Below are 56,397 nucleotides of genomic sequence, written 5' to 3'. Positions count from 1 at the left end.
GGGCCATTGACCGGTTTGAGTCTGGTCAACGCTTCCAGGGTGGTGTCGGCCCGTGGGTGTTCATCGTGTTCAACGAGGGTCTCGCCTTTTTTATGAGCGATGCGCACCGGCACGATCTCTTCGGCGAAGAACCCGGCCGCCTGCGCGGCAGCGGTGCGTTGTTGGCTGCGCAGGGCGAAGGCGTCCTGGTCGGCACGGGATACCTTGTAGTCGTCAGCGACGTTGTCGGCGGTTTGCGGCATCGCATCCACGCCGTACTGGGCCTTCATCAGCGGGTTGATGAAACGCCAGCCGATGGTGGTGTCTTCCAGCTTCATGTTGCGTGAAAACGCCGTGTCGGCCTTGCCCATCACGAACGGCGCGCGGGACATCGACTCGACGCCACCGGCCAGCGCCAACTCCATTTCCCCACTGGCGATGGCACGGAAAGCGGTGCCGATCGCATCCATGCCCGAAGCGCACAGGCGGTTGAGGGTCACACCCGGAATGCTGTCCGGCAACCCGGCCAGCAACAGCGCCATGCGCGCCACGTTGCGGTTGTCTTCACCGGCCTGGTTGGCGCAGCCGAGGAACACTTCATCCACCGCGCTCCAGTCCACCGACGGGTTGCGCTCGATCAGTGCCTTGATCGGCAGCGCCGCCAGGTCGTCGGCACGCACGGTGGACAGGCCCCCGCCGAAACGGCCGATGGGGGTACGAATGGCGTCACAGATAAATACGTCGCGCATCAGGCTTCTCCCGGCGCTTGGCCATGGGCTGCGGCGGTGCGGGCTTCGAGGTCGCGCAAGGCCGTCAATTCGATTTCGGTGGGTTCGGCAGTGGTGCTCACTTCAGCGGCAAACCGAATCGGCCAGCCGGTCGCGGCCACCACTTGCTCGCGGGTCACGCCAGGGTGCAGCGCGGTGACCACGAATTCATGGGTGCCGGCTTCCGGCTCCATGATGCACAGGTCGGTAATGATGCCTACAGGCCCGGCGCCCGGCAGGCCGAGGCGTTTGCGCGAATCGCCGCCTTCGCCGTGACCGACCGAGGTGATGAAGTCCAGCTTGTCGACAAACGAGCGCGCCGACTGCTTGAGGATGATCAGCACGCTCTTGGCGGAACCGGCGATTTCCGGCGCGCCACCGGCACCCGGCAAACGAACCTTGGGCTGATGATAGTCACCCACCACGGTGGTGTTGATGTTGCCGAAACGGTCGACCTGGGCCGCACCGAGGAAGCCTACGTCGATACGTCCGCCCTGCAGCCAGTAGCGAAAGATCTCGCCGGTCGGCACCACGGTATCCGCGGTTTCGGCCAGTTCGCCGTCACCGATGGACAGCGGCAGCACCGAGGGTTTGGCGCCAATCGGGCCGGATTCGTAGATCAGCACCACGTCCGGCGACGAGGTCAGGCGCGCCAGGTTGGCGGCCTTGGACGGCAGGCCGATGCCGACAAAGCAGACGGAGCCGTTCTTGAGGCGGCGCGCCGCGGCGACGGTCATCATTTCATTGGTGGAGTAAGCCATTACTGAGCCTCCTGCGCGGTGGCCAGCTTGGCCTGGAATTCACTGAAGTCGGCGGTGCCGTGGATGTATTCGTCGATCCAGGCGGTAAAAGTCCCACGGTCACGGGCAATCGGGTCCCACGCCTGATAAAAGCGGTTGTCGCGCTCGGTGTAACCGTGGGCGTAGGACGGGTGCGCGCCGCCTGGCACATGGCACACGGCGGTCAGTGCCCAGGTCGGCAACACACAGGCATTCATCGGGGCGTTCAGGTCATCGACGATCTCCTCGACGGTCACGATGCAGCGTTTGGCTGCCAGGGCCGCTTCCTTCTGCACCCCCAGAATGCCCCACAGCAGTACGTTGCCCTTGCGGTCGGCTTTTTGCGCGTGGATCACCGTGACGTCCGGACGCACTGAAGGCACCGCCGCCAGCACTTCGCCGGTGAACGGGCAGGTCACGCTCTTGATCAACGGGTTGACCTTGGGCAGGTCGGAGCCGGCGTAGGCACGCAGCACGGCGAACGGCAGGCCGGAAGCGCCGGCGACGTAGGCATTGGCCAGGTCAGCGTGGCTGTGTTCTTCGATTTCCAGCGGTTGCGGCCATTGCTTCTCCACCGCGTCACGCAGGCGATGCAGTGAGCCCACGCCCGGGTTGCCGCCCCAGGAGAAAATCAACTTGCGGGCACAACCGGCGCCGATCAACTGGTCGTAGATCAGGTCAGGCGTCATGCGCACCAACGTCAGGTCTTTCTTGCCCTGACGAATGATTTCATGACCCGCTGCCGTAGGGATCAGGTGGGTGAAGCCTTCCAGTGCAACGGTATCGCCGTCGTTCACGAAGTGCTTCACCGCGTCGCGCAGCGCAAGAATTTCAGCCATGGGGTTCGGGCTCCCGGTGTGGATCGAAAAAGGCGCTGAGGTGGCGCCGAAGTGCTTGAAGGTTAAGCCGGGGAAATGGGTCAAACAATCCGATAATCGACTCAGTGTTCGATTATCGAACGGATTGTTATCTTGCTAACCATCCGGATCCACACGGTGCATGTGGAAGCCCGCTCCCACATTGGTTGTTCCCACATTTTTACCGCGTCGGGCCTCAGGTGGCGTCGGCGTGGCTGACCAGCCCCTTGATCACCACTGCCGCAGTGGCCAGCGCAGCGGGAATCACCAACGCGGTGAGCACCTGTTCGAAGTTCCAGCCCAGGCCCAGCAGCGTGGCGCCCATCCAGGCCCCCAGGATGGCGCCGAAGCGACCAATGCCAAGCATCCACGACACACCGGTGGCGCGACCCTGGGTGGGGTAGAAACGTGCCGCCAGGGAGGGCATCGCCGATTGCGCGCCGTTGACGCACATCCCGGCGATCAGCACCAGCGTCGCCAGCAGCGTGATGTTGCCCAGGCTCTGTCCCACCGCGTAGGCAAACACCCCGGCCAGCAGGTAGAAAGTGCCGATAACCTTGTGGGGATTGAAGCGATCCATCGCCCAGCCCACACCGACCGCGCTCAACACGCCACCGAACTGGAACAGCGCACCGATGAACGCGGCCTGCTCCAGGCTCGCGCCACTGTCACGCATCAGGGTCGGCAGCCAGCTGGTCAGCAGGTACACGATGACCAGGCCCATGAAATAAGTCAGCCACAGCAGCAAGGTGCCGGCGCTGTAGGTACCGGAGAAAATCACCGCGAACACATTGCGAGCCTTGACGGTTTTTTGCTCGGGCACGCTGAAGCTGGTGGCCTGGGCAACGATGCCGGGCTCGATGGGCGACAGGGTTTTGCGCACCTTGTCCGTGCCCCGGTTGCGCACCACCAGGTAACGCGCCGACTCCGGCAGCCACAGCATCAGGACCACCACCAATATCAGCGGGAGGATCCCACCGATCATCAACAGCGCATGCCAGCCGAACGCCGGGATCAGCTTGGCCGAAATAAACCCGCCACCGGCCATGCCCAGGTTGAAACCACAAAACATGCTGGTGACCAACAGCGACTTGTGCCGTTCAGGCGTGTATTCGGACAGCAGCGTGGTGGCATTCGGCATGCCGGCGCCCAGGCCCAGCCCGGTGAGGAAACGCAGCACCAGCAGCTGGTCGACGTTGCTGCTGTAGGCTGACGCCAGGCTGAAGGCACCGAACACCAGCACCGCGCCCACCAGCACGACTTTGCGGCCAAAACGGTCGGCCAGCGGGCCGGAACCCAGGGCACCGAACACCATGCCGATCAATGCGGCACTCATCACCGGGCCGAGGCTTGCGCGGTCGATGCCCCAGTCCTGGGACAGGGCCGGCGCAATAAAGCCCATGGCGGCGGTGTCGAGGCCATCGAGGAAAACGATCAGGAAACACAGGATCACCACGCGCCACTGATAGCGCGACAGTGGCTGGGCGTTGATAAAGGACTGCACGTCCAGGGGAGTACCGACAGAAGGCTGATTCATTATTTTTATTTCCACACCGGGGGCGGGCTGACGACCTGCGGCCATCGTTGTTATGGAGCACTCTGGGAGCGCTGCCGCACATTAATAAGCCGGGGGAAACACCGTCAATTCATCAGACCGGGATCTGTGCGATCACCGAACACTTAGGCAAACAGCTGCGCGCTCAACTCACGGCTGGCACTGAGCATGCTCGGCAGGAATCGCTGCTCCAGCTCGCTGCGGCTGACCCGGGCCGCGTGGGTGCTGACGTTGAGCGCCGCCAGCACCTGGCCGGACGCGTCATACACCGGCACCGCAATGGACCGCAGCCCCTGCTCCAATTCCTGATCGACGATGCACCAACCCTGCTGTCGCACTTGCTGCAAGCATTCGAACAAGGCCTGGGGCGTGGTGAGGGTGCGGCTGGTCTTGGTTTGCAGGTCGGCATGGTCGAGGTAGTCCTGCAGCGAAGCGTCATCCAGTGCCGCCAACAGGATGCGGCCCATGGACGTGCAATACGCCGGCAGCCGGCCACCGACCGACAGGTCCACGGAAATCAGGCGCTGAGTGGTGGCCGAACGGGCGATGTAGAGGATGTCGTCGCCTTCGAGGGTAGCCATGTTGCAGGCTTCGTGCAGTTGCTCGCTCATGCGGTCCAGATAGGGCTGGGCCGACACCGCCAGGGGTGTGGACGACAAATAGGCATGACCCAGGGTCAGGACCTTGGGCAGCAGTGAGTAAGTACGTCCGTCGGTGGTGGCGTAGCCGAGTTTGATCAGGGTGTGCAGGCATCGGCGCACGGCGGCGCGGGGGATTTCCGTACGGTGACTGATCTGGGCAATGGTCAGGTGACGCTTGCGCTCCTGGAACGCCTGCACCACGGCAAGGCCCCGGGCCAGGGAGGTCATGAAGTCCGGATCGCCGGTAAGGGCCTGGATGCGCTTGGCCGGGGAGGCAACGATCGGGGGCGCCACTGACGCGAAGGAGTTGCGCAATTGATCGTTCATCTCGGGATCCTTTCTCTTGTTTTTGACCACTGGGAGGGTTGGCGGCTATTACAAGCCGCGCCTGTCGGGATGCACAAGACGGCATCGGCAACATTGTGCGATTATCGGACAGCCATTCGATTATCGCAATTTTGACACGCACTATCGTGCTGCCCCCTTAAAGTGGAAGTTTGCTGTAATGCGCTTGGATGCCCGTAAGATTCATGGCGCCAGAAACTCAACAAGTTCCGACGCTGTCGTGTAACAAAACGCTCACACAAAGTGGGCAGTTTTTAACTTCAGAGTGATAGTTTTATTCGAATGCATCGTTATACTACGGCCTGTATGGCGTTCAGCGCTGCTCATACCGGGATCGGACTTCGCCACTCCTGCACACACCGTGCACAGCAGTTCGCAAGTATCTGTCCGGAAGGACAGCCGGCAAGAGTCACCGCCCGGCCTGTTTCAAACTTGAAGGGTTCAATTTGAAATACCTCGCGGTCGGTATTCAGGAATAACGCTCTACTGTCATGACCCTCAACTTAATTAGGTAATACTGTGACGAAAGATGAACTGCGCGCGGAACTTGAGCGCCAGGAGCAACGTTACAAGGATGTTTACGGCGGAGAAGTCACCACTTACGCCGCCCAACCGGAACCTGAACGCAAACCCTGGCGCAAACGAGCCAGCCTGCTCGATCAGGCCTTCGCTCAGGAAATCCAGAAGATTGAACAGGAACTCAAGGCCGACGAGCCCTGAGCCCTTCGGTTCGAGCCCTTGGTCAAGCCTCGGTAGCTGGCTTATGGCTAGCAGTCGGAAAGCTTGCCTCTCTCGGTCAGCGGTGAAATTTCATACAAATGTTTCAGACTTGACGTTTTGATGACAAAACGCCCTGCCACTCGGCCCAGGCTTTATAAATCAAAGACTTGTCAAAGCCCCGTAAACCCTGGGATGCATGGGATTCCCAAGTTTTTTTTCATTGAAGATTGTTACCGATGAGCAGCTAGTGCATCGATTACCAAGGTTTTCTGGCATAATCGCGCCCCCTTACGACCGGGTCAGAAAACCTTCATGATCGATTTATTCAGCGGACTGGATGCTTGGGTTCTAGTGAGCCTGTTGCTCGCCCTGGCCTTTGTCCTCGCCTTCGAGTTCATCAATGGCTTTCATGACACCGCTAACGCGGTGGCCACAGTCATCTACACCAAAGCCATGCCACCTCACCTGGCCGTGTTCTTCTCCGGGGTGTTCAACTTCCTCGGCGTGCTGCTCGGCGGTGTGGGTGTCGCCTACGCCATCGTGCACTTGCTGCCGGTGGAGTTGCTGATCAATGTGAACACCGGCCACGGCCTGGCCATGGTCTTCTCGTTGCTGGCAGCCGCCATCACCTGGAACCTGGGGACCTGGTACTTCGGTATTCCCGCTTCCAGCTCCCATACCCTGATCGGTTCGATCCTCGGCGTCGGTCTGGCCAACGCCCTGATCAACGACATTCCCCTGGCGGACGGGGTGAACTGGCAGAAAGCGATCGATATCGGCGCCTCCCTGGTGTTCTCGCCAATGGCGGGCTTCCTGGTCGCCGCACTGGTGCTGATCGGCCTCAAATGGTGGCGCCCGCTGTCCAAGATGCACAAAACCCCGGACCAGCGCCGCAAGCTCGACGACAAGAAGCACCCGCCCTTCTGGAACCGCCTGGTCCTGGTGATTTCCGCCATGGCCGTGAGTTTCGTGCACGGTTCCAACGACGGCCAGAAGGGTATCGGCCTGATCATGCTGGTGCTGATCGGCATCGTTCCGGCGCAATTCGTACTCGACCTGGGCAGCACCACTTACCAGATCGAACGCACCCGCGACGCCACCGTGCACCTGAGCCAGTTCTATCAGCGCAATAACGCGACCCTCGGCGAGTTCCTGGCCTTGGGCAAAAGCGTGAAAGACGACCTGCCCGGCAAGTTCCAGTGCAACCCGCAGCAGACCGAGCCAACCATCAATGCGCTGGTCAGCACCCTCAAAGGTGTTTCCGACTATCACTCGCTGACCGCCGAACACCGTATCGAAGTGCGCCGTTACTTGCTGTGCCTGGACGACACCGCGAAGAAAGTCGGCAAGTTGCCGGGCCTGGATGCGCGTGAGAAGTCCGACCTCGACAAGTTGCGCAAGGACCTGACCGCCACCACCGAATACGCCCCGTTCTGGGTGATCCTCGCCGTGGCACTGGCTTTGGGCCTGGGCACCATGGTCGGCTGGAAACGCGTGGTACTGACCATTGGTGAAAAGATCGGCAAGCAGGGCATGACCTATGCCCAGGGCATGTCGGCCCAGATCACCACCGCCAGCATGATCGGCCTGGCCAACATCTTCAGCCTGCCGGTGTCCACCACCCACGTACTGTCCTCGGGCGTGGCCGGCACCATGGTCGCCAACAAGAGCGGCCTGCAAGGCGGCACCGTGAAGACCATCCTGATGGCCTGGGTACTCACCCTGCCCGCCACCGTGGGCCTGTCGGCCGGGTTGTTCTGGCTGGCGTCCAAGGCGCTGGGCAGTTGATAAAACGCCCGCAATAAAAAAGGTGCGATCCGCGAGGTTCGCACCTTTTTTTATTGCCTGACTTTAAATCCGTCAAGGTCCAATTGTGGGAGCCGGGCTTGCCCGCGATTGCACGGTGCCAGCCAAAACATCATCGACTGACACTCCACTATCGCGGGCAAGCCCGGCTCCCACAGTTGATCTTCGTTTGTTAAATAGCAGGCAAAAAAAAGGGCGACCGAAGTCGCCCAAAATGCCTTGCGTGCCCCTGTATCCGAAGCGACTCAGCGCTTGTTGCGCTTATTCGCGTCTCTCCAGATAAAAATTCCAAACCCTGCAAAAAACATCACCATGAGGCTGACCGTCAGCACTCCGGCGAAGACCACATTGTCGAAAAACATGATCGGCCTCCTGCACTTGCCCTGTTGCGATAGGGCTAAGTTAATGGAGAACGCGGTTTGAAAAATTGACGGGGATCAATGTCGCCCGCAAAGGGGCGTAAAGAAAGGCAACTGCTGACCTGCATCAAGAGATGCAAGTCGCTTCAACGCTTTTTCGGTTTGTTCTTCGACTTTTTCTTGCTTTTGCCCAGCGGCATCGCCTGCTCAAACGCCTGGCGTACTTCATTCAAACGTTTGTCGTTGAGGTCGTGAATACGTTTGGCACGCTCGGCATTCAGGTCGATCAGCTTGTCATCATCACTCATGGCTTGGCTTACGTCGTGGCGGGATTGGCTCAATAATGCGGCCTCTCCTACGTTACGGCAAATTCAGCGCGCGACAAACGGCAGGTCATCGCCCAAAATCGCCATGTCTCCAGGTTCGATAGAAGCACGCTGATGGCACTGCACAACAACCTTCCCCCGCTGTTGGCCCTGCGCGCCTTTGAAGCCGTGGCGCGGCACTTGAGCTTTATCAAGGCGGCGAATGAATTGTCGGTAACCCAGAGCGCCTTGAGTCACCAGGTGCAAAAGCTCGAACAGTACCTGGGTAAACCCTTATTTATCCGACGCACCCGTGCCATTGATCTGACGACAGACGGTCAACACTATTACGACGAGATCCGCCCCGCCCTGGACGCCATCGCCGCCGCCACCCGAACCCAACGGGAAACGCCCAGCGCCACGGTGCTGCGCATCGGTCTGCTCGCCTCCTTTGCCACGCTATGGTTGGCACCGCGACTGGCGGGGTTTCTCAGCCGCTACCCGCATATCCAGGTGGAGCTGTTACCGGCGATTCAACTGGCGAACGTCGCTGCCGCCGAGGTCGACCTGGCTATCCGCTATGGCAAGGGAGACTGGCCCGACGTACAGGCCACACGACTGATGGCAGAAATCATCTCTCCCGTATGCAGCCCAGGGTTCAAGGCCAGCCAATTGCACAACGGCCCGCTGTTGATGGCCACCTCGCACCGCCCTTTCGAGTGGACGGATTGGTCTGCCCACTATCAGGTCGATCTGGAACGCCACCCTCGGGTGATGCTGCACGACTACAACATCGTGGTCGAAGCCGCCGTGGCCGGCCAAGGCATCGCCATGGGCCGCCACCATTTGATCGAACGCCGGCTCCAGGACGGCAGCCTGGTGGAAGCCTTCGATTGGCCGCCGTTTCACAGCGATATCGGCTACTGGCTGATCGCCCCTCAAGCACCGATCAGCGAAGCGGCGCGGTGCTTCAGCGACTGGCTGAAGGACGCCTGCGCCGACGCGTGAGTTTTTTCGATACGTCGTGTGAGATCTATCCGTTTGTCGCTCCATCGCACGACCGCCATGCTGAAACCTCGTCAACCCTGAGGATTTCGCCATGAGTACTTCCATCCGCCAACGTGTACAAGGCCTCGGCCTGAGCTTGCCAACACCCAGCCAGCCGATCGCCAACTACATCAACCACGTGATCAGCCAGAACCAGCTGTTCATCTCCGGGCAAATCCCGTTGATCGACGGCAAGCCTGCCTTTATCGGTCGGCTGGGCGAATCCCTCAGCGATGCCGAAGGCGCCCAGGCCGCCGAGCTCGCGGCGCTGGGTCTGTTGGGGCAATTGAGCCACGCACTCGGGGATGACCTGTCGCGGCTGGTCCGCACCGTGCGCCTGGGCGTATTCATCGCCAGCAGCGGTGACTTCAAGCAACAGAGCGTCGTGGCCAATGGCGCCTCGAATCTGCTGGTCAACGCCCTCGGCGACCAGGGCCGTCATGTGCGCACCGCCGTTGGGGTGTCCAGCCTGCCCGCCGGCGTAGCGGTGGAGGTTGACGCGATTTTCGAGCTGCAGCCGTGAGCCCGCTGGAAGTCCAGCATCTGCGGGACGACACGCCTGGCTGCCAGTCCGGCATCGTGCACTTCAACCATGCCGGTGCGTCCCTGCCCAGCCAGGCGACCCTCGACGCAGTCACCGAGCAACTGCAACGCGAAGCCCGCGACGGCCCGATGGAGGCCGGCGAACACGGCGCGGTGCTGGTGGAAAAAGCCCGACGCGCTGCCGGACAACTGCTCAACGCGCCGGCGTCTTCGATTGCCTTTGCCAGCAGTGGTTCGAGCGCCTGGAGCCTGGCGTTCCAGGCGCTGGGGCGGTGGCAGCCTGGCGACCGAATTCTGGTCGGGCGTCACGAATGGGGCGGCAACCTGGCCAGCATGGAACTGGCGGTGCAAGCCGGGGCCCGCGTGGAAGTCATCCCGTGTGATGACAGCGGCGCGGTCTGCCCGATTGCGCTGGAGGCGATGATCGATGACCACGTCAAACTGATCGACCTCACCTGGCTGCCGGCCAATGGCGGCCTGATCAACCCGGCCCAGGCCATCGGCGAAGTAGCCCGGCGTCACGGCATCCCCTACTTCATCGATGCCGGGCAGGCCGTCGGCCAGATACCGGTGGATGTCAAGGCGCTGCACTGCGATGTGCTCAAGTCGGCAGGCCGCAAACACCTGCGCGGGCCACGGGGCACGGCGTTGCTGTATGTGCGGCCGGAGTTCCTGCACCGCCTTGAGCCGGCCCAGCGCGATGTGTTTTCGGCGCCCTGGAATGCCCAGGGTTTCGACCTGCGCAACGACGCCCGGCGCTTTGAAACCAGCGAAGCGTCCCTCGCCCTGCTGGCCGGCCTGGGGAATGCCTTGCAAGAGATGAATCGACTGGGTATCGAGCGGGCATGGCAGCGGGTTGCCCAGACCAGCGAACGGATTCGTACAGCCCTGCGTCAGATCCCGGGCATCAGCCTGCATGATTTGGGAACGACCCACTCAGGCCTGATCGCCTTCAACCTGGCCGGTTGGGAGGCCTTCGAGCTCAAGCGGCGACTGGGATTGAAGCGGATCAATATCGGCGCCAACGGCGTGGCGTATACCCCGCTGGATATGCAGGCACGGGGTCTGAACAGCATTGCGCGGATTTCCGTCAGCCCGCTCAACACCGATGACGACATCGAGCTGTTGCTGGCGGCCCTGCGGGAGTTGCGCGACTAGGCTTTTCGTACAGCGCCTAGACTTCGACGTCCACCCACAAGCCCTGGCGCGGTGCGTCTTCGATCAGCGGCACCACGGGCACAGTGTTGTCGGCGTTAAGCTCGTTGCCAGGGATCGCCAGGTGCTGCTCCGGGTCTTCGTCGGCTTCGCGCCGGCGCTTTTGTTGCTCCTGCTGACGACGCTGTTCTTCGCGCAACAGAAAGGTCGACTGCTCGGCATCGCCCTTTTTCAGGTCGATGGTGCTTTCGTTGGAACCCGGCTGCACTGGCACCACGGGCGGTATATCCGGCTTCTGGCGCACCGGGTCAAGTTGTGACGTGACCGGCACAACGTTGACGGGCAGCATGGGTGGCAACATAAGGTTAATTCTCCTGGTCAACAGGCTGTCGGCGGGGCGCAGGCTGACTTGAGCGCCCGCTCGCCAACCTGTGACCCAGTCGACACTCGCAAGTGCCCGCCACCCGTCGATTCGGCTTCCGAAGCTTCACCCAAACGGAGTAGTTTTTGTCAGAGTCCTTTGGCTGGGGGGCTTGTTCCGTTAAGATAGTCGGCTTTTTCACGGCGGGAGTCAGGCAGCATGGCGCAGCAGTATCAACCGGGGCAACGCTGGATTAGTGACAGCGAAGCAGAGCTGGGGTTAGGCACCGTTCTGGCACAGGACGGCCGCTTGTTGACCGTGCTCTATCCGGCCACTGGCGACACCCGCCAGTATGCGCTACGGAATGCGCCCCTCACCCGCGTGAGGTTTTCGCCGGGTGACTCCATCACCCATTTCGAAGGCTGGAAGATGACCGTGCAGGAAGTCGACGACGTCGACGGCCTGCTGGTTTACCACGGCCTCAACGGGCAGAACGAACAGGTCACCCTGCCGGAAACCCAACTGTCCAACTTCATCCAGTTCCGCCTGGCCAGCGACCGCCTGTTCGCCGGGCAGATCGACCCGCTGGCCTGGTTCTCGCTGCGCTACCACACCCTGGAACACACCAGCCGCCAATTGCAGTCGTCGTTGTGGGGCTTGGGTGGCGTACGTGCGCAACCGATTGCCCACCAATTGCACATTGCCCGTGAAGTCGCCGACCGTATCGCGCCACGGGTATTGCTGGCCGACGAAGTGGGCCTGGGCAAGACCATCGAAGCCGGCCTGGTGATCCATCGCCAACTGCTCTCGGGCCGCGCCAGCCGCGTGCTGATCCTGGTGCCGGAAAACCTGCAGCACCAGTGGCTGGTGGAAATGCGCCGCCGCTTCAACCTGCAAGTAGCGCTGTTCGACGAAGAGCGCTTTATCGAAAGCGATGCCACCAACCCGTTCGAAGACACCCAGCTCGCGCTCGTGGCCCTGGAGTGGCTGGTGGATGACGAAAAGGCCCAGGATGCGCTGTTCGCCGCCGGTTGGGACTTGATGGTGGTCGACGAAGCCCACCACCTGGTCTGGCATGAAGACAAGGTCAGCCCGGAATACGCGCTGGTCGAGCAACTGGCCGAGGTCATTCCTGGCGTGTTGCTGCTCACCGCCACCCCGGAACAACTGGGCCAGGACAGCCACTTCGCACGCCTGCGCCTGCTGGACCCGAACCGCTTCCACGACCTCGCCGCCTTCCGCGCCGAGAGCGAGAACTACCGCCCGGTGGCCGAAGCCGTGCAGGAACTGCTGGACAAGGGCCGTCTGTCACCGGCCGCCCACCAGACCATCCAGGGTTTCCTCGGCAACGAAGGCGAAGCGCTGCTGACCGCCGTCAACGATGGCGACACCGAAGCCAGCGCCCGCCTGGTGCGTGAACTGCTCGACCGCCACGGCACCGGCCGCGTGCTGTTCCGCAACACCCGCGCCGCGGTGCAGGGCTTCCCGGAGCGCAAACTGCACGCCTACCCGCTGCCGAACCCGGACGAATACCTTGAACTGCCGCTGGGCGAACACGCCGAGCTGTACCCGGAAGTCAGCTTCCAGTCGCAGCCGGACATCGAGGAAGAAAACCGCTGGTGGCGCTTCGACCCGCGCGTCGAGTGGCTGATCGACCAGCTGAAAATGCTCAAGCGCACCAAAGTGCTGGTGATCTGCGCCCATGCCGAAACCGCCATGGACCTGGAAGACGCCCTGCGCGTGCGCTCCGGCATTCCGGCCACGGTGTTCCACGAGGGCATGAACATTCTCGAACGTGACCGCGCCGCCGCCTACTTCGCTGACGAAGAGTTCGGCGCCCAGGTGCTGATCTGCTCCGAGATCGGCAGTGAAGGCCGCAACTTCCAGTTCTCCCACCACCTGGTGCTGTTCGACCTGCCGTCCCACCCCGACCTGCTGGAACAGCGGATCGGCCGTCTGGACCGGATCGGCCAGAAGCATGTGATCGAACTGCACGTACCGTACCTGGAAACCAGCCCGCAGGAGCGTCTGTTCCAGTGGTACCACGAGGCACTCAACGCGTTTCTCAACACCTGCCCGACCGGTAACGCCCTGCAGCATCAGTTCGGCCCGCGCCTGCTGCCGTTGCTGGAAAACGCCGACGACGGCGAGTGGCAAGCCCTGATCGATGAAGCCCGTGCCGAGCGCGAGCGTCTGGAAGAAGAGCTGCACACCGGCCGCGACCGCCTGCTGGAGCTGAACTCCGGCGGCGCCGGCGAAGGCGATGCGCTGGTGGAAGCCATCCTGGAGCAAGACGATCAATTCGCCCTGCCGATCTATATGGAAACCCTGTTCGACGCGTTCGGCATCGACAGCGAAGACCATTCGGAAAACGCGCTGATCCTCAAGCCCAGCGAAAAAATGCTCGACGCCAGCTTCCCCCTGGGCGACGACGAAGGCGTGACCATCACCTACGACCGCGACCAGGCGCTGTCGCGCGAAGACATGCAGTTCATCACCTGGGAACACCCGATGGTGCAAGGTGGCATGGACCTCGTGCTGTCCGGCTCCATGGGCAACACCGCCGTGGCGCTGATCAAGAACAAAGCGCTCAAGCCGGGCACCGTATTGCTGGAGCTGCTTTACGTCAGTGAAGTAGTCGCGCCGCGCTCGTTGCAATTAGGCCGTTACCTGCCACCGGCGGCCTTGCGCTGCCTGCTGGACACCAATGGCAACGACCTGTCGAGCCGCGTGTCGTTCGTGACCCTCAACGACCAGCTGGAAGGCGTACCGCGGGCCAGCGCCAACAAGTTCGTCCAGGCCCAGCGCGACCAGCTGACGCCACGGATCAACGCCGGCGAAGCGAAGATCACCCCGCAACATGCCGAGCGCGTCGCCGAAGCGAAACGCCGCCTGGCCGCAGACACCGACGAAGAACTGGCACGCCTGACCGCGTTGCAAGCGGTCAACCCGACCGTGCGTGACAGTGAACTGGTCGCGCTGCGCAACCAGCGTGAGCAAGGTTTGGCGATGCTGGATAAAGCGGCTTTGCGTCTGGAAGCGATTCGGGTATTGGTCGCAGGTTGATCGCTGCTTGAAAAAAGGCCCGCGCAATGCGGGCCTTTGTTAGTGGCTTTCAGGGCCTCATCGCGGGCAAGCCCGGCTCCCACATTTGGAATGCAATCCCCTGTGGGAGCTGGCTTGCCTGCGATGAAGCCATCTCGGTCTCAGGCTGTTGCCACCGCAGCCGGCACCTCCACTGCGCCCAACCCCTCCTTCATCTTCCTGGCATCCCGCACAAAGCTGCGCGACGCCTGGAACAGAAACAACAGGGTCAAAAACAGCGCCACCGGAATCAGGTACATGGCGTCATGCAGCCCCACCGCCTTGTACGCCTCGGTCATCTGTTCTGCCCCCGCCGCATACATAGCCGAATGGGCAAAATGGTCGGACAAGCCACCGACCACAATCGGCCCCATGCCCCCACCCAGCAAATACAGCCCGGCAAAAAACAGTGCCATCGCCGTGGCCCGCAGGCGCGGCTCGACCACATCCTGGATCGCGGTGTACACGCAGGTGTAGAAGTTATAGGCAAACAGCCAGCCCACACTGAACAGCGCCACGAATACGCCAATCTCGATACGCCCGGCGTGCAGCGCCCAGGCCGTGGTGACGGTGGAGATGACCAGGCTGAACGCGGCGAACAACAGCCGACCATTGGCGACGCGCTGATGGATCTTGTCGGCGATCCAGCCGCCCAGGGTCAGGCCGACCAAGCCGGTCACGCCGACAATCACCCCGGTGGCGACGGCGGCATCCTGCAGCGGCAGCAGGAAATAGCGTTGCAACATCGGCACCAGGAACGAGTTACAGGCGTAGGTGGCAAAGTTGAAACACAGCCCGGCCAGCACCAACCAGAGAAAGGTCGGCACCGCCAGCACGCGACGAATCGGGCGGTCGACGCGTTCCTGGGAGACGTGCACGGTTTCCGCCGCGCCGCGTTTGGGCTCCTTGATGTAGAACATGAACACCGCGAGGATCAACCCCGGCACGGCGGCGATGAAAAACGGGGCACGCCAACTGTCGAACGCCTTGACCATCGCGCCGATGGTAAAAAACGCCAGCAGCAGCCCCAAGGGCAGGCCCAGCATGAAAATCCCCATGGCCCGGGCCCGACGGTGCGCGGGAAACAGGTCGCCGATCAACGAGTTGGCCGCCGGTGCATAGCTGGCCTCACCGATCCCGATGCCCATGCGCACCAGCAAAAAAGTCCAGAAACTGCCGACCATGCCGTTGACTGCCGTCAGGCCGCTCCAGGCGAACAGCCCCCAACCCATCAGCTTGCTGCGCGAGCCGGTATCGGCCAGGCGCCCGAGGGGCAGGCCGGCGATGGCGTAGATGATGGTGAAGGCAGTGCCGATGATGCCGAGCTGGAAGTCGCTCAAGTGCCATTCCATGCGAATGGGCTCAATGATGATCGCCGGAATGGTGCGATCGAAGAAGTTGAACAGGTTGGCGAGGAACAGCAGGAACAGAATGCGCCAGGCATTCGTCGCTTGGGTCGAGTTCTGCATGGGTCCGTCTCTTTTATTGTTATGAGTGCAGCGATGCCCGATGCATCCTGCCCAGGTGTCTGCAACATAATCAGGCGGGCGCCGGTTGTCTGTAATGATTCGTAAAGCTGATAGTGCGTAATTTCAGGCGGCGTAACGGGATTTTTCCGACTAAAAATATAAGTGCGCCCCCCTCTTCCAAACGGCCATGGCGCGATTAGAATGGCGAGCCTCGCCGTACACCCCTCTTACCTTTCTTAATGATGACGCCCATGTCCGAAGCCAGTCCGTGTCTGAATTGCGGTGCCTGCTGTTCATACTTTCGTGTGTCTTTCTTCTGGGGGGAGTGCATCTCGTCGGGCGGCACCGTGCCCGATGACCTGGTGGTGCAGATCAACCCCACACGCGTGGCGATGATCGGTACCGATCAGAAACCCGCGCGCTGCTGCAGCCTTGAAGGCGAAGTGGGCAAAGCCACCAGCTGTTCAATTTATGAGCAACGCTCCAGTCCGTGTCGCGAATTCGACGCCTCGTGGAGCCAGGGCGAACAGAACGTCGATTGCGATGCCGCCCGCGCCGCCTTTGGCCTGGCACCGCTGCAAGCCCCCGTCGCAGACAGCCTGCCCATCAGCGCTTAGCATCAAACGCTATGGGCTGAATGCCAAAATCGTTGAGAGCAATGTGCCATTATCCATGGCGAATCCCGCGAGGCTTCTATACTCGACGTCATAGGTCATCGCCGTAGGCCGTGACGTAAAGACGCTATGACGGGACATGCTATGGAATGGCTTGGTCTGCATTTTTTTACCGACCTTCCAGACAGCGGGCACTTATTACTCAATTGCAGTCATAACCCCTTTCTGGTGCTACTGGCGTACCTGGTCGCTTGCGCGGCGGGCTTCGGCACGCTGGACATGGCCGAGCGCGTCGGCCATGTCGAAGACCCCACCGCCCGCCGACACTGGCGCTGGTTGGGCGCCGGCTGCCTGGCCGGCGGCATCTGGTCGACCCATTTCATCAGCATGCTGGCGTTCCAGGCACCGATCGCCATTCATTACGAATTGATCACCACGTTCGCCTCGCTGCTGATCGCCCTGATCGCTTCGCTGTTCGCCATGCAGACCCTCAGCCATGCCACTCTGCGTTTCTGGCAGTACCTGCTGGCATCCGTGTGGATGGGCATCGGTATCGCGCTGATGCATTACGTCGGCATGTCGGCCATGCGCTCTCAGGCCCAGGTGTATTTCGAGACGAGCCTGTTTCTGGCCTCGGTGGGCATTGCCATCGGCGCGAGCCTGGCGGCACTCCTGCTGTCGAGTTACCTGCGCAACGGCGCCGGCGTGTTTCACCAACTGCTCAAATACGCCGCCAGCCTGGTGCTGGGCGCCGGCATCCTGAGCATGCACTTCACGGGCATGGCCGCCATGCAAATGCTGGTGCCCGCCGGCGCGGACCTGTCGCTGCCGCTGGACAACAACCCGATCCAGCTCGGCCTGTCGGTGGCGGTGATTACCCTGCTGGTGATCGGCAGCAGCATCAGCGCGGCGCTGGCGGACAAAAAACTGCAGCACAAGGAGCGCGATCTGCGCCGGGTCAACGCCCTGCTCAGCGAACTGGACCAGGCCCGGGCCTCATTGCAACAGGTGGCGCATTACGATGCGTTGACCAGCCTGCTCAACCGGCGGGGTTTCAACCAGATCTTCGCGGAAAAACTCGCCGAAAAAACCGCATCCCACGGGATGATGGCAGTGATCTTCCTCGATATCGACCACTTCAAGCGTATCAATGACAGCCTCGGGCATGACGCCGGCGACCAACTGCTCGCGGTCCTGGCGGGGCATATCAAAGGTTCGATACGCAGCCATGAAGACGTGGTTGCGCGGTTTGGCGGCGACGAGTTCTGCATCCTGATCAGCATCCATCACCGCGACGAAGCACGACACCTGGCCCAGCGCATCATGCAGAAGATGAAAGACCCAGTGGAACTGGCCGGGCGGCGCATGGTGATGACCACCAGCATCGGCATCAGCCTGTTTCCCGATGACGGCCTGACCTGCGAAGAGCTGCTGAAAACCGCTGACCTGGCGCTGTACCAATCCAAGGACGCCGGACGCAACAGCCTGAATTTCTTCAGTTCCAACCTGAAAACCCGCGCCTTCCTCGAACTGCAACTGGAAGAAGAATTGCGCGCGGCCCTGCGCTCGCGCAACGAACTGGTGCTGTTCTACCAGCCCATTTTTGATATGAAATCCGGCAAGGTCACACGCCTGGAAGCCCTGGTGCGCTGGCAGCATCCGCAACACGGCCTGCTGGCGCCCGACCGGTTTATCGGCATCGCCGAAAGCAACGGCCTGATCGCCGAACTCGATCACTGGGTGCTGCGCCAGGCCTGTCACGACTTGAGTCGGCTATCGGACCGGGGTTACACCGAATTGACCATGGCCGTGAACTGCTCGGCCTTGAACCTGGCGCGCGACGAGCTGGCCGATGAAATCGAAGACGCCCTGCGCTTCAGCGGCATCGCCGCCAACCGCCTGGAACTGGAAGTCACCGAAAATGCGCTGATGGGCAATATCAGCAGCACCCTGGCCCTGCTGCGGCAGATCCGTGCGCTGGGCGTGTCGCTGGCCATCGACGACTTCGGCACGGGCTACTCATCCCTCGCCTACCTCAAGCGACTGCCCCTCAACACCCTGAAGATCGACCGTTCGTTCATTCAGGACATTCCCAAGTCCACCGCCGACATCGAGATCGTCCAGGCCATCATCGGCATGGCCCACACCCTGCACCTGCAAGTGGTGACCGAAGGGGTGGAAACCCAGGCCCAGTTCGAACTGCTGCTCAAGCACGACTGTGACTTCGTACAGGGCTACCTGCTGAGCCCGGCGGTCCCCGCCAGCGATGTGATCGGCGTGATCCAGGGCATCGAAATGCGCAACCCGCTCTACCCCTTCAGCGTGGCCGGCAGCAAGGACGCGCCCGCCCCCAAAGACCCTGCCCCGAGCCGTCCCGGCCCTACCTCGGTCGTCAGGCCAATTCGCTGACGTCGAATCTTTGGCATTTCGCCATCATTTGCCTAAAGAACGCCGACGAACGGCCGATTCATCGGAGTCCGGCTTAGGAATCCCCCTACACCACAGGGGTTTCACCCAATCGCCTCGGACCCAGACGCACTGTAAAGTCGCGAACTTTCATCCCGTGATGGCTTTTTGATACTTACTTGCCATCCGCTCAGGTACATGGCGCACAATGACTTCTAAAAATAACTCTGCCACCGTGGTATCCGACGCGTTGCCGACAGCTCCTGCGGACAAACCCTCAGGTTCAAAGTCATTGAGCAGTGCCCGTCCGCTGGCCACCCAGCAGTACCTTTATTTCACTGAGACCAACACCGACCGCATCCTCGACAACCTCGACGGTTTGCGCAGCATGGTGTTCCCGCGTCCGCCCCAGCCGGACGCCGACGGTGCCCCGCGCAACGAGCAGGAGTTTCCTTCGGTGTGCCTGATCGGCCTGGGTCGCTGCGGTTCGAACATCGCGCTGGACGTGGCGGAGTTGGTGTACAACGCCCGCAAGTTCTACCTGAACGAATTCAGCAACGAAGACAAATCGCCAGACAAGGGTTACAGCCCGGCCCAGTGGATTCGCAACAACCTGCGACTCGGCGGCGGCAAGGCCAGCAAACCGGTGTTCCTGGTGGAGCCGCTGGTCATGCTCGGCGACCTGGACAAGGACATCGCCGGGCGTATCCGCTTCTCGCGCAAGGGCGAAAAAAGCGGCTTTTTGCGCGACTACAGCAAGATGAAAATCATGGATCTGTCGGAAGTCCATGCCGGTGGCGCCGGTAACGCGCCGATTCTCGGCCAGTACCTGGCCAAGATCATCCTCAATAAAGACACTCAGCGTTTTTCCAGCCCTGACTGGAAAATGATCCACTCGTACCTGATCGACTCCTGCGGCATCAAGGCCAACCAGTCGCGTCTGTACTTTTCGATCTTCAGTGCTGGCGGCGGGACCGGCTCAGGCATGGCATCGGAATTCGGCCTGGCCCAGCAGCACTCGTACATGAACAAGACTTTCGACACCAAGCCAGCCGACGAGCACGACAGCAAGAGCGGCCACGCGTTTGTGTTCGAGCCGATCTTCACCAGCGGCATTTGCGTACTGCCGAACATCTCCGATCACCGCAGCGAAATGTCCGAGGCCTTGCACATCAACGCCGGACGGCTGCTCTGCAAATACCTGTCGGAAGAATGGGATTTCTCGTACAACTTCGCCAATGAAGACAGCAGCGAAGCCAGCGTGAAGGGCCGTATCCGCCCATGGAACGCCATGATGCTGATTTCCAACGACATCATGCGGTACGCCGAAGAGAGCGATGACGGCAATATCCAGAACATTGATGTCAATGCCATGGAAAAACACGCCAACCAGTACATCTCTCAGCAGATCTTCAACATCCTCACGGCCCAGGCGGTGACCACCGACTACGACCAGAACTACTTCCGTCGCGCCGGCATCGATATCGGCGAAACCATCCGCCTGGACGCCAACGACCTGTTCATGAGTCTGGCCGGCCCGGTGGCGATTGCCTACGCCGAATCCGTGGTACCGGAAACCCCAACGCCTTCGAGCGACAAGTTCAAGGTATTCGAGAAAGAGCCCCAGCGCCTGAACATCGACGACCTGTTCTTCCGCTCCATCGACCTGCCGCACTTCAACAAGGTCACCCAGGCCATCGAAGGCATCAGCCTGCTGCCGATCGAATCCAAGCGCTACCGCGCGTCGCTGGAGCAATACAAGAATTCCGGCTATGACGCCGCAGCACTGCACGACCTGCATTTCTTCAAAAACTGCTCGTCGGTGGTGTCGATCGTGTCGCTGCCCAAGGACTACAAGCTGTCCTACATGGACCTCAACCGGCTCAAGACTCACCTCAACAGCCTCTTTCCCAACACCACACTCAAGCGCTACGCCCTGGTAATCGGCGCGTCGGCCAACCTGTCGCTGACCACATTGATCGCCAAGAGCCCGTGCCTGTCGGATGACTTCCTGACCCTGATCGTGGCCTTCATCAAGCGCTGCTTCGCACGCACGCCGTACCGCTTCGACGACACCCTGGACAACTCGATCCTGGACTTCATCATCCACGAGGACTTCGACGAGGACCGCATCGACGAATTGCTCAACGAGTTCGAAAACCCGGCGAAAATCCTCGATACCAATTGGTACGCGATCAAACCGATGTACGAGAAGAAGTACCGCGAGCTGATCAATGACAAAGAAAAGTTTGTGTCGATCAACGACATTCGCCTGTCACGGGACTGCGTCAAGAAGTCGATAAAGTACCTGCGCGAGATCTATCGTCATCGCATCGGCAAGACCAAGGTGATTTCGCTGAACAGCCATACCGGCAGGACCGGCTGACCGAGGCGCGTCCATCGCAGGCAAGCCAGCTCCCACACTTGGAATGCAGTTAAAATGTGGGAGCTGGCTTGCCTGCGATGACAGTCTGTATTGCAACAAAAATGTGTTGCCTTGCCACACCACGAAACAATTTCACAACCGTTTAGCCGCCTGACCAACTGTTCCCGTGACGTTTACGTCACCCTGATCTGTGACCTTTCTCTACGGCAAGATGCCATCACCGCACCGGCGGTTACTCCGCTACACACTTGATTGGCGCAAAGACGCGCACCGTTTTGGAGCAAGACATTCTCAGGCCGCCCTTTCCTGGATCAGGATCCAGGGTGAAACCACTACCGCCCACAGGCTCGGATCGCGCTTCACCAGGTCCGTTGCCCGCGTCGCAGACACTTCGCCGAGGCTCCCGGAGGCCAGCCAGGCAGCGACTTTGTCGCGGTTATCCTCGGCCATCGCCTCGGCGGCTTCGATCAAATCCAGGCCCGCGTCGACCCACAATAGGGCACCCTTGGCAAAGAACGGTTCAAGCTCCTTCCAGGATATTTCGGCAGTTTCACCGAGCAGCTTGGCATAGAGGGTGCTAGGTTCTTGCGTCATGGGAATTCACCTTGGGAAAAAAACGGCGCAATCATAACGTCGTGCCTCAGACAGCAAAACCCAAGGCAGAAAAACCCAGTTGCAATTGAGTCATCGATCGAAAGTGTCAGGAAAGCCAAGGATTGCCCGAAACTCTGGCATCACCCCGCCGCAATTCTGTCTTTTTCTTTCATTTAAGCGACATCCCTGGGTTTTGCCCCCAGCAGCCAGCTTTTCAAGCGATCAGCCGGCGCTCTACACTGTACCGGTACAGTTGCCAGGGCACTGCCGGGGGGATATCCGGGATATCCGATCCGGTTCTGCAGCTCACAAGGCCGCTAGAACTATAAAAAAGACAACAGTAAGAGTGGAGCATTATGAATAAGGCTACTAAGCAGATTTCCAAACTGTTTGCCGCGATGGTCCTGGCTGGGGTTGCCGGCCATTCGTTCGCAGCCGACACCATCAAGGTCGGCATCGCCGGGCCTAAAACCGGTCCGGTAACGCAATACGGCGACATGCAATTCATGGGCGCCAAGCAAGCCATCGCCGACATCAATGCCAAGGGCGGCGTCGACGTCAACGGCAAGAAATTCCTGCTTGAAGCCAAGGAATACGACGACGCTTGCGACCCTAAACAAGCGGTTGCCGTCGCGAACAAAGTGGTCAACGACGGCGTCAAGTACGTGGTGGGTCACCTGTGCTCCAGCTCCACTCAGCCAGCGTCCGATATCTATGAAGACGAAGGCGTGATCATGATCACCCCGGCCGCCACCAGCCCGGAAATCACCGCCCGTGGTTACAAGCTGATCTTCCGCACCATCGGTCTGGACAGCGCCCAGGGCCCTGCCGCCGGCAACTACATCGCCGACTTCGTGAAGCCAAAAGTGGTTGCCGTGCTGCACGACAAACAGCAATACGGTGAAGGCATCGCCACCGCGGTCAAACAGACCCTGGAGAAGAAAGGCACCAAGGTTGCCGTCTTCGAAGGCCTGAATGCCGGCGACAAAGACTTCTCCTCGATCATCCAGAAACTCAAGCAAGCCAACGTCGACTTCGTCTACTACGGCGGCTACCACCCTGAGCTGGGCCTGATCCTGCGCCAAGCCAAGGAAAAAGGCCTGAACGCCAAGTTCATGGGCCCGGAAGGCGTCGGCAACGACTCCATCTCCCAGATCGCCCAGGACGCTTCCGAAGGCTTGCTGGTGACCCTGCCGAAGTCCTTCGACACCGACCCTGCCAACAAAGCCATCGTGGATGAGTTCGCCAAGAACAAGCAGGACCCGACCGGTCCGTTCGTGTTCCCGGCCTACTCGGCCATTGAAGTGATCGCCGGCGGTATCACCGCTGCCAAGACCGAAGACACCGCCAAAGTGGCAGCCGCCATCCACGCGGGTACTTTCAAGACCCCTACCGGCGACCTGAGCTTCGACGCCAAGGGCGACCTGAAGGACTTCAAGTTCGTGGTCTACGAATGGCACTTCGGCAAACCTAAAACCGAAGTTTCCCCTCAGTAAGCCAGGCATTTACTGGACAACAAGCCCACTGTGAAAGCAGTGGGCTTTGTTTTACGAGGTTTATGGGCCTGACACCCGCGATCCGGGCGCTGGCTCACCTGAAAATCTTAAAACCGTCACCAGCGGTTCGCTGGCAAACGCTTTGTGCAAATGTGCTCACAGAACACAGCACAGGGCCGGAACATGACTCCACCAGTGAAATGCGTATCGGGTTTTTAGGAGCGCTGTAATGCCTGAGATCTATCATTTTTTCCAACAGCTGGTTAATGGCCTGACCATTGGCAGCACCTATGCCTTGATAGCCATTGGCTACACAATGGTTTACGGCATCATTGGAATGATCAACTTCGCCCATGGCGAGGTGTACATGATTGGTTCCTACGTGGCCTTCATCGCCCTTGCCGGGCTGGCCATGATGGGCATCCACTCACTGCCGCTGTTGATGACCGCCGCGTTCATCGCGTCGATCGTCGTGACCAGTGCCTATGGCTACAGTATCGAGCGCGTTGCCTACCGCCCCTTGCGTGGCAGCAACCGTTTGATCCCGCTGATTTCAGCCATCGGCATGTCGATTTTCCTGCAGAACACCGTATTGCTGTCCCAGGACTCCAAGGACAAATCCATTCCCAACCTGATCCCGGGGAGCTTCTCCTTCGGCCCGGGTGGTGCAGAGGAAGTACTGGTTTCCTACATGCAGATTCTGGTCTTCGTGGTCACGCTGGTGGCCATGCTGGGCCTGACGCTGTTCATCTCCCGCTCCCGTCTGGGGCGCGCCTGCCGGGCTTGTGCCGAAGACATCAAGATGGCCAACCTGCTGGGCATCAACACCAACAACATCATCGCCCTGACCTTCGTGATCGGTGCCGCGCTGGCCGCCGTCGCGGCGGTGCTGCTGAGCATGCAGTACGGCGTGATCAACCCCAACGCCGGTTTCCTGGTAGGCCTCAAGGCCTTCACCGCAGCGGTATTGGGCGGCATCGGCAGTATCCCGGGCGCCATGCTCGGTGGCCTGGTGCTGGGTGTGGCCGAAGCCTTTGGCGCCGATATCTTCGGCGACCAGTACAAGGACGTCGTAGCGTTCGGCCTGTTGGTTCTGGTGCTGTTGTTCCGTCCGACCGGCATCCTGGGCCGTCCGGAGGTTGAGAAAGTATGAGCAGATATCTTAAATCGGCGTTTTTCAGCGCCGCACTGGTATGGGCCGTGGCCTTTCCGGTACTCGGCCTCAAGCTGAGCATTGTCGGCATCAACCTGGAAGTGCATGGCACCGGTCCCGTGACCCTGGCCATCATCGCCCTGTGCTCGGTGCTGATGTTCCTGCGCGTGTTGTTCAGCCAGCAGGTCAGTGCCGTGTTCAAAGGCAACCGTGGTCCACTGGTTTCGCCCAAGGTCAGTCAATTCCTGACCCTGCCGCGCACCCAGCGCTACATCATCATCGCGTTGATTATCGCTGCGTTGATCTGGCCGTTCTTCGGCTCGCGCGGTGCGGTGGACATCGCCACGCTGATCCTGATCTACGTGCTGCTCGGCCTTGGCCTGAACATCGTAGTGGGCCTCGCCGGCCTGCTCGACCTGGGTTATGTGGGTTTCTACGCGGTGGGTGCCTACACCTACGCACTGCTCTCGCACTACCTGGACTGGAGCTTCTGGGTCTGCCTGCCACTGGCGGGCATGGCGGCGGCCACGTTCGGCTTCCTGCTGGGCTTTCCGGTGCTGCGCCTGCGCGGTGACTACCTGGCCATCGTGACCCTGGGCTTCGGTGAGATCATCCGTCTGTTCCTGCGTAACCTGACAGACATCACCGGCGGCCCCAACGGCATCAGCAGCATTCCCAAACCGACCTTCTTCGGGCTGTCGTTCGATCGCTCCGCGGCAGAAGGCATGCAGACGTTCCACGAGTATTTCGGGATCGACTACAACCCGGTCAGCAAAGTGGTGTTCCTGTACCTGGTGGCACTGTTGCTGGCACTGGCCGCCCTGTTCGTGATCAACCGCCTGCTGCGCATGCCTATTGGCCGCGCGTGGGAAGCGCTGCGCGAAGATGAGATCGCCTGCCGGGCCCTGGGCCTGAACCCGACCATCATCAAGCTCTCCGCCTTTACCCTGGGCGCCGCGTTCGCGGGTTTCGCCGGCAGCTTCTTCGCCGCTCGCCAGGGCCTGGTCACGCCGGAATCGTTCACCTTCATCGAGTCGGCGATCATCCTCGCCATCGTGGTACTGGGTGGCATGGGCTCGCAACTGGGTGTGATCCTGGCGGCGATCGTGATGATCCTGCTGCCGGAAATGATGCGTGAGTTCAGCGAATACCGCATGTTGATGTTCGGCGCCATGATGGTGCTGATGATGATCTGGCGCCCCCAAGGCCTGCTGCCCATGCAACGTCCACACATGGAGCTGCGCAAATGAGCCGCGAGATCCTGAAAGTCGAAAATCTGAGCATGCGCTTCGGCGGCCTGCTCGCAGTCAACGGCGTCGGCCTGACCGTGAAAGAAAAACAGGTGGTGGCACTGATCGGCCCGAACGGCGCCGGCAAGACCACCGTGTTCAACTGCCTCACCGGCTTCTACAAGCCGAGCGGTGGCAGCATCCTGCTGGACGGCCAGCCGATCCAGGGCCTGGCCGGTCACGAGATCGCCCGCAAGGGCGTGGTCCGGACCTTCCAGAACGTGCGGCTGTTCAAGGACATGACGGCGGTCGAGAACCTGCTGATCGCCCAGCACCGTCACCTGAACACCAACTTCTTCGCCGGCCTGTTCAAGACCCCCGCGTTCCGCAAGAGCGAGCGCGAGGCCATGGAGTACGCGGCGTACTGGCTGGACAAGGTCAACCTGACCGAATTTGCCAACCGCCCGGCAGGCACCCTGGCCTATGGTCAGCAACGCCGCCTGGAAATCGCCCGTTGCATGATGACCCGCCCGCGGATCCTCATGCTCGACGAACCCGCAGCTGGCTTGAACCCCAAGGAAACCGAAGACCTCAAGGCGCTGATCAGCGTGTTGCGTGAAGAAAACAACGCCACGGTGCTGTTGATCGAACACGACATGAAGCTGGTCATGAGCATTTCCGACCACATCGTGGTGATCAACCAGGGCACGCCACTGGCAGACGGGACGCCGGAGCAGATCCGCGACAATCCCGAAGTGATCAAAGCCTATTTGGGGGAGGCGTAACATGCTGCAGTTCGAAAACGTTTCCACGTTCTACGGCAAGATCCAGGCCCTGCACAGCGTCAACGTGGAGGTGCGCCAGGGTGAAATCGTCACGCTGATCGGCGCCAACGGTGCGGGCAAGTCGACCTTGCTGATGACCCTGTGCGGTTCGCCCCAGGCCTACAGCGGCAGCATCCGTTACATGGGCGAAGAGCTGGTCGGCAAGCACTCCGCCGAAATCATGCGCAAGAGCATCGCCGTGGTACCGGAAGGCCGTCGCGTGTTCTCGCGCCTGACCGTGGAAGAGAACCTGGCCATGGGCGGGTTCTTCACCGACAAGGGCGATTACCAGGAGCAGATGGACAAGGTGCTGCACCTGTTCCCTCGCCTCAAGGAGCGCTTCAGCCAGCGCGGCGGCACCATGTCCGGTGGCGAGCAGCAGATGCTCGCCATTGGTCGCGCACTGATGAGCAAGCCCAAGCTGCTGCTGCTGGACGAACCGTCCCTGGGACTGGCACCGATCATCATCCAGCAGATCTTCGACATCATCGAACAGCTGCGCAAGGACGGCGTCACGGTATTCCTGGTGGAGCAGAACGCCAACCAGGCGCTGAAGATCGCCGACCGTGCCTATGTGCTGGAAAACGGCCGGGTGGTGATGCAGGGCACGGGTGAACAGTTGCTGACCGATCCGAAAGTGCGCGAGGCGTACCTCGGTGGCTAAGAACCGGTAGCTGCGCAAACCGGATCTAAAATGTGGGAGCGGGCTTGCGGGGGAGCTGGCTTGGCTGCGATGGCATCACTGCGGTGTGACTGACACACCGAGGTGGCTGCATCGCGGGCAAGCCCGGCTCCCACACAAGCCCGCTCCCACATTTGCTTTGTGTGATCCTGAAGTTTTTGCGGTATTTGAAATTATTTTCGATGAGCCTGTAACGAAACCCAGCCTGCTTCCTCTAGTGGAGTAAGCAGGCACACAAGCCTGCCACCTCAACCCACTGCTGGAGATACACCATGACGACCAAACTGTCCGCCGCTACCCTTGTCCTGGCCCTCGGTTCCGCCCTGAGCCTGTCCGCCCTGAGCACCACCGCCCACGCCGCTGACGACATGCAAAAATGCTTCGGCGTCGCTGAAGCCGGCAAGAACGACTGCGCCGCAGGCGCCGGCACCACCTGCGCCGGTACCTCGAAAGTCAAGGACCAGGCCAACGCCTGGAAACTGGTCCCGGCCGGCACTTGCAAAACCACCCCAAGCTCCACCTCGCCGACCGGTTTCGGCCAGGAAGCGGCCTTCACCGCCAAGTCCTGACCCCCGACGCAGCCTGAGAACTGACGATGACGCTTTCACTCCTGCCCCCCGTCGCACAGGCTCAGGCGCCCGGCCTCCCCCGCCGGGCCGGGCTGGGGCTCAAGACCGAGCACTTTGTCGAAGTGCTCGAGACCGCACCCGATATCGGCTTTTTTGAAGTACACGCCGAAAACTACATGGTTGCCGGCGGCCCGTTTCACCATTACCTGGGGTTGATCCGTGAACGCTACCCGCTTTCACTGCACGGCGTGGGGCTGTCCATCGGTGGCGAAACTCCGCCGAACGTTGAGCACCTGACACGGCTCGCGACGTTGATCGAGCGCTACCAGCCCCAGTCCTTTTCCGAACACCTGGCCTGGTCAAGCCACGGTCCGGTGTTCCTCAATGACTTGCTGCCCCTGGCCTACGACAGCACCACCCTGCAGCGGGTCTGCGAGCACATCGACCAGGTTCAGATGACGCTCAAGCGGCCGATGCTGCTGGAGAATCCGTCGACTTACCTGCAATTCCAGCGCTCGACCCTGGATGAAACCGACTTTATCAGCGAGATCATCCGGCGCACCGGCTGCGGCCTGTTGCTGGACGTCAACAATGTCTACGTGTCATGCATCAACCACCAACGTGATCCGCAGGCTTACCTGGAGCGGCTGCCGCTGCACGCGGTGGGCGAGATTCATCTGGCCGGTTTTGCCGAAGACACCGACAGCCTGGGCGACCGCCTGCTGATCGACGATCACGGTGCGCCCATCGATAGCGCGGTGTGGCAACTGTACGAACAGGTGCTGGCACGTGTTGGCCCGATGGCCACGTTGATCGAGCGGGACAACCAGGTACCAGCCTTCAGCGTGCTGCACGCCGAAGCCCAACAGGCCGAACGGCACTTGTCGCAGGTGACCCGATGAGCCTTCAAGATGCCTTTGCCGGCGCACTGCTGAACCCCGAGCAACCATGCCCCGATGGGCTGTTCAGCAGCAACGGGGCCGACCCGGCCAGCCGCTTTGCGGTGTATCGCAACAATGTGCACAGCTCGTTGATCAACGCGCTGGCCACGGCTTACCCGGTGACGTTGCAATTGGTCGGCGAGACGTTCTTTCACGCCATGGCAGGCCTGTTTGTGCAGGTCTGCCCGCCGGCCAGCCCGCTGATCAACGAGTACGGCAGTGCGTTCGCCGCCTTTATCCAGGATTTCGAGCCCGCCGCCAGCGTACCGTACCTGGCCGATGTCGCACGTCTGGAACGCCTGCGAGTACGGGCCTACCACGCGGCAGACGCCCAGCAACTCGACCAGCAGCCCCTCCTCCAGACCCTGCAAGGCCAGGAAAACCTGGGAAGGCTGCGCCTGCAGTTGCATCCTTCCGTGGCTACCTTGAATTCGGCCTATGCCGTGGTCGCGGTGTGGGCAGCGCACCAGACCGAAGGCGCCACCGCCAGCATGAACCCGTGGCAGGCCCAAGGCGCACTGGTTTTGCGCCAGGGCCTGACGGTCAAGGTGTTTTCCATCGATGGCGGATCAGTCGCGTTTATCGACAGCCTGAACCAGGGCAACGAACTGGAGGTGGCCGTGACCCACGCCTTGGAAGCCTCAGCCGAATTCGACCTGCATCACTGCCTGACCCTATTGATCAGCCACGATGCCATCACCCATTTACACCTGGAACAAAAGGTATCGCCATGAACACTGCCGCCCCCACCTGCCTGGTTAAACGGATCATTCAGTACTTTGAGCAAATCCCCTACAGCCTGATCGCTTTTATCGCACGCTTCTCCATTGCGGCGGTGTTCTGGAAGTCCGGCCAGACCAAAGTCGAGGGATTTGCCATTGACCTGATCAGCGGCACCTTCCAGTTCGGCGAACCACGCCTGGCCGCCTCCACACTGCCGCTGTTTCGCAGCGAATACCACGTGCCCCTGCTCTCGCCGGAAGTGGCCGCCCATATGGCCGCGTTTGCCGAGCACTTTTTTCCGGCCCTGATTCTGCTGGGCTTGGCCACGCGCTTCTCCGCGCTGGCGCTGATCGGCATGACCCTGACCATTCAACTGTTTGTTTACCCCGAGGCCTACCCGACCCACGGCACTTGGATCGCGATACTGCTGCTGTTGGTCGCCAAGGGGCCGGGCAGCCTGTCCATCGACCACCTGATCGCCCGCCGTGACCGTTAAAGACGGTCCAGGGCTTCGCCGCTGCGCTTGAACCAGTCCACCAAATAGTCGGCGAGTACCTGGGTGCGGCGCGGCAGGCCACCCTGATAAGGGTGAACCAGGTACATCGGCATGCTCCGCGTCTGATAATCGCGCAGGAGCAACCGCAATCGGCCGTCAGCCAATTCCGCAGGTAACACGTAGGACGGCAAGCGCGCGATACCTGCGCCCACCAATGCGGCTTTCTTCAACAGGTTGTAATGGTTGGAGGCAAAGGTGCCGCTGACCTTCACCCGCAGCAGCTCGTGCTGCTGGTGATAAAGCCACTCCTCGCGCCCGCTGTAGTGGCTGTTGAGCAAACAGGTGTGGCCTGCCAGGTCCGCCGGAGTCAGGGGCTCACCATGTTGCTCCAGGTACGCGGGGCTGGCGCAGGTCATCTCGTGCCAGGCCAGTAGCGGCTTGGCCACCAGCCGCTCACTCTCGCTGGCTCCCGAGCGCACGCCCAGGTCGAACCCGTCCCGCGCAAGGTCCCGGTAGCTATTGTTGAGCTCCAACTCGACCTGCACCTGCGGATACTGCCGTGAAAATTCCAGCAACAACCCGTCGAAGAAGGTTTCACCCAGTGACACCGGCACCGTCATGCGCACCGGCCCGGCCAGGTCGTCCTTGAGCCTGGCCAGCGCCTGCCGGGCACGATCCACTTGGACCACCAGTGCCTGCGCCTGGGGCAACAACGCCGCACCGGCGGCGGTAAGGCTGAGCTTGCGCGTGGTGCGATGCAGCAATACCACCGAAAACTGCGCTTCCAATTGGCTGATGCGTTTGGACAGCTGGCCCTTGCTGCAACCCAATTGCTCGGCGGCGACGGTGAAACTGCCCGCTTCGACCAGCACGGCAAACGCTGCCAGATCATCCATTTCGCTCATGGATTGTTTCCATTTGAAAACCAAAGGTTGCCTATTAGCGCGTTTATTCACTGAAAAAGCCACTCTAGACTGAGCCTTCACTTACCTTTGGAGGAACAGCACGATGAAAATCCTATTGATTGGTGCCAGCGGCACCGTCGGCTCGGCAATCAAGGCGGAATTGGCGCAGCGTCACGAGGTGATCGGCATTGGCCGCAGCAGCGGTGACTTCCAGGTGGATATCAGCGACAGCGCCTCGATCCGCAGGCTGTTCGAACAGACCGGCAAATTCGACGCTCTGGTCTGTGCGGCGGGCAGCGTGAAGTTCGTGGCGCTGGGTGAGATGAGCGAAAGCGATTTCGAACTGGGTCTGCGCGACAAGCTGATGGGCCAGGTCAATCTGGTGCTGATCGGCCGCGAGTACGCCAACGATGGCGCCTCGTTCACCCTGACCAGCGGCATTCTCAACCGCGACCCGATCCGCACCGGCGCCTCCGCAGCCTTGGTCAACGGGGCCATCGACGCCTTTGTCAAAGCGGCAGCGATTGAATTGCCACGGGGGCTACGCGTCAACGCTGTGAGTCCTACGGTGCTTGAGGAAGCCATGGGCAGCTACGCGCCCTATTTCCGTGGCTACAAACCTGCGCCAGGTGCCGATGTGGCGCTGGCCTACGCGAAGAGCGTGGAAGGCTTGCAGACGGGTCAGACGTTTATCGTCGGATGAACTGCGCGTCTGTCAGAAACGCCTGAAGCTGGCGGGTGGACTTGTGATGCATCGCCAGCCTGAGTAACGTGGCGGCACTTGTCAGGAGACCCCTTATGCGCGCCGCTCGTACCTTAGCCCTGTTTGCCCTGCTTCCGCTGTTCGCCGCCTGCCAGCTGTTCGAGAGCGAGCCGGCCAAACCCTCGCTCGCCGGTTTGACTCGCATGCAGGGCGAACTCACGGCGGTGGGTGGCAAACTGTTGTTTCAGCCCTGCAACGACCAACGCAGCTACGTGGTCAACGACACCGGCGGCACCAGCGTACTGCAGGAAGCCGCATCCCTGGCCGGCCAGCAAGGCAAGCTGTTCGCCGATCTGCGCGGCAAGTTCTCGGGCGTGGCAGCCGGTACCCAGGGCTCGGTGGAGTTGCAGCAGCTCTACCGCGTAGAGCGCTCGACCTCGGCCTGTGACGACCCGGATTTCAAGCGCATGATCCTGCGTGCCAACGGCCATAAACCGGCCTGGGCGATGAATGTCACGGCCAAAGGCATGGTGCTGGAGCGCGAAGGCCAGCCACCCCTGGCGGTGCCCTATGTGGAAGAACAGATCGGTGACGGGCGCTTCAACCTGATGACCGAGGCCAATAACCAGCACGTCGAACTGTGGGTCGCCCCGCAACGCTGCGTCGACAGCGTGAGCGGCAGCCTGCAGCACATGACCGCCGAGCTGCGTGTCAACGGCCAGGTGCAACGTGGTTGCGCGGCATTCGGCGGTTCCCGGGACGACTGATTCACCGCCGCTCTGTTTTAACATGACGGGAAACCGCCATTGGGGCTTATAATCGCCGGTTTGCAAAACAGCCGGCCTCTTTGTCCGCCGCCTACCGGATCCCGTCATGTTACGAATCACCGAACTCAAGCTGCCCATCGACCATCCCGAGGAAGACCTGCGTGCTGCCGCGCTGCAGCGCCTGGGCATCGCCAGCGATGACCTGCTCGACTTCACCCTGTTCAAGCGCAGCTACGACGCGCGCAAGAAATCGTCGGAGCTGTACTTCATCTACACCCTCGACCTGAACGTGAAGAACGAAGCGGCGCTGCTGAAAAAGTTCGAAAGCGACCACAACATCAACCCGTCTCCCGACGTCAGCTACAAAGTGGTGGGGCAGGCTCCGGCAGACTTGAGTGAACGCCCGGTGGTGGTCGGCTTCGGCCCCTGCGGGATCTTTGCCGGGTTATTGCTGGCGCAGATGGGCTTCAAGCCGATCATCCTCGAGCGCGGCAAGGAAGTACGCCAGCGCACCAAAGACACCTGGGGCCTGTGGCGCAAAAGCGTGCTGAACCCCGAGTCCAACGTGCAGTTCGGTGAAGGCGGCGCCGGGACTTTTTCCGATGGCAAGCTGTACAGCCAGATCAAGGACCCGAAATTCCATGGCCGCAAGGTGTTGCACGAGTTCGTGAAAGCCGGCGCGCCAGAAGAAATCCTCTACGTCAGCAAACCGCATATCGGTACGTTCCGCCTGACCGGCATGGTCGAAAACATGCGCCAGGAGATCATCGCCCTGGGTGGCGAAGTGCGCTTCGAGCAACGCGTGACCGACGTACTGATCGAAGACGGCCAGTTGAACGGCGTGGTGATCGACGGTGGCGAACAGATCCTGTCCCGCCATGTAGTGCTGGCACTGGGTCATAGTGCCCGCGACACCTTCCGCATGCTGCATGGCCGTGGCGTATACATGGAAGCCAAGCCGTTCTCGGTGGGTTTCCGTATTGAACACCCGCAATCGCTGATCGATGCCGCGCGTCTTGGCAAGTACGCCGGGCACCCGAAACTCGGTGCCGCCGACTACAAGCTGGTGTACCACGCCAAGAACGGTCGTTCGGTGTACAGCTTCTGCATGTGCCCGGGCGGCACAGTGGTAGCGGCCACATCGGAGCCAAACCGCGTGGTCACCAACGGCATGAGCCAGTATTCGCGCAACGAGCGCAACGCCAACTCCGGCATCGTGGTAGGCATTACTCCCGAGGTGGACTACCCCGGTGGCCCGCTGGCGGGTATCGAGTTGCAGGAACGCCTGGAGTCCCATGCCTACATCCTCGGCGGCAGCAACTACGAGGCGCCCGCGCAATTGGTAGGTGACTTCATTGCCGGCAAACCGTCCACCGCCCTTGGCAGTGTGGAACCGTCCTACAAGCCCGGCGTATCCCTGGGTGACCTCGCGCTGGCGCTGCCGGACTTCGCCATCGAGGCCATCCGCGAAGCCTTGCCGGCGTTCGACAAGCAGATCAAGGGTTACTCGCTACACGATGCAGTGTTGACCGGTATCGAGACCCGCACCTCCTCGCCGCTGCGGATTACCCGTGACGCGTCGATGCAGAGCTTGAACGTGAAAGGCCTGTTTCCAGCGGGTGAAGGGGCTGGTTACGCCGGCGGGATCCTGTCGGCAGGCGTGGACGGGATCCGCATCGCCGAAGCGGTGGCGCGGGATATCCTCGGCATCGAGGCCTGAGAACACCGCTGTTCAAATGTGGGAGCGGGCGTACTCGCGAATGAGGTCTGTCAGTTGATGATGTATCGACTGACACTCCGCTTTCGCGGGCAAGCCCGCTCCCACATTGGGTTGTGCGTTGTATCAGATGTTGGCGCGCAGGATGCTGTCCGGCAGCGCCTCGCCCCGTTCGACACAAGCCGCAACAGCCGCGATCAAACCTTCCAGCGCATAGCCCTGTCCCACCAGCCACGCCTGATCGTAATAGGTGGTCGCGTAACGCTCGCCCCCGTCGCACAGGATCGCCACAATCGAACCGGACTCCCCCGCCGCCTTCATCTGCTGCGCCGCCACCAGCGCGCCAATCAGGTTGGTCCCGCTGGACCCGCCCACGCGCCGCCCCAATCGTTCGGCCAGGTAATGCATGGCCGCCAGCGACAACGCGTCCGGCACCTTGACCATCGCATCGATCACCTTGGGTAGAAACGAGGCCTCGACCCGTGGCCGGCCAATGCCTTCGATCCGCGAGCCACAGTCCAGGCGCAGGCTGGCGTCGCCGCTCTGATAAAAGTCGAAGAACACCGAACGCTCGGCATCGGCGCACAGCACGCGGGTGCAATGCTGGCGATAACGCACATAGCGCCCCAGGGTCGCCGTGGTGCCGCCGGTACCGGGACTTGAAATCAGCCAGCTCGGTTCCGGATGCCGCTCAAAGCGCAACTGCTGAAAGATCGACTCGGCAATGTTGTTGTTCGCCCGCCAGTCGGTGGCGCGCTCGGCGTAGGTGAATTGGTCCATGAAATGACCACCGCTTTCCCGCGCCAGGCGTTCGGATTCGGCATAGATCTGCGTCGGATCCTGTACCAGGTGGCTCTTGCCACCGTAGAAGGCGATCTGAGCGATTTTCTCCTGGGAGGTGGTGGCCGGCATCACCGCGATAAACGGCAGGCCGAGCAGCCGCGCAAAGTACGCTTCGGAAATCGCCGTGGAACCGCTGGACGCTTCGATCACCGGTGCACCCGGCTTGAGCCAGCCATTGCACAACGCGTACAGGAACAGCGAGCGCGCCAGCCGATGTTTCAAACTGCCGGTGGGGTGGCTCGATTCATCCTTGAAATACAACTCGATGCCCGGCAAACCGGGCAGTGGCAAGGGGATCAGGTGCGTGTCGGCACTCCGCTGGAAGTCCGCTTCGATAATCCGAATGGCTTCACGGGCCCAGGGACGGTGATCGCTCATGGTGAGGTTCTCTAAAGGTTTTCAGCCCCAATCTTAGGAGGTTTCCTACACTCCACACAGATACAGTGACGACTCAATTGGACACACAATTCGGTGGGGTCAGAGCAAGGTTGGACGACTCCTCCATTTATAACAAATAAGAATATAACTTTTGTTTTAACAACTAACAGTACGGGTTAGGGTACCCACCTATTGAACCTGGATTGGAGAGCATCCCGTGCCTCTGCGTAGCACTTTCACCCGTTTCTTCCAGCTGGAGGCTGCCAGCGGTCTGTTGTTGATCGCCGCCGCCGCGCTGGCGTTGATCATCAATAACTCACCGTTGTCGCACCTCTACAGCGCCTTCCTCGATGTGCCGGTGGTGGCCCAGATCGGCGCACTTAAAATCGCCAAGCCTGCCTTGCTGTGGATCAACGACGGCCTGATGGCCCTGTTCTTCCTGCTGATCGGCCTGGAGGTCAAGCGCGAGTTGCTCGATGGTCACCTGTCCAAGCCCTCGCAAGTGGTATTGCCCGGCGCCGCCGCGATTGGCGGCATGGTCGTACCGGCGCTGATCTACTGGGCGATCAACAAGGACTACCCCGCCGCACTGTCCGGCTGGGCGATCCCCATGGCCACCGATATCGCTTTCGCCCTCGGCGTGCTGGCCCTGCTGGGCAAACGCGTGCCGGTGTCGCTGAAGCTGTTCCTGATGACCTTGGCGATCATTGATGACCTGGGCGCGATCATCGTCATCGCGGTGTTCTATTCTTCCGACCTGTCCGGTGCGTCGCTGGCCGGCGCCGGTGCCTGCCTGCTGGCACTGATCGCGATGAACCGCCTGGGCGTGATCAAGCTTGGGCCCTACCTGATCGTCGGCCTGATCCTGTGGGTGTGTGTACTCAAAAGCGGCGTACACGCCACGCTCGCCGGCGTGACCCTGGCGTTCTGCATTCCCATGCGTACCAAAAATGCGGAGCCCTCGCCACTGCTGACGCTCGAGCATGCCCTGCACCCGTGGGTGGCCTACGGCATTCTGCCGCTGTTCGCCTTCGCCAACGCCGGTGTATCCCTGACCGGCGTGAGCCTGGAAAGCTTCACCCATCACGTGCCCATGGGCATCGCCGCCGGGTTGCTGGTGGGCAAGACCATCGGCGTGTTCGGCCTTACCTGGTTCGCCATCAAGACCGGCCTCGCCGCCCTGCCCAGCGGCGCCAACTGGGGCCAGGTGTTCGGCGTGGCCATCCTGTGCGGCATCGGCTTCACCATGAGCCTGTTCGTCGGCTCCCTGGCCTTCGTGCCGGGCGCCAGCGAGTTTGCCGGCGAAGACCGCATGGGCATCCTGACCGGGTCGATCCTGGCCGCGTTGATCGGCTATGCCGTCACCGCGATGGCGAGCCGCAAGCACGCCTGAACCCTTTGCAGAAGCCGGGCAACCGGCTTCTGGAATGGTGCAACGGACGACATAGAGATGTTCACCTGATCCAAAAAAAACCCCAACCGGTCACCCGGTTGGGGTTTTGTTTTTCCGCAAGCCGAAGCTTAGCGGGTAACGCGGCTGGTACCGTCAACGGTCATGATGCGCACGCGGTCGCCGATGCGGAAGATTTCATTCTCCTGCACAGCCTGCACGTAGGCACGCATGCTGCCGTCGTCTTCGCGAACGGTGATTTCCACGCCCTGGGTGCGGGTCAGGCCTTCTTCGGTAGCCGAGCCCAACAGGCCGCCGGCAACGGCGCCGATCACGGCGGTTACGATGCTGCCACGGCCACCGCCGATGGCGCTGCCGCCCACACCACCGATGACTGCGCCAGCGGCGCCGCCGATTGGGGTCTTGGTGCCTTCGATTTTCACCGGACGCAGGGATTCGATGGTACCCATGCGCACGGTCTGCACACGACGCGCTTCGTCACGGGAATACGAGTCGCCGGTCAGACTCGAGGCGCAGCCACCCAGCAGCAACGACAGGGTGGTAAAGCAGGCAACCAGTAAAACGGACTTACGCATAGCATCAACTCCAAAGGACAGGTATTCATTAGACGCTGCGGCTCGTCGCCTGTCACGGCAAGCCTGGCAGAAAATTGCTTTCATTCAGCCTGAGTACAGACTGAGCACCTCCAAAAACTGGACGAATGGTAGCCCAGTTTTTGTTCCAGGAAGTGTCCAGAGTAGTGCCAACAGTGTAGTCCGTGCAGTTCACGCCCTGAAAGCCTCCTGAAACAGAGGCGTCGGCAGAACCAACAGCATTCAGCTGAAGTGACAAAAATGCCGGCTCAGGGCGCCAGGCGCTCGCGACTCCACTCAGTGCCCTGCAGGCGGTAATTCAGACGATCATGCAGACGGCTCGCACGGCCTTGCCAGAACTCGATGCGCTCCGGCAGCAAGCGATAACCGCCCCAATGCTCCGGGCAATCGGGCTGGGTATCGCTGAAGCGCTGTTCAGTGGCCTTGAGCAGGTCCTGCAACTCTTCACGGTCACGAATCACCCGGCTCTGCGGCGAAGCCCAGGCGCCCAGGCGGCTGCCCAGCGGGCGGACCTGGTAATACGCGTCCGATTCTTCGGGCGTGATCTTGACCACTCGCCCCTCAATGCGCACCTGGCGCTCCAAGGTCGGCCAGAAGAAGGTCATGGCCGCAAAGGGCCGCGCCGCAAGTTGTTCGCCCTTGGCGCTCTGATAGTTGGTGAAGAAAGTAAAACCCTGGGCGTCCAGGCCCTTGAGCAGCAGGATCCGGCAATGCGGGCGACCGTCCTGGTCGACCGTGGCCAAGGTCATGGCATTGGCCTCCACCGGTGGTTGCTCGGTTTTCACCGCATCGTCAAACCACTGGCGGAACAAGGCAAAGGGTTCGCCCGGGGCCTGGGCCTCGCTCAAACCATCCCGTGTGTAATCACGGCGCATATCGGCCAGTGCCTGGGTCATGCGGCTTTATCCTTCTGGTTCAACGGATCAGTTTTTGGCCTGGTCGTTAGACGCCGGGGCCGCCTTGGCTTTGGCTGGAGCAGGTTTCTTCGCAGCCGGTTTGGCCGGGGCCTTCTTAGCGGCAGGCTTGGCAGCGGCTTTCTTGGCCGGGGCCTTTTTCGCCGGAGCTTTGGCGGCCGGCGCAGCGGCAGGTGCAGGGACGTCCTGTACCGCAACCATTTCAGCGACCGGCGGCTTGCCGGAGTTGTACTTGTTCAACAGCGCCAGCATGGTGGTGCGCTGGGTGAACATGATTTCCATGCGGCGGTTCAGGGCGCGGCCCTGGTTACTGTCGTTGGCAGCACGTGGCATCAGGTCGCCCATACCGCGCAGCATCAGACGGTCTTGCTTCAAGCCGCTCAGGCTGAAGATCGACGCGATGGATTGTGCACGCTCCTTGGTCAGCACCTGACTGGCCGGGGCAGTGCCGGTGGCGTCAACGTGGCCCAGAACCAATACGGCGGTCTTCGGGTCGGCTTCGACAGCCTTGGCCACACGGGTGAACGGGCCGAGAGTGGATGGCAGCAGCATCGACGGGCGTTTCGGGTTGTAGGAACCGTCTACCGGGGCGATCACGACCAGTACGTTATCGCGACGCTCCAGTTGCAGGTTGCTGTCCTTGATGGCAGCGCGCAGGCGCGGCTCATAGTCGTCCAGCCAGGCCTGGGTGATCTTCGGATCGGGCATCGGCACGTTGCTCACGTCCACCTTGGCCAACGGCTTGGGCTTGCTTTCGAACGGCCACCACCAGTGGGTTTCGGAATCGGCGTCAGTCTTGGCCACGGCAGGCGCAGCAGCGCCCGTCGGGGCTGGGGTTGCGGCCTTGAGATCGGCTTTCAGGTCGGCAGCCTTGGCATCGGCGGCTTTCTCGTCGGCGCTCTTGGACGAGAACGGCCACCAGCTGGAACCCGTCTCCGCCTTGGCAACCGGCGCTGGCGCGGCGGCAGTTGCCGGAGCTGCTGCCGCGGCGGCAGGTGCAACTGGCTTGGCGCCGGCAGCGGGTTTGACGTCCGGTTTGGCGTCGGTCTGGGTCACTGCGTCCTTGCTGGCCGCCTTGTCGGATCCAAATGACCACCAGTGCCCGCCTTCGGCATCATTTTGTGGAGTTTGTGCGCAGCCAGTAATAGTGAGGCATAGCGCCAGTGCCAGGGACTTGTTCGATAACATGAGATATCCACAAAATGAGAAAAGAAACGGGGGTCTGGATGACCCGTTAAAACAGACGCTTACTGATGATTGAAGTTACAACATTTCGCGCAGCGTCTTTTATAGATGCCTTTGTAACAAAAAAATGTGAAACAGCAAGGGGTTTATAGACAACCGGCTAATATTCCGACCAACTTCTGCGCACGTGGATCCATAAGTACGTAAGGACCCAGGGTATTAGTCACAAACCCGAAGGCAACATCATATTCCGGGTCGGCAAACCCTACGGAACCACCGGCCCCAGGATGCCCAAACGCACGCGGGCCAAGGCCGAACGTGGCATTTGGCAATTGCGGTTGATCCAACATGCAACCCAGACCAAAACGGGTCTGGGTCAATAAGGTTTTATCCGGCCCGATACTGTGTTCGCGGGTCAGTTCTTCGAGCATATCGGCTTCCAGCAAACTACCGTCCAACAAACCACTGTAAAAACCCGCCAGGCTACGGGCATTACCGTGACCATTTGCCGCTGGCTGCTGCATACGGCGCCATTCAGGTTTATTAGTGCTGGTTAGAATGGACGGTGGATTGGCAAATGCCCGTGTGGTCATGGCTGCAGGTTCACGCATCATTACTTGCAATAAACGTTGCGCCGCTTCGTCGCCCATGTTGCCTTTACTGCGGGCGATATGAGCCACACGATAAAACTCTTCATCCGCCAGGCCCACATGGAAATCCAGCCCCAGTGGCCGTGCCACTCGCGCCACGATGGACTCGCCCGGCCCGCGCCCGTCGGCACGGCGCAGCAATTCCCCGACCAGCCAACCATAGGTGATCGCCTCATAGCCATGGCCTTCGCCCGGCGTCCACCACGGCGCTTCGGCGGCCAGGGTGTCGACCATCAATTGCCAGTCGTACAGGGCTTCGGTGGGCAGCATCTCGCGAACGGCCGGCAGCCCGGCCTGGTGGCAAAGCAACTGGCGCAAGGTGATGGTTTCTTTCCCGGCAGCGGCGAACTCCGGCCAGTACCTGGCCACGGGAACGTCCAGTTGCAACTTGCCCTCGGCCACCAACTGCAAGGCCGCGACGGCAGTGAAGGTCTTGGTACAAGAGAACAGGTTGACGATGGTGTCGCTGTGCCAGGCCTCGGCACCGTCCTTGTCGGCGGTACCGGCCCACAGGTCGACGACGGTTTGCCCGCCGATCTGGATGCACAGCCCGGCACCACGCTCCTGCGGGTCGTCGAACAGCGCGGCGAAGGCTTCACGCACCGCCTCGAACTGGAGCTCGTAATGACCTTGAATCTGCACCTAAGCCCCCTGGAAAAACCGTGTAAAAAGTGGCGGCCATTGTTCCAGCCCCGGTGGGTTTTGTGAACCCGTCAGCAGCGAATCAATGGCCATTGCCGGAGTGCCCGCCTGCATGCCCGGCGCCCTGCCCCGGGCCTTTGCCATCATGCCCCGGCTTGCCGCCTTCACCCACGTGCACGTCGCTCGCCGCCCTGGCTTTTTCCGCTTCCTTGCCCAGTTGCTCGACCGCCGCCAGGTTGCTCTTGCGCACGCTGTCGACAAACCCCTGAAACGGTACGTCAGTGATTCCCACCAGACCGAAATGGCCGTTCTCACCGTCCAGCAGGCGCCCCGTTACCGGCTGGTCCAGATACTGGAACCAATGGACGCCGACAATCGACGGCTCGGCCATGGCCTGCTTGAGGAAATTACCGTAGGCCGCGCCACGCTCTTCTTCCCGCGCCACTTGCGTCACACCGCCCCAGAACGGCCCACGGTCCGCCGAGCCGAAGTTGAACTCGGTGATCAGCACCGGCTTGTCCAGCGCCCTCAGGGCGGCGAAGTCATAACCGTCCTGGGGTTTGAGGGTGTACATATTGAAGCTCAACACATCGCAATACTGTGCGCAGGACGCCACCGCCTCCGGTGTGCTCACCGCATAGCGGCCGCCCAGCAACAATTGGTTGGGCGCGTGCCACTTCAGTGAGTCGGAGATGGTCTTGAAATAGGCATCGGCGAAAGTCTTCTGGAAGTATTTGAAGTCCGCCTCGATTTCCGGGTGCTCGGCGCTGGGCATCGGTGGTTCGAAGCCCGGGTCTTCCATCAACTCCCAACCCGCCAGATGAATGCCCCAGGCTTTCGAAAGGCCTTCTTCATTGCGGTACTTGTCACGCAGTTGCTTGAGGAACGCGCGCTTGGCCGGTACGTCGGTGGTCATGCGCAGGGTGCCGTAGGCCAGGGCATAGCGGGACTTCGGGTCCTCGCCCGGGCCGGCCCACGCCAGTTCGTTGTCGGCAAAGAAGCCGATCAGCCACGGGTCGTCCCGGTGATCGCGGGCCGCAATGGCCACGGCCCGTTCGGTGGCCATGGCAAAGCGCGGGTCGAACGGGTCGGGCATGCCGCCCCACCAGTCGGTGCCGGTGCTGATGCTGGCGTAATCGCCGACGATCGACAGGGGCAGCGTATAAGGCACACGGTCAGCCTTGGCCAGATGCTCGTCGCTCCAATTGCCCACGGTGTTGAAGCCCCAGGCCTGCAAGCGATCAAGGGTGTGAGTCACCCAGCGTCCCGAGTCGAAGCCTTCGCCGCCATAGGTACGCTGCAAGTTGGCGCCGTAGAAGTCGTACCAGCGCCCGGCCCCGAAGCTGCGGCCTTCACCCGCGCCGTTGCCGGTGCGGTTGTCGCCGCTGCCGTAGTATTTGTCGAAGGGGTCGCCGGCCTTGGGCAACCCGGCAAACATCCATTCACGGTGGGCCACATAGGTCTGGCTGTCATCCGGGGTCACGGTGTTGACGCCCAGGGAGTAGAACGGATGGCCTTGCGGTGTCACCAGGTACCAGCGGCCGTCACGCTTCTCGGTGCGGAAGAACCCGCTGGCCTTGAACGCCGGGCCTTTGTTCCAGCCACCGTATTGGTCCAGAGCGGATTTATCCCGCGCGGCCAGCCAGCCCTGAAGCTGTTGCTGCTCCTTGGCGGCGGCGGCCTTGAGTTGCTCATCGCTGCTGACCTTCTCTGGCCAGCGCGCCCGGGTGGATTGACCGTAGGCATCCATCAGCTCGCTGTAGGCCGCCTTCAATACCGGTTCAACGTCCTGCACGCCAAAACGCTCCAGCAGAATGCTCTGGGCGACATTGGGCTTGAGCATCGACACCGTCACCGAGGCCACCTGGCTGCGGTCGATTTCCCCGGCACTGCTGCCCAGCAGCACGCGCTGGCCCTCCACGGTAATCGGCATCGGCGGGCCGGCCTTCATGCCCTGGCTCAACGGCGAATTGGCTTGCAGCGGAATCAGCAAGGTCTGGGCCGGGCCGGCCGGCAGGTCGACGCGGCTGACCAGGGTTTTGCCGTCACTGCTCTGCACCTTGACATAGAGGGTCAGCGCCCAGTCCATGGCGCTCTGGATACGCAGGCTCATGGCGCCGGATTGCGACCAGTCCCACACGCCGGTTTGCGGGCTGAGCACCAGGCTCGGCTCGGCCGCCGGGTTGAAGACGATGCGGCGCAGCACTTCGCCCTCCGGCGTTTGTTCGGCGTTGTACTGCGGCAGGCTGGCATCCTGGGTCGCCACCTTGACCACATCGGCAGGCCGGACGAAGTTGAACAGCGTCTGTTGCCCGGCAGGCGCGGCCATCAAGGGCGCGGCAACCAGCAAGGCAAAAAGGGCGGGCAGCGTGCGAATCATACGAGCAAGGTTCTCCCAAACGGCCGATGAATGGCCTGATGACATAAAGCGTTGGCAGTGAGATAGACCACGCAGTGGGCGAATCCGCCCACGGTGGCTCAAGAAATTTCGCGCCTGAACGGCGGCAAGGCATTCAGGATAGCCTTGCCATAGCGTTGGGTGACCAGACGGCGATCCAGCAAGGTGATGGTGCCCCGGTCCTGTTCGGTACGCAGCAAGCGCCCGCAGGCCTGGACCAGCTTCAAGGATGCATCCGGCACCGAAATCTCCATGAACGGGTTGCCGCCCCGCGCTTCGATCCACTCGGCCAGTGCGGCCTCGACCGGATCGTCCGGCACCGAGAACGGGATCTTGGCGATCACCACGTGTTCGCAGTAGGCGCCGGGCAAGTCCACCCCTTCGGCAAAGCTCGCCAGCCCGAACAACACGCTGGAGTCACCGCCGTCGACCCGCGCCTTGTGCTTGTTCAGGGTTTCCTGCTTGGACAGGTTGCCCTGGATGAACACCTGCTTGCGCCAGTCACGGTCCAGGCCGTCGAACACGTCCTGCATCTGCTTGCGCGAGGAGAACAGCACCAGGGTGCCTTTGGAGCCTTCCACCAGGTCCGGCAGGTCACGGATGATCGCAGCGGTGTGCGCCGCCGCATCCCGTGGGTCGGCGTTGAGGTCAGGTACCCGCAACACACCGGCGTCGGCATGATGGAACGGGCTGGGCACCACGGCCGTCACAGCCTTTTTCGGCAAGCCGGCGCGCATGCGGAAACGGTCGAAGGTGCCCAGCGCGGTCAGGGTCGCCGAGGTCACGAGGCAGCCGTAGGCGACGTTCCACAGGTTGCGACGCAGCATCTCGGCGGCCAGAATCGGGCTGGCATTGACCTCGATATCGAACAACGCACCGCTTTCCGCCAGGGTCAGCCAGCGGGCCATGGGCGGGTTGTCTTCCGGGTCTTCGACGGTAAAGGCCGTCCACAGCTCCCAGTTGCCCTGGGCCCGGGACAACAGGCTGCCGAACAGCGGGTACCATTCTTCCGCCTGGTTGCTGGCGATGCCGATGTTGACCTCACCGTCCATGCCTTCCTTGAGCAGATCGGTCAGGCGGGTAAACAGGTCGGTCAGGCGCGAAAAGCCTTTTTTCAGCTCGATACCCATTTCACGCATGTGCTCGGGGATCAGCCCGCCGACAAAACGATGGCGTGGCCGCTCACGACCTTCCACGTCTTCGCCGGGCTTGAAGTCGGCCACCTGCTCGCAGGCGCTGAACATGAACTGCTGCTGGGTCTTGATCTCCCGTGCCAGCTCCGGCACCTGTTCGATCAGTTTGCCCAGGTCGCCGGGCAACGGGTGCTGGGCCAGCAGCTTGGTCAGGTTCTTGGCGGTGGACTCCAGCCAGTCGGCTGTGGAACGCAGACGCGTGTAGTGGGCGAAGTGGCCGATGGCCTTGTCCGGCAGGTGATGGCCCTCGTCGAACACATACACGGTGTCACGCGGGTCCGGCAGCACGGCGCCGCCGCCCAGGGCCAGGTCGGCCAGCACCATGTCGTGGTTGGTGACGATCACATCGACCTTGCCCATGCCCTCGCGAGCCTTGTAGAACGCGCATTGGCCGAAATTCGGGCAATGGCGGTTGGTGCACTGGCTGTGGTCGGTGGTCAGGCGCGCCCAGTCGGAATCCTCCAGGGCGGTGGGCCAGCTGTCGCGGTCGCCGTCCCATTTATTGCCGGCCAGTTTTTCGATCATGCTGGTAAACAGCTTCTGGCTGGCCTCATCCACTTCGATCTTGAAGCCTTCTTCTTCGAACAGCTGGGCCGTGGCGGTTTGTGCGTGACCTTCCTGCAACAGCACATCGAGCTTGGACAGGCACATGTAGCGGCCACGTCCCTTGGCCAGGGCGAACGTGAAGTTCAGACCGCTGTTGCGCATCAGGTCGGGCAAGTCCTTGTAGACGATCTGCTCTTGCAGGGCGACGGTGGCGGTGGCGATCACCAGGCGCTTGCCGGCGGCCTTGGCGGTGGGGATCGCAGCCAGGCTATAGGCCACGGTCTTGCCGGTACCGGTGCCGGCCTCGACGGCCACGACCGCGGGCTCACCCTCGCGGCGGCCTTCGTCGTCGGTGTCGATATCCCCGAGGACCTTGGCCACTTCGGCGATCATCAGGCGTTGGCCGTAGCGCGGTTTCAAGCTCTTGGCTTCGAGAAAACGCGAATAGGCGCCCTGGATCGTGGTTTTGAGTTCAGTGCTGATCATGAATAGTCGGGCGCAAAAAAACGCTGGATAAATTTTCAGTGGTTCGGATCGGCGGCTATCATACCCCGCTAATGAATCCCGCGCAGAACGGAGTACCTCAATGACCGTGTTCAGCTTCGCTTATACCCTGCATGTACTGGCCGCCCTGATCTGGGTCGGCGGCATGTTTTTCGCCTGGATGATCCTGCGCCCCGCCGCTGTGGCGGCACTTGAGGGCCCTGCCCGGCTCAAGCTGTGGGCAAATGTGTTTCAACGTTTTTTTGTGTGGGTGTGGGTCGCCGTGGTGATTTTGCCGATCAGCGGTGTTGGCCTGCTGCAATTGCGCTTCAACGGTTTCGAGACCGCGCCGCGTTATGTGCAGGTGATGATGGGGCTGTATCTGGTGATGACGGCGCTGTTCATCCGCATCCAGGCACTGAAGTTTCCGGAACTGCGCGACGCGGTGGCGGCCGAGGATTGGCCGGCGGGGGCTGCGGTGTTGGGGCAGATTCGCAGGTTGGTGGGGATCAACTTGATCGTCGGGCTGCTGGTGGTCGCGGTGGCTTCGGCTCGACCAATGTTCTGAAGCAAGCTTTCAGGGCATCATCGCGGGCAAGCCCGGCTCCCACAGGTGAAATGCATTCCAGTGTAGGCGCCGGGCTTGCCCGCGATGGCGTCAGGCCAAACGCCTCAAAGCCGCTGAATGGTCACAGCACCCGCAGGCCCGGCCGGCCCCGGCTGCCCTTCCAGACCCGGACGGCCCTTTTCGCCGCCGTCGGCGCGGTACACCAGGCAACCTTTGGACTGGCCGCCACGGCCCGGTTTGCCGGCCGTGCCTGCCAGGCCGCCGGCGCCGCCTTCGACCCAGACCTTGATGCGTTCGGCGGGAAAGTCCTGCGGCAACTCGACCCGTACCTGAGCGCCGGCTGCGCCCGGCAGGCCGTCGCCGCCGTTGTCACCATTGGCCCCGCGACCGGCCGAACCCCAGGTGCATCCAGGATCCGCGCCGTTGGCGCCATCCAGTCCGGCATAGCCCTGGGCACCGGCACCACCCCGGGCATCCACCGACAGCACCTCGGCGCTCAGCGCATCGATACGCAAGGTGAGATCACGTCCGGGCTTGGCCGGTTTTTCATGGGTACCGGGAGCGCCACGGGAAGTGATCTGACTGCCTTGATCCAACTGTGCATGGCGCACCTGCAATTGCAGCCCGGTGCCGCCCGGAGCAATGGCGATCCGCGCATCACGCCCCAAGTGAAGTTCTTCCACCGTCACCTGGCTGATGGTGGCCGGAATCAACAAGGTGCCGTAGTCCGCCACGTCCAGGCGCTCGAGTTGCAACACGCTGGTACTGCTGGGCAGGCGCATCAGTGAATTGGTTTCCACACTGACGGTCTGGGCCAGGGCTACAGGACTGGCCAGCAGGGCCAACAGAAAAACCTTACGCATGATTGGCCTCCCGGGTTACTTCATCGACAGTGATTTCATTCGCAGCCACAGGCGCCGACAGGCCCTGCACATGGAACATTCCGACCAACAGGATCTGCAAACGGTCACGCCAGGGATGGGCACGGTGTTTGACGCTGGCGTTGAACAGCAGCAACTCCAGCAGGTGGGTGAGGAACAACAGACTGCCGGCCAGGCTGACCAACAGGTGGAACGGATTGGGCAACGGCTGGAACAGATTGACCAGCACCACGACCCAGAACAGCAACGTCAGAAACTTCCCCAGCCCCCAAAACACCTTCATCCCGCATGCCCCCTGCACATTATTCTTTGGGCGCACAGTACCGACTTCTGCGGGCGATTTGCCAGTGAAGGATTAAAAAACTTGATAAAGGGCCGGTTTGGCCGCGATTTCGCCGAGGATCGCCAGCAATGCCCCTGTGGATCCCACAGGGGCAAGGGCCGTCAGCGGTTGATCTGAATTTCCACGCGACGGTTCAAGGCGCGGCCTTCAGCAGTTTTGTTGTCGGCCACCGGATGGCTTTCGCCGGCACCGGTCACGGACACGAAATTGCTGCGGGGCAAGCCGGAGCCGATCAGGTAGTCGGTCACCGAGTGGGCGCGTTTTTCCGAGAGTTTCTGGTTGTAGGCGTCTTTACCCACGCTGTCGGTATGACCACTGACCCGCAACCGGGCACTCGGCGCTTCCTGTTTCAGGCGGGTGGCGACGGCGTCGAGCTTGGTTTTGTCCGCCTGCGTCAACCTGGCCGAGTCGAACTCGAAGTGCACGTCCCGAATCACGATGGTTTCTTCCTTGACCACGACCACCTCTTCGACCACCGCCGGTGTCGGCGTGGGTGGGCAGCCGTTGGCATCGACCTGTACGCCTTTGGGGGTGCCCGGGCACTTGTCGCGGCTGTCTGGCACACCGTCGCCGTCTTCGTCACCGTCGCCGTGGACCCAGCAATAGGCGCCGGCCATGCCGCCGATCAGCAGCGCACCGGCACCGGCGTACGCCGAGCTTTCAGTGGCGCCGATCGCCGCACCGGTCACACCGCCCACGGCGGCGCAGGTGGGCCAATCGGTTTTTTGCAAGCCTGCGCAACCTGTCAATACTCCGGTTAGCAGAACCAAGGGTAGAGCTGTCCGCATGATGCTCATCTGATTTCTCCTGAGGGGATCGGCGGGGGCCGATGGGTGGAGTAAAGACGGCTCTTTTCATCTGCGCCACTACGCCACGCCCCCGTATTCATTGAGGATCGCGGCTTTTGTCGGACTTTTCCGCGCCGCCCGCTCTAGGCCCGCACGCTCAGCCGCGCTAGTCTCTACGGTCCTGATGTGAGGATCTCTGATGACCGCCGGCATTTCTTCCCGTACACCCCAGCAAGCCCTGGCCGCCCTGCTCGATTTGCACTCGCCCAAACGCCTGCTTTTGTTGGGCGCCAGTCAGTTTCCGGCGCTGGAGGCATTTCAAGCCGCGCATCCCGAGACCGAGGTGGCCGTTGCACCGCCCGGGCCGCTGCCGACGGAACTGGCGGCGCGGCGTTTTGACCTGGCGCTGGTGGTCGACTGCCTGGAGCACCTGTCAAAACCACAGGGCCTGACCTTGCTGGGCGGCATTCGCAACCTCAATGCCAGCCGCATTGCGGTGCTGGTGGACCTGGGCGCCTGCGACTGGAAAGACACCGACTTCTTCTCCCTGGCCCTGCAGGCCGGCGAGCGTTTCCAAAGGGACGAGCAGGTTCTGACGCTGTTCACCTACGATCTGCTTGACTATAAACAGGTGCCGGACTGGCTCAACGCCCGCTTCTGGGCCAACCCGGAAAACTTCGGCAAGTATTGGTGGTAACCCGATGAGTACATCCATTTGCCCCTGCGGCAGTGGCAACCTGCTGGATGCCTGCTGCGGCCACTATCACGCTGGCCACCCCGCGCCCTGTGCCACCGCGCTGATGCGCTCGCGCTACAGCGCCTATGTGCTGGGCCTGGTCGACTACCTGGTCGCCACCACCCTGCCCTCGCAACAGGCCGGGCTGGACCGCGACGCCATCGGCGCCTGGAGTGCCCAGAGCACCTGGCTGGGCCTGGCGGTGGAAAGCTCCGAAGTATTCGGCGGCCAGCCGGAACACGCCTTTGTGACCTTCACCGCGCGCTGGCATGACAGCACCGGCGAACATAGCCACCGCGAGCAGTCTTCTTTCGTACAGAATGAGGGGCGCTGGTACTTCATCGACCCGACCGTGGAGGTGAAGGCCGGACGCAACGACCCGTGCCTGTGCGGCAGTGGTCAGAAATTCAAGAAGTGCTGTTCCGGCTACTTCTAACTCCCCACAGGACAGACGCCATGCTTCGGATCTACAGCTTGATGCTGGCGCTGACCTTCGGCCTGAGCGGCTGTGCGTCGTGGTTCGAAGACAACGCGCCACCGCCCCACGTATCGCTGGTGAAAGTCGAAGTGGTACGGGCCAAGTTGCTCCAACAGAAATTCAAACTGTACTTTCGTGTGGACAACCGCGACGACGCCGACCTGACGGTGCGCGGCCTGATCTACAAGGTCACGCTCGACGATTTCGTGCTGACCGAGGGCGAGTCCAACGAGTGGCTTACCGTGCCGCCCCGTGGCCATGCTTTTTTCCGGATTACAGTGCGCACCAACCTCTGGCCGCAGATCCGGGATGTGGTGCAGATGCTGAAAAATCCCGATCACCCCGTGCCCTATCGCCTGGAAGGTGAACTGAAAACCGGATTATTCATCGGTAATGACGTGCAGGTGGCCCACAATGGCGAGATAATCCCCGGCGATTTTATTCCGGAGCGACATCGATGACTCAGCAACCCCATGTCCATGGTCCCGACTGCAACCACGATCACGATCATCATGATCACGACCACGGCCATGTCCACGGCCCGAACTGCGGCCACGCTCACCACGAGCCCGTGCGCAACGCCCTGAAGGACGTTGGCCGCAACGATCCTTGCCCATGCGGCAGCGCGAAGAAATTCAAGAAGTGCCACGGGGCCTGATGCCCTGACTCAGGCTGTGAGCGGGCTTGTTGTGGTGAGCGGGCTTGTGTGGGAGCGGGCTTGCTCGCGAATGCCGTGTGTCAGTCACTGTGTTCATATCTGACCCACCGCTTTCGCGAGCAAGCCCGCTCCCACATTTGGATGGCATTTCAAATTCAGGCTCTGCGTTGAAACAACAACGCCACTTCAAGCCCTCCGCCTTCCCGATTCCTCAAGCTCAACGTCCCTTCATGCGCCCGCGCGATGGTATGGGCAATGCTCAACCCGAGCCCGTACCCGCCGGTTTCGGCATTGCGTGAACCCTCGACCCGATAAAACGGCTCCATCACCTGTTCCAGTTGTTCCTGGGGAATCCCCGGCCCGCGGTCGCTGATGACGATCGTCAAGGTATCCGCCTGATCCTCGACCCGCACCACCACTTCACTGCCATACCGCACCGCGTTTTCCAGCAGGTTCTGCACACAGCGTTTGAGGCTGCGCGCATAGCCCGGCAGTGGTTGTCTGGCGCGGCCTTCGATACGCACGGTTTCGCCCACGTCTTCCAGGTCCGCCTGCAAACTTTGCAGCAAGGCGTTGATGTCGATGTTCTGCCGCGTCTCGTTGATTTCGCCGCTGCTGACGAAGTCCAGGGTGCTGGACACCATGTGTTCCATTTCTTCCAGGTCGCTGCGGAAACGCTCTTTGGTGCGGTTGTCTTCCAGCATTTCGGTGCGCAGACGCAGGCGCGTGATGGGTGAGCGCAGATCGTGGGAAATCGCCGCGAGAAAGCGTGTGCGCTCGGCAATGTTCGCAATCAGCCGCTGCTGCATGGCATTGAAGGCCTGGGCGGCACGGCGCACTTCCGTGGGGCCGTCCACCGACAGCGGCGGGCGCTGGATATCCCGGCCCAGGGCTTCGGCGGCCTTGGCCAGGGCATTGAGTGGACGGATCGCCAGGCGCACCGCCACCAGGGCGATCACCACCAGCACCAGCACCCGCAGCAGGTAGATACGCATCACGTAATCGAACAGCAGGTCCAGCGGTGAGGTGCTGGTCCAGCCCTGCTCCTCGCTGGCATCGACCTGCAACCAGCGTCCGTCGGGCAGGCGCAGGTCGATGAGGAATTGTCCCACCACCGGCCTGGAACCCAGCAGGGTCGAAAGCCCGGCGGTCTGCCCGTCGCCATCCACCAGCGACAGGCGCAACAGGATCAGGGTCTGGGCATAGCCGGTCTTCTCCGACAGCACTTTTTTGATCAGGCGTTCGGTGGGCCGGTCACTGTCGTGCAGTGTGCTCGGGGTGTTGCTGGCCTGCTCGCTGAGGGTGAGGCGGAAGTTCGGTGTGTCGAGCAACTTGATCAGTTGGTCCGCCTGCTGCGGATCGCTGTGCACCAGCCGTACCACGTCCGCCAGGCGAGTGGCGATCAACCGCGCGGGGATCTCCAGCACCTGGCCATGCCGCCGGTCGTACCAGATGCTGCTGGTCAGGGCCTGCGCGGCGAGCATGCCGCTGACCAGAATCAGCACCAGCCGCCCGAACAGTGAGCGCGGCAGCAGCCTCACGGCTCCAGCACCACATCATCGGCGGTGAGCATGTAGCCCTCGTTGCGCACGGTCTTGATCAGGCCCGCCGGCAGTTGCGAGCGCAGGCGGCTGACGCACACATCGATGGAACGGTCGAACGGTGTGCTGTCCTTGTCGAACACGTGGTTGAGTAGAAAGTCGCGGCTCAGCGGGCGGTTGGGGTGCTGCAACAGCAGACGCAGCACGCGGTAATCCGAATTGCCGAGGCTGACCACCACGCCCTCCGGCGACAGCAGTTGCCGGGCGCGGGTGTCGAGTTGCCAACCGGCGAAGCGGATGCTCGGCGCTTCATCCAGGCGTGCGCGGTCCGGGAAGCTCTGCACACGGCGCAGCACCACCTTGATGCGCACCAGCAACTCCCGTGGGTCGAAGGGTTTGGGCAGGTAGTCATCGGCGCCGATCTCCAGGCCGACGATGCGGTCGATCAACGAGCCCTTGGCCGTCAACATCACCACCGGTGTGTTGGAACTTACCCGCAGCTCGCGGCACAGGCTCAGGCCGTCTTCGCCGGGCAGCATCAGGTCGAGGACGATCAGGTCGATGACGTTCAACTCCAGGCGCCGGCGCATTTCCTTGCCGTCGGCAGCGGTGGACACCTGGAAGCCGGCGTCGCTCAGGTAGTCGCAGAGCAGTTGGCGGATTTGCGGGTCGTCATCGACGATCAACAGGTGGTCTTGCTTGGCCATGGGCAGTCAATCCGAAAAACAATGAAACGCAGCAAATAGCGGAAAGTTCAGCCAGCCGCGCAGGCAAATGTAATGGAATGTTGTGGGAAACCCTAATCACGCATCAGCGATACAAACCCGGGGTATGGCAGGCGAAATCGCTCTTTAGACTACCGAACCTAAATGAGAGTAATTGTAATTTAGACTCGGAAGCCTCCCATGTCATTGCCCACACCTCGCAGCCACACGCTGCACACCACCCTGGCGCCGATGTTCGGCCTGCTGGCTGCCGGCAGCGTCGTACCTGCTGCCTTTGCGGATGCACCGACGGTCAAGTCCAACGATTCGGTGCTGAGCCTGCCGGAAATCAAGGTCGATGGTGAAGCCACTTCCACCTTCAAAGTGGACCGCGTGACCTCGGCCAAAATCAGCCAGCCGCTGCTGGATGCGCCGCAGAGCGTGACCATCGTGCCGCAACAGGTGCTCAAGGAGCAAAACGCGCAGACCCTGCAGGAAGTGCTGCGCAACGTACCGGGCATTACCTTTATGTCCGGCGAAGGCAACCTGGGCTGGGGCGACCTGTTTTCGATCCGCGGGTTTTCTTCCGAGCAAAGCCTGACCGTCGACGGCGTGCGCGATGCCGGCATGTCGACGCGTACCGATACGTTCAACCTGCAACAGGCCGAAGTGTTCAAGGGCACCGGCTCCATCGAGTCCGGTGTGTCGGCGGTGGGCGGCAGCGTCAACCTGGTCAGCAAGGAAGCGCACCTGGGCGATGCCAACAAGGTTTCCGCCGGGATCGGCACCGACAGCTACCGTCGCCTCACCGCCGACCTGAACAAGCAACTCAACGACACCACCGCCGTGCGCATCAACTTGATGAAGCACTACAACCAGGTGGCCGAGCGTGACAACGTGGACTACGACCGCTGGGGCATCGCGACTTCGTTCGGTTTCGGCCTGGGCACCGATACGCGGCTGTTCATCGACACCTTCTACCAGAAAGACACCAACACCCCGGACGGCGGCGTGCCCATCCAGCGCGGCACCAACGGCGACCGCATGCCCGGCGTGAAACGCTCCAACTGGTATGGCGATTCCCACCTCTATACCCAGCAGAACAAAACTACTTCGCTGACCGCGCGCCTGGAACATGACTTCGACTGGAACGACGCCAACCTGCGCAACCAGACGCGCTGGGAACGCAGCGACAACTTCGCTGTACTTTCCCCGGCCCGCTTCTTCGCGGCCAATGCCAACGGCCAGAAAACCTGCACCGGCACTCGCTGTGCGACCTTGGGCTACACCGGTGTAGGACCACTGAGCCAAGTGCCCGGTAGCACCGTGAATGCCTACACCGACTACGTGAACAACAGCAACACCGCCTACGGCATCCTGCGGGGCAGCGACTTCGGCCTATCCAAGCGCTACACCATCCTGGATAACCAGACCGACTTCAGCTTCAAGTTCAATACCGGCAGCCTGCAACACGCGGTGGTGTCGGGTCTGGAGTTCTACCACGAGACCTACGGCGGCCTGAAACGCAACGCCGAAGTGCCGGCCGGCGACATGCTCTTCGACATGAACGACCCCAGCCATAGTTTCGCCAGCACCTACGTGACCAAAGGCGAAGGCGACCCGCGCTCGGTGATCGACAACGCCGGTATCTACCTGGGCGACACCGTCACCCTCAATGATCAATGGCAGATCCTCGGCTCGCTGCGCTACGACAACTGGCGCGCCCAGACCACCCAGCGCGGCCAGGCCAACATCAGCAGCACCGATGGCGCCGTGAGCGGCCGTGTGGGCGCGGTCTACAAGCCGTTGCCCAACGGCAGCATCTACGTGTCCTACAGCGAAGCGGCGCAACCGTCGGCGCTGGGTGCCTCGACCAACAACCAGATCTACGGTGCGGCAAGCACCAGCAACTACAGCCCGGCCAAGTCCAAGACCTACGAACTGGGCACCAAGTGGGACATCGCCCACGACATGCTGAATGTCACCGCCGCGATCTTCCGCACCGAACTGGACAACGCCTGGGAATACCAGGACGGCGAATCCGCCCCGGTACGTGCCCTGCCCGCCAAGCGCGTGGACGGCATAGAACTCGGCCTGCAAGGTAATATCACCCCGCGCTGGACCGCCTACACCGGCTTCTCGGCGCTCAAGAGTACCCAGACCAAAGGCATCAACAAGGGCGAGGAAGCCAAGAACGTTCCCGACCTGACCGCCAACCTGTGGACCACCTACGCCGTCACCGACGCCCTCAGCCTGAGCTACGGCGAGCAGTACGTAGGCCGGCGCCGCTATAGCGACAACAAATACGTGGGCGGCCTGAACAACAACAGCAGCTACGCCAACGGCCCGTCCGGGGTGGCCGCCATCTATGTGCGCGACCACGAAAAAGCGCCGGGTTACTGGCTGAGCAACGTGGCGGCGCAGTACAAGGTGAACAAGGACACCACGGTCAACCTCAACCTCAACAATGTGTTCAATAAGTTCTACTACAGCCAGATCGGCGCCTCCCTCGACGGCTTCCAGCTGTACGGCATTCCCGGTGCAGGGCGCACTCTCACCGCCAGCGTCGACTATGAGTTCTAAGGCGTGCTGATCGAAATCCCGGGGCTGCTCAGCGCCCCTGAAGTCGACGCCACGGTGGCGGCCTTGCTCGATCAGCCCTGGGTTGACGGCAAGGTCACTGCCGGACAGCGCTCGGCCCTGGCGAAAAACAACCGCCAGTTGCCGGACGATTCGTCGGTAGCGCTTCGCATCGGTGAGCAGATTCTGAAGCGGCTGTCGGACAACGCGCTGTTCATGTCCGCCGCGCTGCCCAAGCGTATCTACCCGCCGCTGTTCAACCGCTACAGCGCTGGCGAAGCGTTCGACTGGCACATCGACAATGCCATTCGCGGCCTCAAGGGCGTGCGCGAACGGGTGCGCACCGACATCTCCGCCACCTTGTTCCTGGCCGACCCGGCCAGCTACGACGGTGGCGAACTGGTGATCCGCGACACCTTTGGCGAACACGCGGTGAAGCTGCCGGCCGGCCACCTGCTGATCTATCCCGGCAGCAGCCTGCACAAGATCAACCCGGTCACGCGCGGTGAACGGATTGCCAGTTTCTTCTGGATCGAAAGCCTGGTGCGCGAGGACAGCCAGCGCCAACTGCTGCTGGACATGGACATCGCGATTCAGACCCTCACCGCCCAGAACGCCGATCCCCACGCGCTGCTGCAACTGAGCGGCGCCTATCACAACCTGTTGCGGCGCTGGAGCGATGTCTGATGCGCCGCCTTCACCTGGAGTCCCCGCCATGTTGAAACCCCGTAACCTGCTCCAGCTCGGCGTACTGTTCGCTGCGCTGGTCCTCGGCCACGCCGAAACCGCCGCGGCCCATGAAGTCACCGACGTGTTGGGCCGCAAGGTCGAAGTGTCCGACAGCGTCAAGCGCGTGGTCCTCGGCGAAGGTCGCCTGATTTCGGCGTTTGCCCTCTTGGACAAAGACGCGCCGTTCCAGCGTATCGTTGGCTGGCAGAACGACTTGAAGCTGCTCGACCAGCACACCTACAACGCCTACGTGGCGAAATTTCCCACGGTCAAAGACATTCCGTTGATCGGCCAAGCGTCGGAACAAAGCGTCAGCGCCGAGGAAATCCTTTCGCTCAAGCCCGACCTTGCCGTGTTCAGCATTTCCGGCCACGGTCCGACCGAGCACAGCCCGGTGGCCGACGTGCTGGCCAAGGCCGGGATCCCGGTGCTGTTCGTCGACTTTCGCATCAACCCGGTGCAAGGCACCCACACCAGCATGACCGCGCTGGGCCAGGCATTGGGACGCGACGCCCAGGCCAAGGCGTTCCTGGCCTTCTACGACCAGCACATCAAGGTCATCACCGACGCCGTCGCCACCCTGCCCGCCGGCCCGCGCCCGAGCGTGTTCCTCGAACTGCTGGCCGGCGCCTGGCAGGCACCGGGGCACACCACCGGCAAGAGCGGCATGGGTGAAGTGATCAAACTGGTCGGCGGGCGCAATATCGCCGCCGACGTGGTGCCGGGCGCGCTGGGCGACATCAGTGTCGAATACGCGCTGAAGGCCGACCCGGATGTGTACGTGGCCACCGGCAACCACAAACCCGGGCTGATCCTCGGCGCCGGTGTGAGCAGCGACGACGCACGCGAGGCGTTCGAGCGCGTGCTGGCACGTCCGGAATTCGCCAACCTTCGTGCGATCCGCGAGGGCAATTCCCACGGCCTGTGGCATGACTTCTACAACTCGCCGTACAACCTGCTGGCGATTGAGTCGTTGGCCAAATGGGTGCATCCAGAGCTGTTTGCCACGCTGGACCCGCAAGCCACCATGGAGCAGATCAACCAGCAGTTCCTGGGGATGCCGTTGCAGGGTGCTTACTGGATTGACGGCAAGCCTGTGACAGAAACGCGGTAAAAACTGTGGGAGCGGGCTTGCTCGCGAATACGGAGTGTCAGTCACTGAATAGGTCGACTGATAC

53 protein-coding genes (1 of these 53 only partly in view) are annotated in these 56,397 nt (G+C 61.6%); 30 read left to right on the top strand and 23 right to left on the bottom strand.

Features of this window, described 5'->3' with window-relative positions; translation table 11 throughout:
- The 5 genes from pcaF to pcaR all read right to left on the bottom strand — a co-directional run.
- Window positions 1-731 carry the 5' portion of a 3-oxoadipyl-CoA thiolase gene (pcaF, locus tag ACW9IB_RS15645; RefSeq protein ID WP_457366498.1) on the bottom strand. It extends 475 nt beyond the left edge of the window, so the window shows 731 of its 1,206 coding nt (coding positions 1-731); its start codon is at window positions 729-731; its stop codon lies off the left edge, out of view.
- Window positions 728-1,507: a CoA-transferase subunit beta gene (locus ACW9IB_RS15640; RefSeq protein ID WP_457414357.1), complete on the bottom strand. Its 780-nt coding sequence runs from the start codon at window positions 1,505-1,507 to the stop codon at window positions 728-730. Before ACW9IB_RS15640 ends, pcaF begins: the two co-directional genes overlap by 4 nt.
- Window positions 1,507-2,364 carry a CoA transferase subunit A gene (locus tag ACW9IB_RS15635; RefSeq protein WP_457366480.1) on the bottom strand — a complete coding sequence of 286 codons (858 nt, stop codon included), beginning with the start codon at window positions 2,362-2,364 and terminating at the stop codon, window positions 1,507-1,509. Before ACW9IB_RS15635 ends, ACW9IB_RS15640 begins: the two co-directional genes overlap by 1 nt.
- A gap of 214 nt (window positions 2,365-2,578) precedes the next feature.
- Window positions 2,579-3,919 carry an aromatic acid/H+ symport family MFS transporter gene (locus tag ACW9IB_RS15630; RefSeq protein WP_457414356.1) on the bottom strand — a complete coding sequence of 447 codons (1,341 nt, stop codon included), beginning with the start codon at window positions 3,917-3,919 and terminating at the stop codon, window positions 2,579-2,581.
- Window positions 3,920-4,062: 143 nt separating this feature from the next.
- Complete coding sequence (gene pcaR, locus ACW9IB_RS15625) at window positions 4,063-4,905, bottom strand: pca regulon transcriptional regulator PcaR (protein ID WP_457366478.1); 843 nt, start codon at window positions 4,903-4,905, stop codon at window positions 4,063-4,065.
- A gap of 537 nt (window positions 4,906-5,442) precedes the next feature.
- Between pcaR and ACW9IB_RS15620 the strand changes: the two genes are divergently transcribed.
- Together ACW9IB_RS15620 and ACW9IB_RS15615 are read left to right on the top strand one after the other, a co-directional pair.
- On the top strand, window positions 5,443-5,643 hold the full coding sequence (locus tag ACW9IB_RS15620) for a hypothetical protein (protein ID WP_457366477.1): 201 nt from the start codon (window positions 5,443-5,445) through the stop codon (window positions 5,641-5,643).
- Between the two features lie 312 nt (window positions 5,644-5,955).
- Complete coding sequence (locus tag ACW9IB_RS15615) at window positions 5,956-7,431, top strand: inorganic phosphate transporter (RefSeq protein ID WP_457366476.1); 1,476 nt, start codon at window positions 5,956-5,958, stop codon at window positions 7,429-7,431.
- Between the two features lie 263 nt (window positions 7,432-7,694).
- Here ACW9IB_RS15615 and ccoM read toward each other — a convergent pair whose 3' ends face one another.
- Window positions 7,695-7,811 (bottom strand): cytochrome c oxidase subunit CcoM, encoded by a 117-nt coding sequence (ccoM, locus tag ACW9IB_RS15610; RefSeq protein WP_457366475.1) that lies wholly within the window; start codon window positions 7,809-7,811, stop codon window positions 7,695-7,697.
- A 143-nt stretch (window positions 7,812-7,954) separates the two neighbouring features.
- Window positions 7,955-8,116, bottom strand: a complete 162-nt coding sequence (locus ACW9IB_RS15605) for a hypothetical protein (RefSeq protein ID WP_457366474.1) — start codon at window positions 8,114-8,116, stop codon at window positions 7,955-7,957.
- A gap of 132 nt (window positions 8,117-8,248) precedes the next feature.
- Here ACW9IB_RS15605 and ACW9IB_RS15600 point away from each other — a divergent pair, with 132 nt between their 5' ends.
- From ACW9IB_RS15600 to ACW9IB_RS15590, 3 genes are all read left to right on the top strand, one after another.
- A complete protein-coding gene (locus tag ACW9IB_RS15600) occupies window positions 8,249-9,121 on the top strand; it encodes a LysR substrate-binding domain-containing protein (RefSeq protein WP_457366473.1) in 873 nt (290 codons plus the stop codon).
- 91 nt (window positions 9,122-9,212) lie between these two features.
- Entirely contained in the window at window positions 9,213-9,683 is a 471-nt protein-coding gene (locus tag ACW9IB_RS15595; RefSeq protein WP_457366472.1) for a RidA family protein, read from the top strand.
- The gene (locus ACW9IB_RS15590) at window positions 9,680-10,861 is read left to right on the top strand and encodes an aminotransferase class V-fold PLP-dependent enzyme (protein ID WP_457414355.1); all 1,182 of its coding nucleotides are present in this window, start codon (window positions 9,680-9,682) and stop codon (window positions 10,859-10,861) included. Before ACW9IB_RS15595 ends, ACW9IB_RS15590 begins: the two co-directional genes overlap by 4 nt.
- A 16-nt stretch (window positions 10,862-10,877) precedes the next feature.
- Here the strand turns inward: ACW9IB_RS15590 and ACW9IB_RS15585 are convergent, their stop codons facing one another.
- The gene (locus ACW9IB_RS15585; protein ID WP_457366470.1) at window positions 10,878-11,219 is read right to left on the bottom strand and encodes an aspartate-semialdehyde dehydrogenase; all 342 of its coding nucleotides are present in this window, start codon (window positions 11,217-11,219) and stop codon (window positions 10,878-10,880) included.
- 219 nt (window positions 11,220-11,438) lie between these two features.
- Here ACW9IB_RS15585 and rapA point away from each other — a divergent pair, with 219 nt between their 5' ends.
- Window positions 11,439-14,285, top strand: coding sequence for an RNA polymerase-associated protein RapA (rapA, locus tag ACW9IB_RS15580; RefSeq protein WP_457366469.1), 2,847 nt, complete (start codon window positions 11,439-11,441; stop codon window positions 14,283-14,285).
- A 140-nt stretch (window positions 14,286-14,425) separates the two neighbouring features.
- Here the strand turns inward: rapA and ACW9IB_RS15575 are convergent, their stop codons facing one another.
- Complete coding sequence (locus tag ACW9IB_RS15575) at window positions 14,426-15,772, bottom strand: spinster family MFS transporter (RefSeq protein ID WP_457414354.1); 1,347 nt, start codon at window positions 15,770-15,772, stop codon at window positions 14,426-14,428.
- A 251-nt stretch (window positions 15,773-16,023) separates the two neighbouring features.
- Here ACW9IB_RS15575 and ACW9IB_RS15570 point away from each other — a divergent pair, with 251 nt between their 5' ends.
- The 3 genes from ACW9IB_RS15570 to ACW9IB_RS15560 all read left to right on the top strand — a co-directional run bounded on the left by ACW9IB_RS15570 (window position 16,024) and on the right by ACW9IB_RS15560 (window position 21,178).
- Window positions 16,024-16,389: a YkgJ family cysteine cluster protein gene (locus ACW9IB_RS15570; protein ID WP_457366467.1), complete on the top strand. Its 366-nt coding sequence runs from the start codon at window positions 16,024-16,026 to the stop codon at window positions 16,387-16,389.
- Window positions 16,390-16,530: 141 nt separating this feature from the next.
- On the top strand, window positions 16,531-18,795 hold the full coding sequence (locus tag ACW9IB_RS15565; protein WP_457414352.1) for a putative bifunctional diguanylate cyclase/phosphodiesterase: 2,265 nt from the start codon (window positions 16,531-16,533) through the stop codon (window positions 18,793-18,795).
- A gap of 205 nt (window positions 18,796-19,000) precedes the next feature.
- Complete coding sequence (locus ACW9IB_RS15560) at window positions 19,001-21,178, top strand: hypothetical protein (protein WP_457414351.1); 2,178 nt, start codon at window positions 19,001-19,003, stop codon at window positions 21,176-21,178.
- A gap of 291 nt (window positions 21,179-21,469) precedes the next feature.
- Here the strand turns inward: ACW9IB_RS15560 and ACW9IB_RS15555 are convergent, their stop codons facing one another.
- Entirely contained in the window at window positions 21,470-21,772 is a 303-nt protein-coding gene (locus tag ACW9IB_RS15555; protein WP_457414350.1) for a DUF2288 domain-containing protein, read from the bottom strand.
- Between the two features lie 356 nt (window positions 21,773-22,128).
- Here ACW9IB_RS15555 and ACW9IB_RS15550 point away from each other — a divergent pair, with 356 nt between their 5' ends.
- The 9 genes from ACW9IB_RS15550 to ACW9IB_RS15510 all read left to right on the top strand — a co-directional run bounded on the left by ACW9IB_RS15550 (window position 22,129) and on the right by ACW9IB_RS15510 (window position 29,885).
- Complete coding sequence (locus tag ACW9IB_RS15550; RefSeq protein ID WP_457366463.1) at window positions 22,129-23,268, top strand: branched-chain amino acid ABC transporter substrate-binding protein; 1,140 nt, start codon at window positions 22,129-22,131, stop codon at window positions 23,266-23,268.
- Window positions 23,269-23,497: 229 nt separating this feature from the next.
- Complete coding sequence (gene livH / locus ACW9IB_RS15545) at window positions 23,498-24,421, top strand: high-affinity branched-chain amino acid ABC transporter permease LivH (protein ID WP_457366462.1); 924 nt, start codon at window positions 23,498-23,500, stop codon at window positions 24,419-24,421.
- Complete coding sequence (locus ACW9IB_RS15540) at window positions 24,418-25,671, top strand: high-affinity branched-chain amino acid ABC transporter permease LivM (protein WP_457366461.1); 1,254 nt, start codon at window positions 24,418-24,420, stop codon at window positions 25,669-25,671. Before livH ends, ACW9IB_RS15540 begins: the two co-directional genes overlap by 4 nt.
- Window positions 25,668-26,435, top strand: a complete 768-nt coding sequence (gene livG, locus ACW9IB_RS15535) for a high-affinity branched-chain amino acid ABC transporter ATP-binding protein LivG (protein WP_457366460.1) — start codon at window positions 25,668-25,670, stop codon at window positions 26,433-26,435. Before ACW9IB_RS15540 ends, livG begins: the two co-directional genes overlap by 4 nt.
- Window position 26,436: 1 nt before the next feature.
- Window positions 26,437-27,138 carry an ABC transporter ATP-binding protein gene (locus ACW9IB_RS15530; RefSeq protein ID WP_003193540.1) on the top strand — a complete coding sequence of 234 codons (702 nt, stop codon included), beginning with the start codon at window positions 26,437-26,439 and terminating at the stop codon, window positions 27,136-27,138.
- 290 nt (window positions 27,139-27,428) lie between these two features.
- Window positions 27,429-27,725 (top strand): BufA1 family periplasmic bufferin-type metallophore, encoded by a 297-nt coding sequence (locus tag ACW9IB_RS15525; RefSeq protein ID WP_457366459.1) that lies wholly within the window; start codon window positions 27,429-27,431, stop codon window positions 27,723-27,725.
- Window positions 27,726-27,751: 26 nt separating this feature from the next.
- Window positions 27,752-28,627 (top strand): MNIO family bufferin maturase, encoded by an 876-nt coding sequence (bufB, locus tag ACW9IB_RS15520; RefSeq protein WP_457414348.1) that lies wholly within the window; start codon window positions 27,752-27,754, stop codon window positions 28,625-28,627.
- The gene (locus ACW9IB_RS15515; protein WP_457414346.1) at window positions 28,624-29,400 is read left to right on the top strand and encodes an HvfC/BufC family peptide modification chaperone; all 777 of its coding nucleotides are present in this window, start codon (window positions 28,624-28,626) and stop codon (window positions 29,398-29,400) included. Before bufB ends, ACW9IB_RS15515 begins: the two co-directional genes overlap by 4 nt.
- The gene (locus tag ACW9IB_RS15510) at window positions 29,397-29,885 is read left to right on the top strand and encodes a DoxX family protein (protein ID WP_457366456.1); all 489 of its coding nucleotides are present in this window, start codon (window positions 29,397-29,399) and stop codon (window positions 29,883-29,885) included. The genes ACW9IB_RS15515 and ACW9IB_RS15510 overlap by 4 nt, the downstream gene beginning before the upstream one ends.
- Here the strand turns inward: ACW9IB_RS15510 and ACW9IB_RS15505 are convergent.
- Entirely contained in the window at window positions 29,882-30,790 is a 909-nt protein-coding gene (locus ACW9IB_RS15505) for a LysR family transcriptional regulator (protein ID WP_457366455.1), read from the bottom strand. The genes ACW9IB_RS15510 and ACW9IB_RS15505 overlap by 4 nt on opposite strands.
- Before the next feature lie 103 nt (window positions 30,791-30,893).
- Between ACW9IB_RS15505 and ACW9IB_RS15500 the strand changes: the two genes are divergently transcribed.
- The 3 genes from ACW9IB_RS15500 to ACW9IB_RS15490 all read left to right on the top strand — a co-directional run bounded on the left by ACW9IB_RS15500 (window position 30,894) and on the right by ACW9IB_RS15490 (window position 33,980).
- Window positions 30,894-31,493 (top strand): short chain dehydrogenase, encoded by a 600-nt coding sequence (locus ACW9IB_RS15500; RefSeq protein WP_457366454.1) that lies wholly within the window; start codon window positions 30,894-30,896, stop codon window positions 31,491-31,493.
- A gap of 95 nt (window positions 31,494-31,588) precedes the next feature.
- Entirely contained in the window at window positions 31,589-32,260 is a 672-nt protein-coding gene (locus tag ACW9IB_RS15495) for a COG3650 family protein (protein ID WP_457366453.1), read from the top strand.
- Window positions 32,261-32,366: 106 nt separating this feature from the next.
- A complete protein-coding gene (locus tag ACW9IB_RS15490; RefSeq protein ID WP_457366452.1) occupies window positions 32,367-33,980 on the top strand; it encodes an NAD(P)/FAD-dependent oxidoreductase in 1,614 nt (537 codons plus the stop codon).
- A gap of 123 nt (window positions 33,981-34,103) precedes the next feature.
- Here ACW9IB_RS15490 and ACW9IB_RS15485 read toward each other — a convergent pair whose 3' ends face one another.
- Window positions 34,104-35,198 carry a PLP-dependent cysteine synthase family protein gene (locus ACW9IB_RS15485; RefSeq protein WP_457366451.1) on the bottom strand — a complete coding sequence of 365 codons (1,095 nt, stop codon included), beginning with the start codon at window positions 35,196-35,198 and terminating at the stop codon, window positions 34,104-34,106.
- Between the two features lie 217 nt (window positions 35,199-35,415).
- On the opposite strand from ACW9IB_RS15485, the gene nhaA reads away from it, so the two are divergent.
- Window positions 35,416-36,591 carry a Na+/H+ antiporter NhaA gene (gene nhaA, locus ACW9IB_RS15480; RefSeq protein WP_457366450.1) on the top strand — a complete coding sequence of 392 codons (1,176 nt, stop codon included), beginning with the start codon at window positions 35,416-35,418 and terminating at the stop codon, window positions 36,589-36,591.
- A gap of 128 nt (window positions 36,592-36,719) precedes the next feature.
- Here the strand turns inward: nhaA and ACW9IB_RS15475 are convergent, their stop codons facing one another.
- From ACW9IB_RS15475 to dinG, 6 genes are all read right to left on the bottom strand, one after another.
- Window positions 36,720-37,184, bottom strand: coding sequence for an outer membrane lipoprotein (locus tag ACW9IB_RS15475; RefSeq protein ID WP_003189251.1), 465 nt, complete (start codon window positions 37,182-37,184; stop codon window positions 36,720-36,722).
- A gap of 266 nt (window positions 37,185-37,450) precedes the next feature.
- Window positions 37,451-38,098, bottom strand: coding sequence for a pyridoxamine 5'-phosphate oxidase (gene pdxH, locus ACW9IB_RS15470; protein ID WP_457414345.1), 648 nt, complete (start codon window positions 38,096-38,098; stop codon window positions 37,451-37,453).
- 27 nt (window positions 38,099-38,125) lie between these two features.
- Window positions 38,126-39,304 (bottom strand): OmpA family protein, encoded by a 1,179-nt coding sequence (locus tag ACW9IB_RS15465; RefSeq protein ID WP_457414344.1) that lies wholly within the window; start codon window positions 39,302-39,304, stop codon window positions 38,126-38,128.
- 143 nt (window positions 39,305-39,447) lie between these two features.
- Entirely contained in the window at window positions 39,448-40,593 is a 1,146-nt protein-coding gene (locus ACW9IB_RS15460; protein WP_457414343.1) for a serine hydrolase domain-containing protein, read from the bottom strand.
- Between the two features lie 82 nt (window positions 40,594-40,675).
- The gene (locus ACW9IB_RS15455; RefSeq protein ID WP_457414341.1) at window positions 40,676-42,973 is read right to left on the bottom strand and encodes a beta-galactosidase; all 2,298 of its coding nucleotides are present in this window, start codon (window positions 42,971-42,973) and stop codon (window positions 40,676-40,678) included.
- 98 nt (window positions 42,974-43,071) lie between these two features.
- Window positions 43,072-45,216 (bottom strand): ATP-dependent DNA helicase DinG, encoded by a 2,145-nt coding sequence (gene dinG / locus ACW9IB_RS15450; protein ID WP_457366445.1) that lies wholly within the window; start codon window positions 45,214-45,216, stop codon window positions 43,072-43,074.
- 100 nt (window positions 45,217-45,316) lie between these two features.
- Here dinG and ACW9IB_RS15445 point away from each other — a divergent pair, with 100 nt between their 5' ends.
- Window positions 45,317-45,781 (top strand): CopD family protein, encoded by a 465-nt coding sequence (locus ACW9IB_RS15445; protein ID WP_457414340.1) that lies wholly within the window; start codon window positions 45,317-45,319, stop codon window positions 45,779-45,781.
- Window positions 45,782-45,885: 104 nt separating this feature from the next.
- Here ACW9IB_RS15445 and ACW9IB_RS15440 read toward each other — a convergent pair whose 3' ends face one another.
- The 3 genes from ACW9IB_RS15440 to ACW9IB_RS15430 form a co-directional block, all read right to left on the bottom strand.
- Entirely contained in the window at window positions 45,886-46,644 is a 759-nt protein-coding gene (locus tag ACW9IB_RS15440; protein WP_457414338.1) for a collagen-like protein, read from the bottom strand.
- Window positions 46,637-46,945 (bottom strand): DUF1145 domain-containing protein, encoded by a 309-nt coding sequence (locus tag ACW9IB_RS15435; RefSeq protein WP_457366442.1) that lies wholly within the window; start codon window positions 46,943-46,945, stop codon window positions 46,637-46,639. The genes ACW9IB_RS15440 and ACW9IB_RS15435 overlap by 8 nt, the downstream gene beginning before the upstream one ends.
- Before the next feature lie 161 nt (window positions 46,946-47,106).
- The gene (locus tag ACW9IB_RS15430) at window positions 47,107-47,802 is read right to left on the bottom strand and encodes an OmpA family protein (protein ID WP_457414337.1); all 696 of its coding nucleotides are present in this window, start codon (window positions 47,800-47,802) and stop codon (window positions 47,107-47,109) included.
- A 190-nt stretch (window positions 47,803-47,992) separates the two neighbouring features.
- Here ACW9IB_RS15430 and ACW9IB_RS15425 point away from each other — a divergent pair, with 190 nt between their 5' ends.
- Genes ACW9IB_RS15425 through ACW9IB_RS15410 form a run of 4 tightly spaced genes read left to right on the top strand, consistent with a single transcriptional unit; the run spans window position 47,993 to window position 49,665 of the window.
- Window positions 47,993-48,490 (top strand): DUF6231 family protein, encoded by a 498-nt coding sequence (locus ACW9IB_RS15425; RefSeq protein ID WP_457414335.1) that lies wholly within the window; start codon window positions 47,993-47,995, stop codon window positions 48,488-48,490.
- A gap of 4 nt (window positions 48,491-48,494) precedes the next feature.
- Window positions 48,495-48,965: a YchJ family protein gene (locus tag ACW9IB_RS15420; RefSeq protein WP_457414333.1), complete on the top strand. Its 471-nt coding sequence runs from the start codon at window positions 48,495-48,497 to the stop codon at window positions 48,963-48,965.
- Window positions 48,966-48,985: 20 nt separating this feature from the next.
- Window positions 48,986-49,468, top strand: coding sequence for an LEA type 2 family protein (locus ACW9IB_RS15415; RefSeq protein ID WP_457414331.1), 483 nt, complete (start codon window positions 48,986-48,988; stop codon window positions 49,466-49,468).
- Window positions 49,465-49,665: an SEC-C metal-binding domain-containing protein gene (locus tag ACW9IB_RS15410; RefSeq protein WP_457366437.1), complete on the top strand. Its 201-nt coding sequence runs from the start codon at window positions 49,465-49,467 to the stop codon at window positions 49,663-49,665. Before ACW9IB_RS15415 ends, ACW9IB_RS15410 begins: the two co-directional genes overlap by 4 nt.
- A gap of 155 nt (window positions 49,666-49,820) precedes the next feature.
- Here ACW9IB_RS15410 and ACW9IB_RS15405 read toward each other — a convergent pair whose 3' ends face one another.
- A complete protein-coding gene (locus ACW9IB_RS15405) occupies window positions 49,821-51,206 on the bottom strand; it encodes an ATP-binding protein (protein ID WP_457414330.1) in 1,386 nt (461 codons plus the stop codon).
- Entirely contained in the window at window positions 51,203-51,913 is a 711-nt protein-coding gene (locus ACW9IB_RS15400; RefSeq protein WP_457366435.1) for a response regulator, read from the bottom strand. The genes ACW9IB_RS15405 and ACW9IB_RS15400 overlap by 4 nt, the downstream gene beginning before the upstream one ends.
- Window positions 51,914-52,111: 198 nt before the next feature.
- Here ACW9IB_RS15400 and ACW9IB_RS15395 point away from each other — a divergent pair, with 198 nt between their 5' ends.
- Genes ACW9IB_RS15395 through ACW9IB_RS15385 form a run of 3 tightly spaced genes read left to right on the top strand, consistent with a single transcriptional unit; the run spans window position 52,112 to window position 56,333 of the window.
- On the top strand, window positions 52,112-54,493 hold the full coding sequence (locus ACW9IB_RS15395; protein WP_457414328.1) for a TonB-dependent receptor: 2,382 nt from the start codon (window positions 52,112-52,114) through the stop codon (window positions 54,491-54,493).
- A gap of 3 nt (window positions 54,494-54,496) precedes the next feature.
- Window positions 54,497-55,177: a Fe2+-dependent dioxygenase gene (locus tag ACW9IB_RS15390; protein WP_457414326.1), complete on the top strand. Its 681-nt coding sequence runs from the start codon at window positions 54,497-54,499 to the stop codon at window positions 55,175-55,177.
- 28 nt (window positions 55,178-55,205) lie between these two features.
- Window positions 55,206-56,333, top strand: a complete 1,128-nt coding sequence (locus tag ACW9IB_RS15385; RefSeq protein ID WP_457414325.1) for an ABC transporter substrate-binding protein — start codon at window positions 55,206-55,208, stop codon at window positions 56,331-56,333.
- The last annotated feature ends 64 nt before the right edge of the window (window positions 56,334-56,397 follow it).

This window comes from Pseudomonas sp. SDO524_S393 (assembly GCF_054071875.1).
This window is presented reverse-complemented; position numbering and strand designations above follow the sequence as displayed.

Bases quoted from the DNA above. Each gene is read 5' to 3' on its own strand.
- ACW9IB_RS15550 (WP_457366463.1), top strand. From the start codon at position 22,129: ATGAATAAGGCTACTAAGCAGATTTCCAAACTGTTTGCCGCGATGGTC.
- ACW9IB_RS15495 (WP_457366453.1), top strand. From the start codon at position 31,589: ATGCGCGCCGCTCGTACCTTAGCCCTGTTTGCCCTGCTTCCGCTGTTC.
- ACW9IB_RS15595 (WP_457366472.1), top strand. From the start codon at position 9,213: ATGAGTACTTCCATCCGCCAACGTGTACAAGGCCTCGGCCTGAGCTTG.
- ACW9IB_RS15435 (WP_457366442.1), bottom strand. From the start codon at position 46,945: ATGAAGGTGTTTTGGGGGCTGGGGAAGTTTCTGACGTTGCTGTTCTGG.
- ACW9IB_RS15515 (WP_457414346.1), top strand. From the start codon at position 28,624: ATGAGCCTTCAAGATGCCTTTGCCGGCGCACTGCTGAACCCCGAGCAA.
- ACW9IB_RS15400 (WP_457366435.1), bottom strand. From the start codon at position 51,913: ATGGCCAAGCAAGACCACCTGTTGATCGTCGATGACGACCCGCAAATC.
- ACW9IB_RS15395 (WP_457414328.1), top strand. From the start codon at position 52,112: ATGTCATTGCCCACACCTCGCAGCCACACGCTGCACACCACCCTGGCG.
- ACW9IB_RS15555 (WP_457414350.1), bottom strand. From the start codon at position 21,772: ATGACGCAAGAACCTAGCACCCTCTATGCCAAGCTGCTCGGTGAAACT.
- ACW9IB_RS15565 (WP_457414352.1), top strand. From the start codon at position 16,531: ATGGAATGGCTTGGTCTGCATTTTTTTACCGACCTTCCAGACAGCGGG.
- ACW9IB_RS15525 (WP_457366459.1), top strand. From the start codon at position 27,429: ATGACGACCAAACTGTCCGCCGCTACCCTTGTCCTGGCCCTCGGTTCC.
- dinG (WP_457366445.1), bottom strand. From the start codon at position 45,216: ATGATCAGCACTGAACTCAAAACCACGATCCAGGGCGCCTATTCGCGT.
- livG (WP_457366460.1), top strand. From the start codon at position 25,668: ATGAGCCGCGAGATCCTGAAAGTCGAAAATCTGAGCATGCGCTTCGGC.
- ACW9IB_RS15540 (WP_457366461.1), top strand. From the start codon at position 24,418: ATGAGCAGATATCTTAAATCGGCGTTTTTCAGCGCCGCACTGGTATGG.
- ACW9IB_RS15475 (WP_003189251.1), bottom strand. From the start codon at position 37,184: ATGCGTAAGTCCGTTTTACTGGTTGCCTGCTTTACCACCCTGTCGTTG.
- ccoM (WP_457366475.1), bottom strand. From the start codon at position 7,811: ATGTTTTTCGACAATGTGGTCTTCGCCGGAGTGCTGACGGTCAGCCTC.
- ACW9IB_RS15570 (WP_457366467.1), top strand. From the start codon at position 16,024: ATGTCCGAAGCCAGTCCGTGTCTGAATTGCGGTGCCTGCTGTTCATAC.
- ACW9IB_RS15490 (WP_457366452.1), top strand. From the start codon at position 32,367: ATGTTACGAATCACCGAACTCAAGCTGCCCATCGACCATCCCGAGGAA.
- ACW9IB_RS15585 (WP_457366470.1), bottom strand. From the start codon at position 11,219: ATGTTGCCACCCATGCTGCCCGTCAACGTTGTGCCGGTCACGTCACAA.
- ACW9IB_RS15630 (WP_457414356.1), bottom strand. From the start codon at position 3,919: ATGAATCAGCCTTCTGTCGGTACTCCCCTGGACGTGCAGTCCTTTATC.
- ACW9IB_RS15465 (WP_457414344.1), bottom strand. From the start codon at position 39,304: ATGTTATCGAACAAGTCCCTGGCACTGGCGCTATGCCTCACTATTACT.
- ACW9IB_RS15430 (WP_457414337.1), bottom strand. From the start codon at position 47,802: ATGAGCATCATGCGGACAGCTCTACCCTTGGTTCTGCTAACCGGAGTA.
- ACW9IB_RS15505 (WP_457366455.1), bottom strand. From the start codon at position 30,790: ATGAGCGAAATGGATGATCTGGCAGCGTTTGCCGTGCTGGTCGAAGCG.
- rapA (WP_457366469.1), top strand. From the start codon at position 11,439: ATGGCGCAGCAGTATCAACCGGGGCAACGCTGGATTAGTGACAGCGAA.
- ACW9IB_RS15500 (WP_457366454.1), top strand. From the start codon at position 30,894: ATGAAAATCCTATTGATTGGTGCCAGCGGCACCGTCGGCTCGGCAATC.
- bufB (WP_457414348.1), top strand. From the start codon at position 27,752: ATGACGCTTTCACTCCTGCCCCCCGTCGCACAGGCTCAGGCGCCCGGC.
- ACW9IB_RS15385 (WP_457414325.1), top strand. From the start codon at position 55,206: ATGTTGAAACCCCGTAACCTGCTCCAGCTCGGCGTACTGTTCGCTGCG.
- ACW9IB_RS15640 (WP_457414357.1), bottom strand. From the start codon at position 1,507: ATGGCTTACTCCACCAATGAAATGATGACCGTCGCCGCGGCGCGCCGC.
- ACW9IB_RS15440 (WP_457414338.1), bottom strand. From the start codon at position 46,644: ATGCGTAAGGTTTTTCTGTTGGCCCTGCTGGCCAGTCCTGTAGCCCTG.
- ACW9IB_RS15635 (WP_457366480.1), bottom strand. From the start codon at position 2,364: ATGGCTGAAATTCTTGCGCTGCGCGACGCGGTGAAGCACTTCGTGAAC.
- ACW9IB_RS15575 (WP_457414354.1), bottom strand. From the start codon at position 15,772: ATGCAGAACTCGACCCAAGCGACGAATGCCTGGCGCATTCTGTTCCTG.
- ACW9IB_RS15485 (WP_457366451.1), bottom strand. From the start codon at position 35,198: ATGAGCGATCACCGTCCCTGGGCCCGTGAAGCCATTCGGATTATCGAA.
- ACW9IB_RS15410 (WP_457366437.1), top strand. From the start codon at position 49,465: ATGACTCAGCAACCCCATGTCCATGGTCCCGACTGCAACCACGATCAC.
- ACW9IB_RS15510 (WP_457366456.1), top strand. From the start codon at position 29,397: ATGAACACTGCCGCCCCCACCTGCCTGGTTAAACGGATCATTCAGTAC.
- ACW9IB_RS15425 (WP_457414335.1), top strand. From the start codon at position 47,993: ATGACCGCCGGCATTTCTTCCCGTACACCCCAGCAAGCCCTGGCCGCC.
- livH (WP_457366462.1), top strand. From the start codon at position 23,498: ATGCCTGAGATCTATCATTTTTTCCAACAGCTGGTTAATGGCCTGACC.
- pdxH (WP_457414345.1), bottom strand. From the start codon at position 38,098: ATGACCCAGGCACTGGCCGATATGCGCCGTGATTACACACGGGATGGT.
- ACW9IB_RS15530 (WP_003193540.1), top strand. From the start codon at position 26,437: ATGCTGCAGTTCGAAAACGTTTCCACGTTCTACGGCAAGATCCAGGCC.
- pcaR (WP_457366478.1), bottom strand. From the start codon at position 4,905: ATGAACGATCAATTGCGCAACTCCTTCGCGTCAGTGGCGCCCCCGATC.
- ACW9IB_RS15600 (WP_457366473.1), top strand. From the start codon at position 8,249: ATGGCACTGCACAACAACCTTCCCCCGCTGTTGGCCCTGCGCGCCTTT.
- ACW9IB_RS15420 (WP_457414333.1), top strand. From the start codon at position 48,495: ATGAGTACATCCATTTGCCCCTGCGGCAGTGGCAACCTGCTGGATGCC.
- ACW9IB_RS15455 (WP_457414341.1), bottom strand. From the start codon at position 42,973: ATGATTCGCACGCTGCCCGCCCTTTTTGCCTTGCTGGTTGCCGCGCCC.
- ACW9IB_RS15415 (WP_457414331.1), top strand. From the start codon at position 48,986: ATGCTTCGGATCTACAGCTTGATGCTGGCGCTGACCTTCGGCCTGAGC.
- ACW9IB_RS15605 (WP_457366474.1), bottom strand. From the start codon at position 8,116: ATGAGTGATGATGACAAGCTGATCGACCTGAATGCCGAGCGTGCCAAA.
- ACW9IB_RS15615 (WP_457366476.1), top strand. From the start codon at position 5,956: ATGATCGATTTATTCAGCGGACTGGATGCTTGGGTTCTAGTGAGCCTG.
- ACW9IB_RS15445 (WP_457414340.1), top strand. From the start codon at position 45,317: ATGACCGTGTTCAGCTTCGCTTATACCCTGCATGTACTGGCCGCCCTG.
- ACW9IB_RS15560 (WP_457414351.1), top strand. From the start codon at position 19,001: ATGACTTCTAAAAATAACTCTGCCACCGTGGTATCCGACGCGTTGCCG.